This window comes from Streptomyces sp. NPDC091387 (genome assembly GCF_044756945.1).
In the GTDB taxonomy this organism is placed as follows: domain Bacteria; phylum Actinomycetota; class Actinomycetes; order Streptomycetales; family Streptomycetaceae; genus Streptomyces.
Genome location: NZ_JBIVTZ010000012.1, coordinates 215,195 through 269,559, shown reverse-complemented (window position 1 = coordinate 269,559; position 54,365 = coordinate 215,195). Strand labels below are relative to the sequence as shown.

The 54,365-nt window shown below is 70.6% G+C and carries 57 protein-coding genes and 1 pseudogene (1 of these 58 cut by a window edge); 27 read left to right on the top strand and 31 right to left on the bottom strand.

The features are described 5' to 3' along the window. The 5 genes from metK to ACIQM0_RS25810 all read right to left on the bottom strand — a co-directional run. Positions 1-76, bottom strand: partial view of a methionine adenosyltransferase gene (metK, locus tag ACIQM0_RS25830; protein WP_401290755.1) — the 5' portion only. 1,118 nt of this gene lie to the left of the window's left edge; 76 of the gene's 1,194 nt are visible here — the first part of the coding sequence; the start codon lies at positions 74-76; the stop codon falls past the left edge of the window. A gap of 252 nt (positions 77-328) precedes the next feature. After that, a complete protein-coding gene (locus ACIQM0_RS25825; protein WP_401290753.1) occupies positions 329-661 on the bottom strand; it encodes an antibiotic biosynthesis monooxygenase in 333 nt (110 codons plus the stop codon). A gap of 77 nt (positions 662-738) precedes the next feature. After that, a complete protein-coding gene (locus ACIQM0_RS25820) occupies positions 739-1,998 on the bottom strand; it encodes a 3-deoxy-7-phosphoheptulonate synthase (protein WP_401290854.1) in 1,260 nt (419 codons plus the stop codon). Positions 1,999-2,068: 70 nt separating this feature from the next. Then, positions 2,069-2,767 carry an O-methyltransferase gene (locus ACIQM0_RS25815; protein ID WP_401290750.1) on the bottom strand — a complete coding sequence of 233 codons (699 nt, stop codon included), beginning with the start codon at positions 2,765-2,767 and terminating at the stop codon, positions 2,069-2,071. A 66-nt stretch (positions 2,768-2,833) separates the two neighbouring features. After that, entirely contained in the window at positions 2,834-3,601 is a 768-nt protein-coding gene (locus ACIQM0_RS25810) for a hypothetical protein (protein ID WP_401290748.1), read from the bottom strand. 642 nt (positions 3,602-4,243) lie between these two features. Here ACIQM0_RS25810 and ACIQM0_RS25805 point away from each other — a divergent pair. Then, complete coding sequence (locus ACIQM0_RS25805) at positions 4,244-5,908, top strand: AMP-binding protein (RefSeq protein ID WP_401290746.1); 1,665 nt, start codon at positions 4,244-4,246, stop codon at positions 5,906-5,908. A gap of 17 nt (positions 5,909-5,925) precedes the next feature. Here the strand turns inward: ACIQM0_RS25805 and ACIQM0_RS25800 are convergent, their stop codons facing one another. Then, entirely contained in the window at positions 5,926-6,804 is an 879-nt protein-coding gene (locus ACIQM0_RS25800; protein WP_401290744.1) for a LysR family transcriptional regulator, read from the bottom strand. 169 nt (positions 6,805-6,973) lie between these two features. Here ACIQM0_RS25800 and ACIQM0_RS25795 point away from each other — a divergent pair, with 169 nt between their 5' ends. From ACIQM0_RS25795 to ACIQM0_RS25780, 4 genes are all read left to right on the top strand, one after another. Beyond that, positions 6,974-8,395 carry a DHA2 family efflux MFS transporter permease subunit gene (locus ACIQM0_RS25795; RefSeq protein ID WP_401290742.1) on the top strand — a complete coding sequence of 474 codons (1,422 nt, stop codon included), beginning with the start codon at positions 6,974-6,976 and terminating at the stop codon, positions 8,393-8,395. 82 nt (positions 8,396-8,477) lie between these two features. Next, entirely contained in the window at positions 8,478-9,080 is a 603-nt protein-coding gene (locus ACIQM0_RS25790; RefSeq protein ID WP_401290740.1) for a VOC family protein, read from the top strand. Then, entirely contained in the window at positions 9,077-9,334 is a 258-nt protein-coding gene (locus ACIQM0_RS25785; protein WP_401290737.1) for a hypothetical protein, read from the top strand. The genes ACIQM0_RS25790 and ACIQM0_RS25785 overlap by 4 nt, the downstream gene beginning before the upstream one ends. Beyond that, the gene (locus ACIQM0_RS25780) at positions 9,331-10,566 is read left to right on the top strand and encodes an FAD-dependent monooxygenase (protein WP_401290734.1); all 1,236 of its coding nucleotides are present in this window, start codon (positions 9,331-9,333) and stop codon (positions 10,564-10,566) included. Before ACIQM0_RS25785 ends, ACIQM0_RS25780 begins: the two co-directional genes overlap by 4 nt. Positions 10,567-10,632: 66 nt before the next feature. Here ACIQM0_RS25780 and ACIQM0_RS25775 read toward each other — a convergent pair whose 3' ends face one another. The 7 genes and pseudogenes from ACIQM0_RS25775 to ACIQM0_RS25745 form a co-directional block, all read right to left on the bottom strand. Then, positions 10,633-11,502 carry a LysR family transcriptional regulator gene (locus ACIQM0_RS25775; protein ID WP_401290732.1) on the bottom strand — a complete coding sequence of 290 codons (870 nt, stop codon included), beginning with the start codon at positions 11,500-11,502 and terminating at the stop codon, positions 10,633-10,635. Between the two features lie 535 nt (positions 11,503-12,037). Beyond that, positions 12,038-12,226, bottom strand: a pseudogene (locus tag ACIQM0_RS25770) (aldo/keto reductase); the annotation flags it as partial. 93 nt (positions 12,227-12,319) lie between these two features. Continuing rightward, positions 12,320-13,111: an ABC transporter permease gene (locus tag ACIQM0_RS25765; protein WP_401290730.1), complete on the bottom strand. Its 792-nt coding sequence runs from the start codon at positions 13,109-13,111 to the stop codon at positions 12,320-12,322. Further along, a complete protein-coding gene (locus ACIQM0_RS25760; protein ID WP_401290727.1) occupies positions 13,108-14,094 on the bottom strand; it encodes an ATP-binding cassette domain-containing protein in 987 nt (328 codons plus the stop codon). Before ACIQM0_RS25760 ends, ACIQM0_RS25765 begins: the two co-directional genes overlap by 4 nt. Positions 14,095-14,354: 260 nt before the next feature. Beyond that, on the bottom strand, positions 14,355-14,786 hold the full coding sequence (locus ACIQM0_RS25755) for an SHOCT-like domain-containing protein (RefSeq protein WP_401290724.1): 432 nt from the start codon (positions 14,784-14,786) through the stop codon (positions 14,355-14,357). Positions 14,787-14,806: 20 nt separating this feature from the next. Beyond that, on the bottom strand, positions 14,807-15,067 hold the full coding sequence (locus tag ACIQM0_RS25750; RefSeq protein WP_401290721.1) for a hypothetical protein: 261 nt from the start codon (positions 15,065-15,067) through the stop codon (positions 14,807-14,809). Further along, a complete protein-coding gene (locus ACIQM0_RS25745; RefSeq protein WP_401290719.1) occupies positions 15,064-15,426 on the bottom strand; it encodes a DUF2089 domain-containing protein in 363 nt (120 codons plus the stop codon). Before ACIQM0_RS25745 ends, ACIQM0_RS25750 begins: the two co-directional genes overlap by 4 nt. Positions 15,427-15,605: 179 nt before the next feature. On the opposite strand from ACIQM0_RS25745, the gene ACIQM0_RS25740 reads away from it, so the two are divergent. Further along, positions 15,606-16,391, top strand: coding sequence for an SAM-dependent methyltransferase (locus ACIQM0_RS25740; RefSeq protein ID WP_401290716.1), 786 nt, complete (start codon positions 15,606-15,608; stop codon positions 16,389-16,391). Between the two features lie 63 nt (positions 16,392-16,454). Here the strand turns inward: ACIQM0_RS25740 and ACIQM0_RS25735 are convergent, their stop codons facing one another. Further along, positions 16,455-16,946, bottom strand: coding sequence for a GNAT family N-acetyltransferase (locus ACIQM0_RS25735; RefSeq protein WP_401290713.1), 492 nt, complete (start codon positions 16,944-16,946; stop codon positions 16,455-16,457). Between the two features lie 50 nt (positions 16,947-16,996). Between ACIQM0_RS25735 and ACIQM0_RS25730 the strand changes: the two genes are divergently transcribed. Next, a complete protein-coding gene (locus ACIQM0_RS25730) occupies positions 16,997-17,812 on the top strand; it encodes an exodeoxyribonuclease III (protein ID WP_401290711.1) in 816 nt (271 codons plus the stop codon). A gap of 9 nt (positions 17,813-17,821) precedes the next feature. Here the strand turns inward: ACIQM0_RS25730 and ACIQM0_RS25725 are convergent, their stop codons facing one another. Further along, the gene (locus tag ACIQM0_RS25725; RefSeq protein ID WP_401290852.1) at positions 17,822-18,466 is read right to left on the bottom strand and encodes a MerR family transcriptional regulator; all 645 of its coding nucleotides are present in this window, start codon (positions 18,464-18,466) and stop codon (positions 17,822-17,824) included. 196 nt (positions 18,467-18,662) lie between these two features. Between ACIQM0_RS25725 and ACIQM0_RS25720 the strand changes: the two genes are divergently transcribed. From ACIQM0_RS25720 to ACIQM0_RS25700, 5 genes are all read left to right on the top strand, one after another. After that, a complete protein-coding gene (locus tag ACIQM0_RS25720) occupies positions 18,663-20,183 on the top strand; it encodes a flavin-containing monooxygenase (RefSeq protein ID WP_401290709.1) in 1,521 nt (506 codons plus the stop codon). After that, positions 20,180-21,124 carry an alpha/beta fold hydrolase gene (locus tag ACIQM0_RS25715; RefSeq protein ID WP_401290706.1) on the top strand — a complete coding sequence of 315 codons (945 nt, stop codon included), beginning with the start codon at positions 20,180-20,182 and terminating at the stop codon, positions 21,122-21,124. Before ACIQM0_RS25720 ends, ACIQM0_RS25715 begins: the two co-directional genes overlap by 4 nt. Beyond that, positions 21,121-22,014, top strand: coding sequence for an SDR family oxidoreductase (locus ACIQM0_RS25710; protein WP_401290704.1), 894 nt, complete (start codon positions 21,121-21,123; stop codon positions 22,012-22,014). Before ACIQM0_RS25715 ends, ACIQM0_RS25710 begins: the two co-directional genes overlap by 4 nt. A gap of 88 nt (positions 22,015-22,102) precedes the next feature. Continuing rightward, complete coding sequence (locus ACIQM0_RS25705) at positions 22,103-22,297, top strand: hypothetical protein (protein WP_363024058.1); 195 nt, start codon at positions 22,103-22,105, stop codon at positions 22,295-22,297. A 193-nt stretch (positions 22,298-22,490) separates the two neighbouring features. Beyond that, a complete protein-coding gene (locus ACIQM0_RS25700) occupies positions 22,491-22,916 on the top strand; it encodes a hypothetical protein (protein WP_401290701.1) in 426 nt (141 codons plus the stop codon). A 35-nt stretch (positions 22,917-22,951) separates the two neighbouring features. On the opposite strand, the gene ACIQM0_RS25695 is transcribed toward ACIQM0_RS25700, so the two are convergent. The 4 genes from ACIQM0_RS25695 to ACIQM0_RS25680 all read right to left on the bottom strand — a co-directional run bounded on the left by ACIQM0_RS25695 (position 22,952) and on the right by ACIQM0_RS25680 (position 25,173). Continuing rightward, positions 22,952-23,293 carry a hypothetical protein gene (locus tag ACIQM0_RS25695; protein WP_401290699.1) on the bottom strand — a complete coding sequence of 114 codons (342 nt, stop codon included), beginning with the start codon at positions 23,291-23,293 and terminating at the stop codon, positions 22,952-22,954. Continuing rightward, positions 23,290-23,883 (bottom strand): DUF6232 family protein, encoded by a 594-nt coding sequence (locus ACIQM0_RS25690; protein ID WP_401290696.1) that lies wholly within the window; start codon positions 23,881-23,883, stop codon positions 23,290-23,292. Before ACIQM0_RS25690 ends, ACIQM0_RS25695 begins: the two co-directional genes overlap by 4 nt. Before the next feature lie 251 nt (positions 23,884-24,134). Then, positions 24,135-24,338, bottom strand: coding sequence for a DUF397 domain-containing protein (locus tag ACIQM0_RS25685; protein WP_401290694.1), 204 nt, complete (start codon positions 24,336-24,338; stop codon positions 24,135-24,137). Next, positions 24,295-25,173 carry a helix-turn-helix domain-containing protein gene (locus ACIQM0_RS25680; RefSeq protein ID WP_401290692.1) on the bottom strand — a complete coding sequence of 293 codons (879 nt, stop codon included), beginning with the start codon at positions 25,171-25,173 and terminating at the stop codon, positions 24,295-24,297. The genes ACIQM0_RS25685 and ACIQM0_RS25680 overlap by 44 nt, the downstream gene beginning before the upstream one ends. A gap of 462 nt (positions 25,174-25,635) precedes the next feature. Here ACIQM0_RS25680 and ACIQM0_RS25675 point away from each other — a divergent pair, with 462 nt between their 5' ends. Next, positions 25,636-25,872: a hypothetical protein gene (locus tag ACIQM0_RS25675; RefSeq protein ID WP_401290689.1), complete on the top strand. Its 237-nt coding sequence runs from the start codon at positions 25,636-25,638 to the stop codon at positions 25,870-25,872. Further along, positions 25,869-26,309, top strand: coding sequence for an ATP-binding protein (locus ACIQM0_RS25670; RefSeq protein ID WP_401290687.1), 441 nt, complete (start codon positions 25,869-25,871; stop codon positions 26,307-26,309). The genes ACIQM0_RS25675 and ACIQM0_RS25670 overlap by 4 nt, the downstream gene beginning before the upstream one ends. Positions 26,310-26,438: 129 nt before the next feature. Here the strand turns inward: ACIQM0_RS25670 and ACIQM0_RS25665 are convergent, their stop codons facing one another. Further along, on the bottom strand, positions 26,439-27,233 hold the full coding sequence (locus tag ACIQM0_RS25665) for a DUF5707 domain-containing protein (RefSeq protein WP_401290684.1): 795 nt from the start codon (positions 27,231-27,233) through the stop codon (positions 26,439-26,441). Positions 27,234-27,361: 128 nt separating this feature from the next. After that, complete coding sequence (locus ACIQM0_RS25660; RefSeq protein WP_401290681.1) at positions 27,362-30,634, bottom strand: S41 family peptidase; 3,273 nt, start codon at positions 30,632-30,634, stop codon at positions 27,362-27,364. Between the two features lie 185 nt (positions 30,635-30,819). On the opposite strand from ACIQM0_RS25660, the gene ACIQM0_RS25655 reads away from it, so the two are divergent. From ACIQM0_RS25655 to ACIQM0_RS25640, 4 genes are all read left to right on the top strand, one after another. Beyond that, positions 30,820-31,086 (top strand): hypothetical protein, encoded by a 267-nt coding sequence (locus ACIQM0_RS25655; RefSeq protein ID WP_401290678.1) that lies wholly within the window; start codon positions 30,820-30,822, stop codon positions 31,084-31,086. Positions 31,087-31,170: 84 nt separating this feature from the next. Then, on the top strand, positions 31,171-32,181 hold the full coding sequence (locus ACIQM0_RS25650) for a protein-L-isoaspartate O-methyltransferase (RefSeq protein ID WP_401290675.1): 1,011 nt from the start codon (positions 31,171-31,173) through the stop codon (positions 32,179-32,181). 314 nt (positions 32,182-32,495) lie between these two features. After that, positions 32,496-33,068 carry a TetR/AcrR family transcriptional regulator gene (locus ACIQM0_RS25645; protein WP_401290673.1) on the top strand — a complete coding sequence of 191 codons (573 nt, stop codon included), beginning with the start codon at positions 32,496-32,498 and terminating at the stop codon, positions 33,066-33,068. A 103-nt stretch (positions 33,069-33,171) separates the two neighbouring features. Then, positions 33,172-35,397, top strand: coding sequence for an MMPL family transporter (locus ACIQM0_RS25640; RefSeq protein ID WP_401290671.1), 2,226 nt, complete (start codon positions 33,172-33,174; stop codon positions 35,395-35,397). Positions 35,398-35,548: 151 nt separating this feature from the next. On the opposite strand, the gene ACIQM0_RS25635 is transcribed toward ACIQM0_RS25640, so the two are convergent. Then, positions 35,549-35,899: an SsgA family sporulation/cell division regulator gene (locus ACIQM0_RS25635; RefSeq protein WP_401290669.1), complete on the bottom strand. Its 351-nt coding sequence runs from the start codon at positions 35,897-35,899 to the stop codon at positions 35,549-35,551. 187 nt (positions 35,900-36,086) lie between these two features. Between ACIQM0_RS25635 and ACIQM0_RS25630 the strand changes: the two genes are divergently transcribed. From ACIQM0_RS25630 to ACIQM0_RS25610, 5 genes are all read left to right on the top strand, one after another. Further along, the gene (locus ACIQM0_RS25630) at positions 36,087-37,154 is read left to right on the top strand and encodes an energy-coupling factor ABC transporter permease (RefSeq protein WP_401290666.1); all 1,068 of its coding nucleotides are present in this window, start codon (positions 36,087-36,089) and stop codon (positions 37,152-37,154) included. Further along, on the top strand, positions 37,154-37,915 hold the full coding sequence (cbiQ, locus tag ACIQM0_RS25625; protein ID WP_401290663.1) for a cobalt ECF transporter T component CbiQ: 762 nt from the start codon (positions 37,154-37,156) through the stop codon (positions 37,913-37,915). The genes ACIQM0_RS25630 and cbiQ overlap by 1 nt, the downstream gene beginning before the upstream one ends. Beyond that, entirely contained in the window at positions 37,912-38,697 is a 786-nt protein-coding gene (locus ACIQM0_RS25620) for an energy-coupling factor ABC transporter ATP-binding protein (protein ID WP_401290660.1), read from the top strand. The genes cbiQ and ACIQM0_RS25620 overlap by 4 nt, the downstream gene beginning before the upstream one ends. Before the next feature lie 66 nt (positions 38,698-38,763). Next, a complete protein-coding gene (locus ACIQM0_RS25615; protein ID WP_401290849.1) occupies positions 38,764-39,924 on the top strand; it encodes a serine hydrolase domain-containing protein in 1,161 nt (386 codons plus the stop codon). Continuing rightward, on the top strand, positions 39,921-40,715 hold the full coding sequence (locus ACIQM0_RS25610) for an SDR family NAD(P)-dependent oxidoreductase (protein WP_401290657.1): 795 nt from the start codon (positions 39,921-39,923) through the stop codon (positions 40,713-40,715). The genes ACIQM0_RS25615 and ACIQM0_RS25610 overlap by 4 nt, the downstream gene beginning before the upstream one ends. Positions 40,716-40,747: 32 nt before the next feature. On the opposite strand, the gene ACIQM0_RS25605 is transcribed toward ACIQM0_RS25610, so the two are convergent. After that, complete coding sequence (locus tag ACIQM0_RS25605; RefSeq protein WP_401290655.1) at positions 40,748-41,242, bottom strand: MarR family winged helix-turn-helix transcriptional regulator; 495 nt, start codon at positions 41,240-41,242, stop codon at positions 40,748-40,750. A 59-nt stretch (positions 41,243-41,301) separates the two neighbouring features. Here ACIQM0_RS25605 and ACIQM0_RS25600 point away from each other — a divergent pair, with 59 nt between their 5' ends. Then, a complete protein-coding gene (locus ACIQM0_RS25600) occupies positions 41,302-42,795 on the top strand; it encodes an MFS transporter (RefSeq protein WP_401290652.1) in 1,494 nt (497 codons plus the stop codon). A 63-nt stretch (positions 42,796-42,858) separates the two neighbouring features. Here the strand turns inward: ACIQM0_RS25600 and ACIQM0_RS25595 are convergent, their stop codons facing one another. The 3 genes from ACIQM0_RS25595 to ACIQM0_RS25585 all read right to left on the bottom strand — a co-directional run bounded on the left by ACIQM0_RS25595 (position 42,859) and on the right by ACIQM0_RS25585 (position 46,380). After that, positions 42,859-43,305: a DoxX family protein gene (locus tag ACIQM0_RS25595; protein WP_401290847.1), complete on the bottom strand. Its 447-nt coding sequence runs from the start codon at positions 43,303-43,305 to the stop codon at positions 42,859-42,861. Positions 43,306-43,324: 19 nt separating this feature from the next. After that, complete coding sequence (locus tag ACIQM0_RS25590) at positions 43,325-45,082, bottom strand: discoidin domain-containing protein (RefSeq protein ID WP_401290649.1); 1,758 nt, start codon at positions 45,080-45,082, stop codon at positions 43,325-43,327. 188 nt (positions 45,083-45,270) lie between these two features. Beyond that, positions 45,271-46,380 carry a DUF1996 domain-containing protein gene (locus ACIQM0_RS25585; protein WP_401290647.1) on the bottom strand — a complete coding sequence of 370 codons (1,110 nt, stop codon included), beginning with the start codon at positions 46,378-46,380 and terminating at the stop codon, positions 45,271-45,273. A gap of 555 nt (positions 46,381-46,935) precedes the next feature. Here ACIQM0_RS25585 and ACIQM0_RS25580 point away from each other — a divergent pair. Next, positions 46,936-47,163 (top strand): hypothetical protein, encoded by a 228-nt coding sequence (locus ACIQM0_RS25580; RefSeq protein WP_401290644.1) that lies wholly within the window; start codon positions 46,936-46,938, stop codon positions 47,161-47,163. 430 nt (positions 47,164-47,593) lie between these two features. Here ACIQM0_RS25580 and ACIQM0_RS25575 read toward each other — a convergent pair whose 3' ends face one another. After that, complete coding sequence (locus ACIQM0_RS25575) at positions 47,594-48,238, bottom strand: class I SAM-dependent DNA methyltransferase (protein WP_385347601.1); 645 nt, start codon at positions 48,236-48,238, stop codon at positions 47,594-47,596. Between the two features lie 223 nt (positions 48,239-48,461). After that, on the bottom strand, positions 48,462-49,385 hold the full coding sequence (locus ACIQM0_RS25570) for an SDR family NAD(P)-dependent oxidoreductase (RefSeq protein ID WP_401290641.1): 924 nt from the start codon (positions 49,383-49,385) through the stop codon (positions 48,462-48,464). 99 nt (positions 49,386-49,484) lie between these two features. Here ACIQM0_RS25570 and ACIQM0_RS25565 point away from each other — a divergent pair, with 99 nt between their 5' ends. Further along, complete coding sequence (locus ACIQM0_RS25565; protein WP_401290639.1) at positions 49,485-50,150, top strand: TetR/AcrR family transcriptional regulator; 666 nt, start codon at positions 49,485-49,487, stop codon at positions 50,148-50,150. 323 nt (positions 50,151-50,473) lie between these two features. Here ACIQM0_RS25565 and ACIQM0_RS25560 read toward each other — a convergent pair whose 3' ends face one another. The 3 genes from ACIQM0_RS25560 to ACIQM0_RS25550 form a co-directional block, all read right to left on the bottom strand. Further along, a complete protein-coding gene (locus tag ACIQM0_RS25560) occupies positions 50,474-51,325 on the bottom strand; it encodes an EamA family transporter (RefSeq protein ID WP_401290636.1) in 852 nt (283 codons plus the stop codon). Then, a complete protein-coding gene (locus ACIQM0_RS25555) occupies positions 51,322-51,837 on the bottom strand; it encodes a YbaK/EbsC family protein (RefSeq protein WP_401290634.1) in 516 nt (171 codons plus the stop codon). The genes ACIQM0_RS25560 and ACIQM0_RS25555 overlap by 4 nt, the downstream gene beginning before the upstream one ends. Before the next feature lie 132 nt (positions 51,838-51,969). Further along, positions 51,970-53,619, bottom strand: coding sequence for a penicillin-binding transpeptidase domain-containing protein (locus ACIQM0_RS25550; RefSeq protein WP_401290844.1), 1,650 nt, complete (start codon positions 53,617-53,619; stop codon positions 51,970-51,972). A gap of 288 nt (positions 53,620-53,907) precedes the next feature. Between ACIQM0_RS25550 and ACIQM0_RS25545 the strand changes: the two genes are divergently transcribed. Beyond that, complete coding sequence (locus ACIQM0_RS25545) at positions 53,908-54,201, top strand: hypothetical protein (RefSeq protein ID WP_401290632.1); 294 nt, start codon at positions 53,908-53,910, stop codon at positions 54,199-54,201. Positions 54,202-54,365 lie beyond the last annotated feature (164 nt).

The window sequence follows — 54,365 nt, the reverse complement described above, 5'->3', positions numbered from 1 at the left end:
TGTCGCTGATCTGGTCGGCGATCTTGTCGGGGTGGCCCTCGGTCACGGACTCGGAGGTGAACAGACGACGGGGCACAGTGCTCCCTCGGGTTGCGGCGGCTACCGGCTCGGACGGGGTGGGGCGGGGCGGCGCAGGGGGCGCCCGGTGGGGACGCCGGATCCGTGGCGCCGCCGCACGCGGGCCGCCGGGCGTGGGCACGGGCGGCGGCCCGCGTGGACGGGCGGCGGGGACACGGCCGCCGGGGCCACTCGTTCGGATCACGGCAGGGCAGGGTCATCCCGGTCGGGACCGGACCGCGTGGGTACCCCGGCTGAGGGCCCCGCCGCCTCAGCTCTCCGGGTGGTGCAGCGCGTACACGGTGTAGGCGTGCGGGTCGGGCTTGGCCAGCTCCGCCGCGCGTTCCCGGGCGGCCTGGATGTCGGGGTCGCCCAGCGCCGCCTTGATGTCGGCCTTGCTGCGCCACTGCGCGATGTAGAGGAGCCGCTTGCCGTCGTTGCTGGTGAGGAGGTTCACCGAGAGGCATCCCGTGTGGTGCCGGATGTACTTGTCGGCGCACTCGCTCATGACCTCGGCGAGTTCCTTCTGGTTCTCCGGGGCGACGTCGAAGACATTGATCATGAAGGCCGCGCCGTCCTCGGCGCGGATGACGGTCTCGGTCATGGTGTGTTCCTTTCCTTGGCGGACGGCACGCGTGGGATGTGCGCGGCGGGACGCCGCGCCTGCCGCGGGTGCCGGGTTCATGCGGGCGGGTTCGCCCACACGCGGGCCACTTCGACGGCCTGCGCCGGGTTGAGGCGCGGGTCGCAGTGGGAGGACGAGGGGCGGGAGGGGCCGCGGGCGCCGCTGACGGTGTCCACCTCCGAGAGGTCGTCGCCCCAGACGCATTCGGTGACGTCGTGCGGGGTGGTCTCCAGGTGCAGGCCGGCGGGGATGCCGCCGGCCTCGGTGACCGCCTTCAGGAAGCCGCGGACCTCGGCGACGATCGCGGTCACCGGGCGGACCTTCGTACCGCCGGGCGAGGTAGCGGTGTTGCCGTGCATGGGGTCGCTCAGCCACACGACGCGGTGACCGGCCTCCCGTACGGCGGTGACGAGCGGCGGCAGCGCGGTGGTGACCGTCTCGGCACCCATGCGGGCGATGAGGGTGAGGCGGCCGAGCTCGTGGTCCGGGTCGAGGCGGGCGCACAGGGCGAGCAGTTCGGTCGGCTGTGTCGTGGGTCCGATCTTGCACGCCACGGGGTTGGCCACCTCGGCCAGCATCATGGCGTGCGGGCCGTCGGGCTGCCGGGTCCGCTCACCGATCCACGGCAGATGGGTGGAGGCCAGCAGGGTGTCGCCCGTGACGGTGCGCCGCAGCAGGGGCAGTTCGTAGTCGAAGACGAGTGCCTCGTGGCTCGTCCACACCGGGGCGCCGGTGGGCGGCATCCAGGCGCTGGTGCGCTGGCGCAGGTAGGTGACGGCGCGGAACGCCGCGTGATAGCAGTCCAGCATGCGCGTCGGATCGGCCCGCCGGGCGGTGGGGGTGGGTTCGGGGCCGTTGACCAGGTGCCCCCGGTAGACGGGCAGTTCGATACCGTCGACGGTCTCTGTGGTGGCGCTGCGGGGCTTGGCGAACTGCCCGGCGATGCGGCCGATGCGTACGACCGGCTTGCCGGTGCCGGCCACCATCACCCCGGCCAGCGCGTCGATCAGACCGGCCTTGCGCATGACCGCCCACGGTTCGCACTCCGCCGGGTCCTCGGCGCAGTCGCCCGCCTGGATCACCAGGTACTGGCCGGCCGCGGCCTCGGCGAGCAGGGTCCGCAGCAGGCGGATCTCCTCCCAGGTGACCAGACCGGGCAGCTGGGCCAGCTCGGCGCGCACGGCCGCGGCCTGTACCGGGTCGCCCCAGACCGGCTGCTGCTCGGCCGTGCTCAGGTCCCAGGGATACTTTTCGTCGAGGTCCACGAACGGGCCCTCGGCCCCGAGCGAGGGCAGCGGGTAGCCGACTCCGGTCATGGTGCTCACGTATGGCCTCCTGGCGGGCGGAGCTGAGGGCGGGGGAGTCGTCGGCATGTGCGGTGCGCCCTCAGACCGGCGACTCGCCGGGCGGCAGCCGGCGGGCCATCGTCAGGCCGTCGGCGAGCGGCAGCATGACCAGCTGTACGCGGTCGTCCTGGCGGGCGTGCTCGTTGAACGCCCGGACGGCGGCAGGCTTCGGCGCGGGCTTGTCGTCGATCACCTCGCCGTTGAAGAGCGTGTTGTCGACCAGCAGGAGCGCGCCGGGCCGCAGACGCGGAACCAGCTCTTCCCAGTAGCCGATGTAGCCCGGCTTGTCCGCGTCGATGAACGCGAGGTCCAGGTGCGGTTCGGCGGGCAGGGCGCGCAGGGTCTCCAGCGCGTTGCCCAGCCGGAGTTCGATGCGGTCGGCCACGCCGGCCCGGGCCCAGAAGTCGCGTGCCAGGGCCGTCCATTCGGCGGAGATGTCACAGGTGATCAGCGAGCCGCCGGACGGCAGGCCGCGGGCCAGGCAGAGCGAGGAGTACCCGGTGAAGGTGCCCACCTCGACGATGTCGCGGGCGCCGAGCAGCCGTACCAGGAAGGTCAGCAGGGCGCCCTCCTCGGGCGCGACCGTCATGTGTGCCTGGTCGGGTATCGCCTTGTGCGTGTGCTCGATCAGCTCGGCGAGGACCGGGTCGGGTGTCATCCGGCCCTGGTCGAGGAGGTAGGTGTGCAGTTCGGGGGTGAGGGCGAGATTCCTGGCGGTCAGAGTGTCGTTCCGCAACACGGAGTGCTCCTGAGGACGTGAGGAATGAGGACGCGGAGCTGGACCGGCCGGGCTTCCCGGCAGGTCTCAGAGGTGCGTTACATGCTCGGTGCGGCGCCACGCGGTGTAGGCGTGGCGGACTGCTTCGGTGTCCTGTGGAGTGCGGGCGATGAACTCCCTGAGGTCGCCCGCGCAGTGCAGTTCGAACCGGCGGCGCCGGGCGGGCCAGGCGTGGTCGCGTACGAAGTACATGACCGTCGATCCGTGCGGGCCCTCATGGGGGTTGTAGCCGCCGCCCTCCCACAGCAGCCCGGCCTCGGTGCGCCAGGCGGTGACGAGGCCGTCGAGCACGGGGACGCTCGGGTTCTCGCACACGAAGGCGGTGTGCTGCTCGAAGTCGTGCGTGACCTCGGACTTCTCGATGACGGGGTCGAAGGCCGCGGAATCGCGGGGAAAGAGGAACACCTCGACCGACGCGTGCCGCCGCCCGTCCGGCAACTCCGGCCGGATGCGAGCGATGTGGACGCTCGCTTCGGCCGGGTCGAGGCCGTAACGCTCACTCAGGCGCCGGCGGACCACCGTGCTCGGCACGGTGGGCAGGGGCGCGAGGCCACGCTGGTGCAGGTGGTGCAGGCCTGCGGTGAGGGTGCGCGGGAACAACAGCACGGCACAGTGGTCGAACACGCAGTGCTGTTCGGTCAGAAAGGTGGCATCGCCGCCGGTCTCCACCTGAGCGAGAAGTGACGAAGCCGAGGCCGTCCAGGCGGAACGGGCATCGCGGACGGTGTCGGCCAGACGCCGCAGGTCGGCACCGGAGAAGGCGCTTTCCTCGGAAATCCCCTCGACGGACCGCATGCGTTCATTTGCTTTACCGGAAGGCTGGGCAACGGACATCGATACCTCCTGTGTCGGGGCCGCCGACATTCTTAGGCCGTTCTCTCGGTCTCAGCAAGCCCGTCTGTGGCCGCGCAATCAAGAAATGCCTGACCGGAAATGAGCCCGCCCCGGAAAGAGGCGGATGTGCTGGGGAAACGCGATGTTTCGGTCTTGGCGATTGCATCCATCGGCTTCACCGAACGGGTGTGCGGTGATCGAATGCACCGGAGATCCGAAGGGCATTTCTGGTCCGTCTCCATCAAAATTCCTTACCGGCCAGATCCCGAAGGAGTGCAGGCAGGGACGCGAGAGTGCAGCAAGGCGCCCCTGCGCGAGACGCCGGCGCATGGTTCGGTCAAGCCGATGCGAAGGATCGGCCGTTCCGAAGGGACGCGCTAAAACCGTAGCGAAACCGGGGCTGACACCGGCCATCGATCACGGAATAAGGGTTGCTTATCGATCTCGCCGGGCGGCCAGGATCATAAATATTTATGAGGGATTCCCTGGACGATTCCTCAGCCCACGGCCCAGAATCCGTGTCGGCCAGCCGGCGCATGTTCGTTCTGCCGTAGACGGAGGATCCTCGTGAGCACTCCCCGCCCAGAATCGACGACAATGCCCATGACGTTCACCGAAGCCCTGGAGCGTGCCGCGGCCCTTGGCACGGGACCTGCCGTGTGGGACGGAACCCGGTGGCGAACCTGGGGCGACTGCCGGTTCCAGGCCGAGCGCACCGCCGGGGCGCTGGCCCGGCGGGGGCTGCGGGCCGGTGAGGTCCTGGCGGCCCAACTGCCCAACTGCTGGGAGTGGGTGGTGCTGCACGCGGCCACCGCCCGGCTGGGCGTGCTGCTGCTCCCGCTGCACGTGAACTACGGGGTGCACGAGGTGCGGTCGCTGGTCGAGCAGTCCGGGGCCGTCGCGCTGGTGGCAAGCGGTACCCACCGGGGCCGGGACCGCGTGGGCGACATGGTGGAGCTGCGCGCACACTGCCCGTCCCTGCGGCACGTCTGGGTCTCCTCCGGGGCCTTCGCGGACACCGGCGGCCCACGGCCGGGGACGGCCGGGCTCCTGGACCCGGCCGAGTTGCTGGACGGGGCACCGGACCCGGTCGGGGCGCCGGCGGACCGGCCACAGGACCCGGACGCGCCGCTGATGCTGCTCGCCTCCTCCGGGACCACGTCCCGGAGGCCCAAACTCTGTGTGCACAGCCACACGGGGCTGCTCGGCAACGCGGCAGCCGTGGCGCGGGACGGCGGCCTCGGCGCGACGGACACGATCGTCTCCGCGAGCCCCCTCAGCCATGCCTTCGGGCTGCTCTCCGTGCACTTGGCGCTGGTCACCGGTGGTCGCGTCGGCCTCTTCGACGGGTGGGACGCACGGCGGTTCCTGGAGGCGCTGCGCGCCGCTTCGGCGACCGCCGCGTTCGCGGTGCCGGCCCAACTGCGCGACGTGCTGGCCGTGCTGAAGGAGCGGACGCCGGAGACCGGCGCCCCGGCCGGACTGCGGGAGGTGCGCACCGGCGGGGCACCCGTGCCCCGCGAGCTGGCCGACGACGTACGGCGCACGCTGGGCGCTCGCCTCGTCGTGCAGTGGGGGATGACGGAGATCGGGGCGGGCACCTGCACCCGGCCCGGCGATCCGCCCGAGGCCGCGTCCACCATCGGGCGGCCGGTGTCCGGCGCGGAGGTCAGGGTGGTGGACCGGGACGGCGTCCCCGCCGCGCCGGGCCGGACCGGTGCGTTGCAGTACCGCAGCCCGTACATGTTCCACGGATACCACGGCGCCCCGGAGCTGACCCGGGCCGCGCTCACCGGCGACGGCTGGCTCCGCTCCGGAGACCTGGCGGTACTGAACCCGGACGGCTCGGTCGGCTACCGGGGGCGCGCCGACGAACGGATCAACCGGGGCGGGCTGAAGTTCAGCGCGCTGGAGGTGGAGGAGCTGCTCGACGATCTTCCGCAACTGGCGCAGCACGCGGTGCTCGGGCGCCCGGATCCGCGCCTGGGCCAGCGCTCCTGTCTGGTGGCCGCGCTCCGTGAGGGCGCCGGGGAGCTGACCCTGGGGGAGGTGACCGCCCATCTCTCGGCCAAGGGGCTGGCCACGTACAAGCTGCCCGAGCAACTGGTGATCGTCGACGCGCTGCCGACCACGGTCACCGGCAAGATCGCCCGCTCCCGGCTGAAGGCGATCCCTCTGCCGCCGCTCGTGGAGCCGCGGCCCACATCGACGCGGACCACGACCACGCCGGCGGCGCCCGCCCCCGAACCGCAGGCCGCACGGCCGTGACCGGGGGCAGAGCGGTGTCAGCCGCCCAGTTGCTTGCGCAGCACCGCCTGGAAGTTGGCCAGGCTGGGATTGGTGGAATTGCGGTCCAGCCACGTCATGGTCACCGTGGTGCGCAGGTCGGTGTCGCCGACCTCCACGACGACCACCTCGCCCCGGTCGGCCTGCCCGCGCACCGAGATCAGCGGGAGCAGTGCGCAGCCCATCCCGGCCGCCACGCACGCCCCCAGCGTGCCGATGCCGGAGACCTCCGCGACCGGTTCCTTCGGCGGGGTGGACGCGAAGGCGTTGTCGTACATCTCCCGGAACCCGCACCCCCGCTCGGTGGCGAGAAAGGGTTCCGCCGCCAGCTCGTGCAGACCGGCCGCCCGTCCGCGTGCGGCGAGGTGGTGGCCGGGAGGCACGATGACGACCAGTGGCTGTTCGGCCAGGGTCTCGAAGCGCAGACTCGCGTCGCGGGGCGGGTCACCGAAGGTCAGGCAGAGGTCCAGATCGCCCCGGCGCACCGCCTTGTACAGCTCACCGCGGCTGTCCTGCCCCACGCGCACCCGGGACTCCGGGTAGAGCGAGCGGTAGGACGAGAGGACGGTCGGCAGCAGGTGCAGCCCCACGGTCTCCAGCGTGCCGATGGCCAGTTCCGAACCGGGGCGCGAGACCGCCCACCGGGTCTCCTCCAGAAGCTTGAGGATTCGGTCGGTGTACTCCGACAGCACCGCACCCTGCGGAGTGAGCCGGACCTTTCGCTGTGACCTGTCGAGCAGATCGACACCCAATTCACGTTCCAGTGAATGAATTTGGTCGCTCACGCTGGACTGCGCGTAGTGCAGTTCGCGAGCCGCCTGCGTCACGCTGAGTGTCCGGGCCACTGTTTCGAACGTCCGGAGATGCCGTAACTCCATGCTTTTGCCCCCCAGTTCCTGATCCATCGGCCGTGCCGATGTCACCCATAGGGTATTCCCTCCGCCATCACCGTCAATCTCACTTATGGGTCAGCTTGAATGAAGAGTCCGTCCCCGGCGAACCGGTTCGGGCGGCGGAAAGACCGATTCTGAATCCGAGGAGAAACACATGGCAACGCAGGCGGAACCACAGCGGGCTTCCGTCACCGAGGAGGAACCCACCGGTAAGCCTTCGCGCACGCTGCTGGTAGGACTTTCGCTCGGCTACTTCATGGTCCTGCTGGACATGACCATCGTCTCGGTCGCGCTCCCCGCCATTTCCAGCGATCTGCACATCGGGCTGAGCGGGCTGCAGTGGGTCACCAACGGCTACACCATCACCTTCGCCGCGCTGCTGCTCACGGCCGGCTGGCTGTCGGACCGGTACGGCGGCCGGCGGATCTTCCTCTGGGGACTCGTGGCGTTCGGAGTGCTCTCCGGCGTCTCGGCCGCGGCGACGACGCTCAACGCGCTCGTGGTGCTGCGCCTGGCCCTCGGCGTGGCGGGAGCGCTGCTGCTCCCGGCGTCGCTGGCCGTGATCACCAACGCGTACACCGACGCGGCGGAGCGCGCCCGCGCGGTCGGCTCGTGGGCCGCGATCACGGGCGCCGCGCTCGCCGCCGGCCCGCTGGTGGGCGGTGTCCTGACCGACACGGTCGGGTGGCGTGCCATCTTCCTGATCAACGTGCCGTTGGCGGTGATCAGCCTGGTCATCACCCTGCGGCTGGCCCCGGAGACCGCGCGCAAGCAGCGCAGCGGCCTCGACCTGATCGGACAGCTCAGCGGTGTGACCGCCCTGGCGGCCCTGGTGTACGGACTGATCGAGGGCCCCTCCAAGGGCTGGTCGGACGCCGGCGTGCTGATCGCCTTCGCGCTGACGGCGATCGCGGTGGTGACCTTCCTCGTCACCGAGTCGCGCGCCGGGGACGCGGCGATGCTCCCGCTGCGGATGTTCCGCAGCCGTAGCTTCTCGGCCGCGCTGGCGGCCGGTCTGCTGGCCAACTTCGGTCTGTCCGGGCTGCTGTTCGTCCTGTCACTGTTCTTCCAGGACAGCCGCGGCTACTCCTCCTTCGCCGCCGGCCTCGCGTTCCTCCCGCTGACGCTGCCGACCGCGTTCAACCCGATCTACACCGGCCGGCTGGTCGGCCGCATCGGTCCGCGCCGCCCTGCCACGATCGGCTTCGTCCTGATGGGGACCGGTGCGCTGCTCCAGGCGCCGTTCACCGGCAACTCCGGCTTCGATCTCGCCGTCACCGTGGTGGGCCTGCTCGCCTTCGGGTTCGGGATCTCCTTCGCCCTGCCCGCCCTGGTGGCCGGGATGGCGAGCTCGATCCCGGTGGACCTCGCCGGCATCGGGGCGGGATCCCTCAACTCGGCCCGTCAGGTGGGCGCCTCGCTGGGTGTCGCCGCCTTCGGTGTGATCCTCAACCTCGCCCCGACCAACGCCGACGGGACCCGGTGGGCGCTGGTCGCAGGTGGGACGGCCCTGCTGATCGGAGCCCTCATCACCGGCACGGGACTGCGCGGGAAGAGCCCCTCTCCCGCACGCTGATCCGTCGTACCGGCAGCGCCGGTTGCCGTCGTCCAGCCCCTGTGCCCCATCCCCATGCCCGCCCCATGAACGAGGAGGAACATTGGAGAGCGCACCGCCACCCCCGCAGACCCGTCGGCCGGGTCCGCGTCTGGACGGCGTCGACCACCTGGCCTTCGTCACCTGGAAACCGCGCGCTACCCAGGAGTTCTACACCCGGGCCCTCGGTATGCCGCTGATCCACGCCATCACGGCGACGGGCTGGGTCACCGAGGACTACCCGGACTTCGTGCACTTCTTCTTCGACATGGGCCGGGGGAACCGGATCGCGTTCTTCTACTACTTCGGCCTGCCGGACGAGGAGCCCCCGAGCGACCTGATGCACCGCTCCCGCCATGTCGCCTTCCACGTCGACACCGAGGAGGAGCTCCTGGCGTGGCGGGACCGGCTGAAAGCGCACGGGGTCCGGGTCACCCGGCCGATGGGGCACGAGCTGATCGAATCGATCTACTTCGACGACCCCAACGGGATCCAGTTGGAGATCACCCGGCCGCTTCGCGAGATGTCCGGGATCGACTCCCGCGACGCGGAGCTGACCCTGGCCGCGCTCGCAGACGTCTGCGAGTCCCCCCAGCCCGCGGCGCAGGCGCTGTGGCAGCGCAAGGCGGAGCTCATACGCAAGAACGCGGAGGTGCCGGGCGCATGACGGTGTCGGTGTACGTGCTCGACGTACCGGAGTTCGAACCCGTGGTCCACACCGCGCGAATCGCCGGGATGGACGTCCACCAGGTGGGCGATTACCTGAAGTTGACCATCGAGGACCGCGAAGTGGTCCTGCGTCGCGAGGAGACCGGAATGCGCCCCGCCCTGTGGCACGCCATGCTGACCGGCGGCCTGGACGGCCACATCGTCTCCTTCACGCCGGATGTCGTCCACCTGGCCGAGGGGGAGGAGGCATGAGCAGCGGCACCGGAGCGACTTCCCGTCATCCCGTTCTGGTCGTCGGCGCCGGCCCGGCCGGGCTCACCGCCGCGCTGGCGCTGCGCGCCGCCGGCCTGCCCGCGGTGGTTCTGGACAGGCGTGACCAGGACACGGTGCGGCCCGGCAGCCGTGCCGCGTACCTGCACGGAGTGTCACTGCGGGAGCTGGAGCGGCTCAGTCCCGGGCTGGGCCAGGAGATCGCCGGTCGTGGCCTGATGTGGTCCACCAAGCGGTCGTTCTGGGCCGGGCGGGAGATATACGCGCGCACCTATCCGCCGCTGCACCGCGAGGGGCTGCCGCCGTTCACCAGCCTGCCGCAGGTGCAGACGGAGGACCTGATGGTCACCGCGTGCGAGAAGCAGGGGGTGGAGTTCCACTGGGGCGTGGAGGTCACGTCGGCCCGCAGCGGCCCGGACGGTGTACGGCTGGTGGACTCCTCGGGCACCGAGTGGCAGGCGGAGTACGTGATCGCCGCGGACGGGTCGCGCTCGCCGCTGCGGTCCGCCATCGGCAGTCCGCTGGAAGGTCCGCGCTCGCGGAACACCTTCGTGGTGGTGGACCTCGACGACGACCCCGCGCACCCGCTGCCCGTGGAACGGGTCTTCCACTACCACCACCCGGGGGCCGGGGGCCGCAACGTGCTGATCGTCCCGTTCGCCGGCGGCTGGCGGGTCGACCTCAACCTCCTGGTGAACGACGACCCGGCGACGTACGTCTCGCCCGAGGGGCTGCGACGGTGGATCCCCCGGGTGATGCCCGAGTCGTACGGGGAACGGGTGCGCTGGGTGTCCACCTACCGCTTCGCCCAGAAGGTGGCCGCGGCCTTCACGGACGACCACCGCCGGGTACTGCTGACGGGTGAGGCCTCGCACCTGTTCGCGCCGTTCGGCGCGCGGGGCATGAACTCCAGCATCCCCGACGCGGTCCGGGCCGTGCAGGCCGTGGGGGCGGCCCTGTCCGCGGGAAGCGACGCCGTGGCGCGAGTGGAGATCGGCCGGTTCGCCGACGAGCGCAAGGAAGCCGCCGTGTACAACCGGGCCTGCGCCGGCGCGGCTCTCGAACACATGCTGGCGGAGCGCCCGGCGGTCCGTCTGCGGCGGCGGGCGGCCGCCGCGGTGGCCTCGGCCGGGCTGAGGGCGGGGGCGTGGCTGGACGCCGCGCCCTACGGCCCCAAGCTGGTACAACGCGGCGCGACCCGGACCTCGTACTGACCGCCGGTGCGGTCCGGTGGACCCGCTCCCGAGAGGACGCGGACACCGGGCCGGCCGGCCTTCACCTCACAGCGGCAGGACGGGCAGGGCCCTGAGCGTCGCGCGGGCCACGGCGCGCGCCGCCTCGAGGACGGGTTTACGGGCCGTGGAGGAGAAGGCCAGGTGGACGAGGAGGGGTTCGGGCGGGGGCCCGAGCAGACCGGCAGGGGTGGGACGCAGGGAGAGGTGGTTGTGATGGGTGTTCGCGGGTAGGGCCGTGTAGGCCAGGCCCGCCTGCACGGACGCGCGGATCGACAGTGGGTCGGAGCACCAGGGGACCGAGTGCCAGGCGACCTTGCGCTCGGCCAGCGTGTCCATGATCCGGGTGCTCAGCGTCGAACGCCCGCTGTCGAACGCCATCGGGAGGCTGCCCCCGGAGTCGAGGGGGGCTTCGCCGAACCAGGCCAGACGTAACCGCCCCAGCACCTCGCTGCGGGGCGTCTCCGTCCCCAGGAGCAGGGCCGCCTCGAACTCCCCGCGGGCGAGTCCGTCGGCGAGCGCGGAGCTGAGGCCGGTCGTCATCGTCCCCCGCAGCTGGGGTCGCTCCAGCGCCAGTTGGCTGATCATGCTCTTCAGCCCGTCGGCAAGGTGCACCGAACATCCCATGCTGAACGACTGATGGCTGTGTATGGCCGACAATTCGCTGAGGACTTCACTGTTCAGCAGGATGACGCGACGGGCATGTGCCACCAACTCCCGGCCGACCGGAGTGAGCTGTACAGGCCGTTTACCACGTTGGAACAGCGGAGCCTGGATTACGGACTCCAGGCGCTGCATTTGCTGACTCACGGTCGGCTGCGTCACGTGCAGTGTCTGAGCCGCGCGGGCAAAGCCGTTCTCGTCGACAATAGCCACGAGGGTTCGGAGAAGCTTCACTTCGATATCACGCTGCACCATTGTTCAGCACCTGATCCCGGTAGGCGTGGGGCAAAGCATGAACATGCGTGGGCGCCGCGGATCAGCGGTCCCGTCGTCCCGGCCGTTATAGCGGTGCGAACAATCAGGCCCTGAGCACAGGGGAGCTGCGGATGACCAGCCGCCGGAAGGAATCACGCCTGGAACGCGCGTATTCTCCAGAGGTTCTCGGCGGTGGAGGGAAGGAGCGACAGAACACAGCACGGCCCCCGTATGGCTACGTCTCCGGTGTATCGGTCGGCCTCATCTTCACATAATCAGCCGGTTGTGCGGTATTGGGTTTGCCATTCGAGCACCCTTGGTGCCCGTATTGTCTGTTAAATTTGACTCTTCCTATACCTGGCGGCAGTTCCTTCGGGGCGCTCATATTCGGCCGCTGTGACCGATATCGAGGGGGTCGAAAGGCGGCCCCGCCCGAGGCGTCGGCAGGGGCCGCAGCCGCTGGGCTGGGGGTGGGGGCGCTGGGTTCGGTCGCGGCGTGGTTCCGGCGGGTCGTCGCCGCACCTCGCACCCACTCGTCGCGGACCGCCTTCGCCGACAGGCCCTCCAAGTTCTCGATGTAGCCGGTGCCGGGTGCGAGGGGCGCGGCGCCCAGTTTGGTGGCGATGACTATCTCGTCGCCGACGCCGCGGCTGCGCCGCCACTTCCCGAGCAGCCGCTCGCTCTGGCCGCCCAGGCCGCCGTCGACCCGGAAGGCGTAGTTGTCGGGGAGTGTGTCTGTTGAAGTGCGCTTCAAGACAAAGGGATTGGGGGGGTCTGCCCCTCGCGTCGTCGCGGTCGTGGTTCGTGTGGTGGCCCGCTACTTCGGGTCGCGGTTGAACAGCGAGGTGGACCAGCGGTAGCCGAGCACGATCAGGCCGATGCACCAGGCGACGGCGAGCCATCCGTTGTTGCCGATCCCGGTGCCGAGGAGCAGTCCTCGCAGGGTTTCGATGGCGGGGGTGAAGGGCTGGTACTCGGCGATCGGCTGGAACCAGCCGGGCATGGTGTCGGCCGGGATGAAGGCGCTGGAGATGAGCGGGAGGAGGATCAGCGGCATGGCCATGTTGCCGGCCGCCTCGGGGTTCGGGCCGGCCAGGCCCATCCCGATCGCGATCCAGGTGAGTGCGAGGGAGAACAGGGTGATCAGCCCGAACGCCGCGATCCACTCCAGGACGCCGGCGTCGGTGGAGCGGAAGCCGATGGCGACGGCTACGGCGCCGACGAGGATCACGCTCATCACCGACTGCAGGACGCTTCCGACGACGTGCCCGATGAGCAGAGAGCTCCGGTGGATCGCCATCGTGCGGAAGCGGGCGATGAGGCCCTCGGACATGTCCATGGAGATGTGCACCGCGGCCCCGATCACGGTGCTGCCGATGGTCATCAGCAGCAGGCCCGGGACGAGGTAGGCGATGTACGCGGAGCGGTCCGCGCCGCCGCCGCCGATGCCCGCGCTCATCACGTCGCCGAAGATGTAGACGAACAGGAGCAGCATCATGATCGGCGTGAGCAGCAGGTTCAGGGTCCCGGACGGGTAGCGCCACGCGTGCAGGAGGTTGCGGCGGAGCATGGTGCCGGAGTCGCGTGCGGCGAGGGTCAGGGTGCTCATCGGGCTGTCTCCTTGGGCTGGTCGGGGATGCCTGTGGTGCTGGTGAGGGCGAAGAACACGTCGTCGAGGTCGGGGGTGTGCACGGTCAGTTCGTCGGCCTCGATGCCGGCGGAGTCGAGGCGGTCGAGGATGGTGCGCAGCTCGCGCTGGCTGCCGTCGCTGGGGATCTGCAGTGACAGTGCCTCGTCGTCGCTGGTGGCGTCGGGGAGGGCGGGGGCGGCTGACCGGTACGCCGCCGGGTCGGTGAAGCGGAGGCGGACATGACCGCCGGGGACGAGCCGCTTGAGCTCGCCGGGGCTTCCCTCGGCGGCGATCCTGCCGTTGTTGAGTACGGCGATGCGGTCGGCGAGTTCGTCGGCCTCGTCCAGGTGCTGGGTGGTGAGGAGGACGGTGACTCCGTCGGCGACGAGTTCGCGGATGATGTTCCACGTGTTGTGGCGGCTGCGGGGGTCGAGGCCGGTGGTGGGTTCGTCGAGGAAGATGATCCGCGGGTCGCCGACCAGGGTCATGGCGATGTCGAGGCGGCGTTTCATGCCGCCCGAGTAGGTGGAGGCGGGCTTCTTCGCGGCGTCGGTGAGGTCGAAGCGCGCCAGGAGTTCGGCGGCGATCCGTCGCCCCTCGCCGCGGGAGAGGTGGTGCAGGTCCGCCATGAGGAGCATGTTCTCCTGGCCGGTGATCAGGCCGTCGACGGCGGAGAACTGACCGGTGACGCCGATCGTGGCCCGCACGGCCTGTGGTGATGTGGCGATGTCGTGGCCCGCGACCTGGGCCTGCCCCTCGTCGGCGGAGATGAGGGTGGAGAGGATCTTCACGGTGGTCGTCTTGCCGGCGCCGTTGGGCCCGAGCAGCGCGAACACGGACCCGGCCGGGATGCGCAGATCGATGCCGTCGAGGACGAGTCTGTCGTTGTACGACTTGCGCAGGCCGACGGCGGAGATGGCGGCCGGCGACTGCGGGCCACTCCCCAGGCTGGATGTGGGCATGACAGATAGAGGCATGGAGTTCTCCCGTACGAGACTGAAGTGACTCAGGGGATGGGCTGGTTGGCGGATCGGCGCGCAGGTGGTGCAGGCCCCCGGGGCGCGGTGACTTCGTGGGGGGTGGCGGTTTCACCGGATGCGCGGGACGGCGCGTCGGTTCGCGGGAAGTGCGGTACGCCGTCGCCGTACTCGGCCGCGGTGCTGCTCGCAGAGGAGAGGTGACTGTGGTGCTGCTCAGAGAAGAGAGGAGCGTGCCGACCGTGCTACTCGCAGAAGATCTGCACCTTGCCGCTGGGGTCGTCGACGTCGACGGTGACCTCGTCGAGGTGCTCGACGAGTTCCTCGAGGTGCTCCGGCTTGAGCTCGGTGAGGTCGATCGGCACCCCTGACCTGCGCAGTTCCGCGTTGGCCTTGGTGAGCGCCTGCGGCGGAAGGAGACTCGCGATGCGGACCCCCGCGCGCAGCAGTTGCAGCGGCACCTGGATGTTGATGCGGCTCGCCCCGTCGCCGCCGCCGTCGTCCTCCGAATTCACCACCACACGCAGGTACTTGGGCCGCACCTTCGGCCGGGGAACGGCTCCCTGCGGAGACTCGGGCTGTTGACGTTCGAGGGCGTCGATCAGCCGCTCGGCCTCGTCCGCGGTGACCTTGCCCTCGGCCAGCATCTGCAGGATCTGGCGACGCTGCTCGTTCATGGTTGTTCTCCCCTTCGGATTCATCTGACGCTTACCAGCACGGCCGTCGGGCCCTGCTCCAGCTCGAACCGGGTGCCGGGCAGCGCCCACAGCAGGTGTCCGGCGCAGCGCAGCGCGCCCAGCGGACTCACCCGGAAGACGCGGCATGTGACCAGCCCGCCCAGTACGGCGAGCAGCAGCAGCGGTGACAGCAGCACGGCCACCGGCAGCAGAGGGACGTACAGTCGCCGCCGCCGGCCGTCGGCGCGGCGGTAGCCCACCGTCACCAACTGCGGGATCACCGGATCCTCTCCAGCTCGGCCAGCGCCTCCTCGGCGCTGATCTCCCCCCGCTGCAGGCGGTCGACGACATCGGCTCCGGCGGGTGCCGGGTCGGTGTCGACGAAGTCGAGGTGTTCGGCGATCCGCTTCAGCCGGGACTTGACCGTCGGGTAGCTCACCCCGAAGATCCGCTCCATCTCCTTGATCGAGCCGTGCGACCGCACGAACGCGGCAACGAACACCTGGTCGTCGACGGCGAGCCGCGCCAGCTGCGGGGGCTCGAACTGCCCCTCGACCGCGACGCCGTTGTCGGCGAGCCGGACCCGCTCGACCACGAACGGCCGCCCCTGCGTCAGGTCCGTCAGTTCCTGCCAGTCCACCCTCGGCTCCTCACACTCGGTGATGCGCTCATGTTCATTTTTACCTTGAGTTTTTTAAGGCGTCAACGCGAAAAACTTAATTTCTATGATCCGGTCTGTGAGGATCGAGCCGCTCCGGTACGTCGCCTACGCTGAGCCTGCTCAGATGCACCCGTGATTCCCGTACAGAGGAGCGTCCTGTGACGGCCGGCATACCCCATCCGCGGATCGACACCAGCAAGCCTCACCCCGCGCGCGTCTACGACTGGCTGCTGGGCGGCAAGGACAACTATCCGGTCGATCAGCAGGTGGCGGAGAAACTGCCGGAGGCGGCGCGGGGCAACGCGGCGCGCAACCGGGCGTTCATGCACCGGGCGTCGGCCTGGCTGGCGCGGGGCGGGATCGACCAGTTCCTCGACATCGGCACCGGGATTCCCACGGAGCCCAATCTCCACCAGATCGTCCAGGCGATCACGCCGGCGGCCCGGATCGTGTACGCGGACAACGACCCGATCGTGCTGCGTCACGCGGAGGCGCTGCTCGTCAGCACCCCCGAAGGGGCCACGGACTACCTGGACGCCGATGTGCGGGAGCCGGAGGTGATCCTCGAACGGGCCCGCGAGCTACTGGACTTCGACCGGCCCGTCGCCCTGTCGCTCATCGCGCTGATGCACTTCCTGCCGGACGGCCAGGACCCGTACGGCATCACCCGCACCCTGGTCGACGCGCTCGCGCCGGGCAGCTTCCTGGTGCTCTCGCACGGCACCGCCGATCAGCATCCGGAGCTCAGGCAGGAGACCGAGACGGCGTACCGGAAGGGCGCCATCGCGCTGCGGATGCGTACGCGTGCCGAGGTGGAGCGGTTCTTCGAGGGGCTGGAACTCGTCGAACCCGGACTCGTCCCGGCGACCGAGTGGTACCGCGAGGAGCCGGCGCCGGTCGTGGAGCGCAGCGGGTTCTACGTGGGTGTCGCCCGGGTCCGGTAGCGACCCGGGGCGGTTGCGGCAGGCGTCCGGACCGGGTCCATCGGGTCCGGTCGGCACCGGGTCTCAGGCGGTCGTGTCCCGCAGCGGCTTGGCGTAGCAGCGGCTGTTCTCGTAGTCCCGGTAGTGGCCGAACTTCTCGCAGAGCTCGTAGCCGCTGGAGGCGTACAGGGCGATGGCCTCGGGCTGCTTGTCGCCGGTCTCCAGGACCATGCGCAGGCGGCCGGCCGCGCGGGCGTCGGCCTCCAGGGCGGCCAGGATGCGGCGGGCCAGGCCGTTGCCGCGCCCCTCGGGTATCACGTACATCCGCTTCAGCTCGGCGTCCCCGTCCGAGTACCCCTCGGCGTTCCGCTCCTGCGAGCGCCAGCCGCCGGTGGCGACCGGGCCGTCCGACGCGTCGTAGGCGATCAGGTACAGGCCGTGCGGCGGCTCGAACATCGTGGCGTCCAGCGGTGTGACATCGCCCTCGTCCCCGTAGCGCTCGGCGTATTCGAGCTGCACGCGATCGTTGAGTTTGACGGCATCGGGGTGATCGAAGGCACGGGTGTGGATATTCATGCAAATCATGGTACATGTATGCGGGCCCCGGATGTCGGTATCGTGCCGGGATGCTCACTGTGACCTCCGTGAATGTAAACGGTCTCCGCGCCGCCGCCAAGAAGGGCTTCGTCGAGTGGCTGGCGCGGACCGACGCCGATGTGATCTGCCTCCAGGAGGTGCGCGCCGAGCCGGAGCAGCTGCCCGCGGAGGTGCGTGAGCCCGAGGGCTGGCACACCGTCCACGCGCCGGCGGCCGCCAAGGGCCGGGCCGGGGTCTCGCTCTACTCGCGCCGGGCGCCCGAGCGGGTGCAGATCGGCTTCGGCGCCTTCGGCGGCGCCGGGAGCGAGGAGTTCGACGCGAGCGGCCGGTACGTCGAGATCGACCTGCCGGGCGTCACGGTCGCGAGCCTGTATCTGCCCTCCGGCGAGGTCGGCACGGAGAAGCAGGAGGAGAAGGAGCGCTTCATGGCGCTCTTCCTGCCCTACCTGACCGGGCTGAGGGCGCGGGCCGCCGCCGAGGGCCGCGAGGTGGTGGTCTGCGGTGACTGGAACATCGCCCACCAGGAGGCCGACCTCAAGAACTGGAAGGGCAACAAGAAGAACTCCGGCTTCCTCCCCGAGGAGCGGGAGTGGATGACCCGGGTCTTCGGGGAGGCCGCGTACGTCGACGTCGTGCGGTCCCTGCACCCGGACGTCGAGGGGCCGTACTCGTGGTGGTCCTACCGCGGGCGCGCCTTCGACAACGACACCGGCTGGCGCATCGACTACCAGGTGGCCACCCCGGGACTGGCCGCCCGCGCGGTCAAGGCGTGGGTCGAACGGGCCGCCACGCACGCCGAGCGCTGGAGCGACCACGCGCCGGTGACGGTGGTGTACGAGCAGTAGGAGCGGGACCTACGTCGTCGGCGGCCGCGCCGCCTCCGCGTCGCGGCGCAGCCGCCGGTCCAGGGCCATGGAGAGTTCCGCGTCCACCACCGCGCGGGCCAGCGGCCGCAGCTGGGGTGGTTCCTCCTCCTCGCTGTGCTCGCGCAGGGTCGCGACGAAGAGGTCGGCGAGGGCGTCCGCGTGTTCGCGGACCCGGCGGCCGGAGGCGAGGACCGTGGCGAGCGGGACCCCCTCCCGCACCAGTTCGGCCGACACCTCCAGGAGGCGGCGGCTGATGTGCACGATCTCGTCGCCGTCCGTGCCGAGGTAGCCCAGTTCCATGGCCGCCGCCAGGTTCTCCGGGGTGGACTCGCCCTCGAAGTAGTCCGCGAGCTGTTCGGGCGTGAGCCGGACCGGGGTCTCCTCGGTCGGTTCGCCCAGGCCCAGCACCTCGGCGACATCGCGGCCGCTCTCGAAGGTGCGGGCGAGGTCGGCGATGCCGGTGAGGGTGTGGCCGCGCTCCAGCAGGCCCGTGATGGTGCGCAGCCGGGCCAGGTGGTGGTCGTCGTACCAGGCGATGCGGCCCTCGCGGCGCGGCGGCGAGATCAGGCCGCGTTCCCGGTAGAAGCGCAGGGTCCGGACGGGGATGCCGGCCTCCTTGGCCAGCTCCTCCATGCGGTATTCGCGGTGCTTGCGTCCGTCAGCCACCCCCGCACCCTACCGGCCTGCCCCGCTGGGGAACCCGCTTGTTGTACCGCCGGTAACTTTCCCCCGCCGCACCCCTACCCATCGGTACGGGCCTGCTCTAGTCTCCCAACTGTGCCAGTGATTGCTGGCAGAGTCGTGTGACGTACCGCGGGGAGGCGGCAGCATGGCCCAGCACGAACATGTACGAGTGGCGGTGATCGGATCCGGATTCGGGGGCCTCGGGGCCGCCGTCCGGCTCCGCCGCGAAGGCATCACCGATTTCGTGATCCTGGAACGCGCCGGTTCCGTCGGTGGCACCTGGCGCGACAACAGCTATCCGGGCTGCGCCTGCGACGTACCGTCCCACCTCTACTCGTTCTCGTTCGCCCCCAACCCCGAGTGGCCGCGCACCTTCTCCGGGCAGGAGCACATCCGCGCCTATCTGGAGCACGTCGCGGACACCTTCGGACTGCGTCCGCACCTCAGGCTGAACCATGAGGTGACGAAGATGCGCTGGGACGGGGACGAGCTGCACTGGGTCATCGAGAGCGCGAACGGCACGACGGTCCTCGCCGATGTCGTCGTCTCCGCGACCGGCCCGCTCTCCGACCCGAAGACGCCGGACATCCCCGGGCTCGCGGACTTCCCCGGCAAGGTCTTCCACTCCGCCCGCTGGGACCACGACGCGGACCTGGCCGGCAAGCGCGTCGCGATGATCGGCACCGGCGCCTCCGCGATCCAGATCGTGCCGTCGATCCAGCCGAAGGCCGCGAAGCTCACACTGTTCCAGCGCACCCCGCCGTGGGTCATGCCGCGGATGGACCGGCAGATCAGCGGCGCCGAGCGCTGGCTGCACCGCACCCTGCCCTTCACCGGCACCGCCCGCCGCGGACTGCTCTGGGGCATCAGGGAGTTGCAGGTCAGCGCCTTCACCAAGCACCCGGACCAGCTGGGCCTGGTCGAGCGGATAGCCAAGTCCAACATGGCGCGCGCCATCAAGGACCCGGCGCTGCGGGCCAAGCTGACCCCCTCGTACCGCATCGGCTGCAAGCGCATCCTGCTCTCCAGCGCCTACTACCCGGCGCTCGCCCAGCCCAATGTGGACGTCGTCGCCTCCGGCCTGAGCGAGGTGCGCGGTTCGACCGTCGTCGCCTCCGACGGTACGGAGGCCGAGGTCGACGCGATCGTCTTCGGCACCGGCTTCCACGTCACCGACATGCCGATCGCCGAACGCGTGGTGGGCGCGCAGGGTGACACGCTCGCCGAGTCGTGGAAGGGCGGCATGCAGGCGCTGCGCGGCGCGAGCGCGGCCGGCTTCCCCAACTGGATGACGATCATCGGCCCCAACACGGGCCTGGGCAACTCCTCGATGATCCTCATGATCGAGGCCCAGCTGGACTACATGGCCGACTACCTCCGCCAACTGGACGTGCTGGGCGGCCGCGTCGCACTGGACGCACGGCCCTCGGCCGTCGGGTCCTGGAACCGCCGCGTCCAGGAGCGGATGAAGCGCACGGTCTGGAACACCGGCGGCTGCACCAGCTGGTACCTGGACGCCAACGGGCGCAACACCACCGTCTGGCCCGGCACCACCGCCGAGTTCCGCAGGGCGACGCGGACGGTCGACATCACGGAGTACCAGGTCGTACGGGTGCCCGCGCAGCGGGACGCGAAGCAGGCCGTCGCCGAGGAGGTCGCCGGATGAGCCGCCCCCTGAGCGGCCGGAACACCCGGCCCGTGCCCGTACGCGAACTGATGGCCGTCTCCGCCGACGGCTCCCGCGTACACATAGAGGTGCACGGACAGGACGGCGCCCCCGCGGTGCTCCTCTCCCACGGCTGGACCTGCAACACCGGCTTCTGGGACGCCCAGATCCGGGACCTGGCCGTCGACCACCGCGTCATCGCCTACGACCAGCGCGGCCACGGCACCTCGCCCGCGGCCGGCCCCGGCGGATACACCACCGACGCTCTCGCCGACGACCTCGAAGCGGTCCTCGCCGCCACGCTGGAATCGGGCGAGAAGGCCGTACTCGTGGGGCACTCCATGGGCGGCATGACGATGATGGCCGCCTCCCGCCGGACCGGGCTGCGCGAGCACGCGGCCGCCATACTGCTGTGCAGCACCGGCAGTTCGCGGCTGATCTCCGAATCGCGGGTCCTGCCCCTGCGGGCCGGCGCGGTCCGGACCCGGATGACGCGGGCGATCCTCGGTGCGCGGGCACCGCTCGGACCGGTCACTCCGCTCTCCCGACGCATCCTCAAGTACGCGACGATGGGAGCGGGTTCGGCCCCGGACCGGGTCGACACCTGCGCCCGGATCGTGCACGCCTGCCCCCGTGGCGCCCGGGTCGCCTGGGGCCATGTCCTCGCGGAGCTCGATCTCGAAGAGGGCGTACGGGAGCTGCGGGTACCCACCGCGGTGATCGCGGGTGCGGAGGACCGGCTGACGCCGCCCGTCCACGCCCGCGCCCTCGCGGCGGCGCTCCCCGACTGCCTCGGTCTCACCGAGCTGGTGGGGCTGGGACACATGACTCCGGTGGAGGCGCCGGAGGCGGTCACGGCGAAAATACGGGAACTGGTGACCGCGTGCCTCCAGGTGCGCGGAACGGCCGAAGTCGAGAGCAAGGAAGAGGAGGTCGCATGAGCGGCAGGCACAGTCTCCAAGGGCAGGTCGTCGTCGTCACGGGCGCGGCGCGCGGCGTGGGCGAGCTGCTGGCCCGCAAGCTCTCGGCGCGCGGCGCGACACTGGCACTGGTCGGCCTGGAGCCGGACGAGCTGAAGAAGGTCTCGGAACGGCTGCACGGCGAGAGCGACCACTGGCACGCGGACGTCACCGACCACGAGGCGATGGCCCGGGTCGCGCAGGAGGTCAAGGCCAGGTTCGGCAAGATCGACGTGGTCGTCGCCAACGCGGGCGTCGCCTCGGGCGGCCCCTTCGTCGACTCCGACCCGGTGGCCTGGCGGCGGGTCATCGAGGTCAACCTGATCGGCGGCGCGGTCACCGGCCGGGCGTTCCTGCCGATCCTCATGGAGAGCCGCGGCTACTTCCTCCAGATCGCCTCCCTCGCCGCGATGACCCCGGCGCCGATGATGACCGCGTACTGCGCGTCCAAGTCGGGCGTCGAGGCGTTCGCCCACAGCCTGCGCGCGGAGGTCGGACACCGGGGGGTGAAGGTCGGCGTCGGCTACCTCTCCTGGACCGACACGGACATGGTGCGCGGCGCCGACGAGGACGACGTCATGCGCGAGCTGCGGCAGCGGCTGCCCTGGCCGACGAACCGGACGTACCCGCTCGGCCCGGCCGTCGACCGGATAGTGGCCGGTATCGAGCGCCGCTCCGCGCATGTGTACGCACAGTGGTGGCTGCGCGGCATGCAGTCCGTACGGGGCTACCTGCCGACGTTGATCGGCGTCGTCGGCCAGCGCGAGATGCGGAGGTTCGGCTCGCGGCTGGAGGGGGTCGGCACGGGGCTCGTCGGTGCGGGCGGTGCCGCTGACCAGGACGAACGGGCGGCGCGCACACAGCGTAAATGATCGAAATGCGGTGAATGCCCGGTCGTGTAAGTCTGGTCGGGGCCCTTACCGGGCCGTCCCCCACGCATCCCACCGAGGAGTGAACAGCATGGGCATCGCCGACCAGTTCAAGGACAAGGCGCAGGAGCTCGCCGACCAGGCGCAGAAGAAGATGAAGGACGGCAAGGGCGACGGCCAGGACCGTTCGCAGGACGCGTCCGAGCGGGCCTCCGACGCGTCCGAGCAGGGTCGCGACAAGGCCAGGGGTGCGGCGGACGACCTCCGCGAGAAGTTCGACCGCTGACGGCTGCGGCCGCGTGTGAGTGACGTGTGTGGAGGGGCGTGCCCGGGTTCGTTCCGGGTGCGCCCCTTTCGCGTGCGCCTTGCCGGAATCAGGAAGGCCGCCCGGCCCGTCGACTGCCGTGCTCCGCGGATGACGTGCGACGTCCGGGCGGGCCATCATTTCGGCCGGGACGGCCCTTGACGTCGAGGTCCGCGTGAAGCAGGAGAGCGAGGCGCGGATGGCCGGTATCCAGACCGATGCGCTCGACACGTTCGGAGCGCTGTTCGCGGCGGTCGTGGGGCTGGGCTGCGCGGGGTGGGGAGGACGCACCCTGCTCAGGCCGCACCGGTCGCCGGAATCGTTCGGGGGACCCGCGTGGGGTGCCCGCGCCGGGGGCGCCGCCTACGTGGTGCTCGGCATCTGCCTGGCCGTCCGGATGCTCGCGAAGCTGTACGGCAAGGATCCGGACTGGCCGATGACCGTAACGGTCTTCGTCGCCTCGCCGCTCCTGATCTGCGCGTTCACCGCGGCGTACGTGTCCCGCCGGCGGGCGCGCCGACGCGGCGAGGCCGTCCGCCCGGGACGCCACAAGCGACGCGCCCGTGCGCCACGGCCCACCCGGAGGATCAGCCCGCCCTGACACGGTCCTCGCGCTGACCCTCGCGGGTGAGGTCGTCAGCTCAGCAGCGCGAGCAGCCGCCCCACCGCCTCCGCGGCGGGCCGGCCCACCTCGCCGACCGTGGCCGCGATCTGCGCGACGGATGCCAGGACCATGCCGCGCTCACGCAGTGCGCTCCGGTCGGGAGTGAGCTCGGGCAGCGCGCCCTCGACCGTCCGGGCCTGGGCCGGGGTGAGGTGCGGGCGCAGCTCCTGGAGGAATCGGGTGAGCTCCTCGACAGCGGTACGGAGCTCGTCGTTCCCGGCGGCGCCGCCGGCGGTGCCGTTGTTGATGCCGATGTTCCCGCGGCCGCCGTTCATGTTGACCACGGGTCCGTAGTAGTTCGACGCGTCGCTCATAGCTTGAATCCCGTGTTCTCCCGGCCGCCGTTCATGTTGACGACAGGGCCGTAGTTGTTCGTGCTGTTGTTGAACTGCCGCACGATCGCGGTGAACTCGGCTTCCGGGTGGTCGATCGCGTACACGATCTGTCCGGCGATCTGCTGTAGCTCTTCCATGCTCTTCAGGGTCACGATCACCTTGGCGCCGCTGTTCATCACGACGACCAGCACCGGCTTCGCCGACGTGATCAGATCCTTGATGGCGACGACCAGGAGGATCGGGACGGCGATGAGCAGGAAGATGCCGCTCAGGCGCTGCCGGAAGTCGCTGTTATTCGGGAAGTTGATCGCGCCGAAGATCGGGACGACGATGATCAGCCATTGCACGAGGGTGCTGACGACCCTGCCCCAGTCGTGCTTGAGCCTGAACGCGTCGACCCAGGTGATGTTGTGCAGCGGGACGGCCGCCGGCCCCACCCACAGCGTCCGTCGGCTGACCTTGAGGACCAGGGGGTCTCCCCTGCGGTGAGGCTTATTGCTCCCTCCGGGGTTCTGGAGGTGTCCCGGTACCACCGAACCGGGCTGGAGGGGCCGTGCCTGCGGCGGCATGGGGGGAACCGACGGCCGTGGAGGAGGTAGGCGTGGCGGCTCGGGCGGTGGTGTGTTGACGGGTCCGGTGTCGTCCATGGCTCCCCCTTGTGGTCGTCAGTCCCACCCCCATACCCCGGGAGCACCATCAAGCGCCCGCGGGGAGTCGCGAGGCGAGGAGGAAGTCGCCAAATCACCTGAGTTTGGCCGGTAGTTGACGTGCCGGGACCCCATGGGGGCAGGCGGGGGCCGGCTGCGGTCCGCGAGGGCGCTCAGGATGCCTTGACGGACTCCACGAAGGGCGCCCAGGCGGCGGCGTGCACGATGAGCGCCGGGCCGTCGGGGCGCTTGGAGTCGCGTACGGGGACGAGGCCGGGGAGGCCGACTGCGACTTCTAGGCAGTTGCCGCCGGAGGTGTTGCTGTGGCTACTCCTACGCCAGATCACGGAACTTGGGCTGATTGCGTTGCGCACCATTTCGATAGTCCTCTGCAGCCGCTTCGATCATGGTGAGGGATAGATTCGGCGACAAGGAAGTGGCCTTGAGGAGATCGTAGGACCTCCGATACTGCTTCACGATTCCCGGATCGTCGATCGTGTTTCCGTGGTGCTGACCCTCCGTGTAGAAGAGCGGGGGAGCATCTGCGAAGTCCAGCAGCATAGCCGTGCCCAGCATGAGGGCGTGTGCTCCGGTGTTCCACGGAAGGATCTGCGTAACGATCCTCCCGTCCTTGGCGAGCGTGCTGACGTGTTCGAGCTGTTCTGCCATCTGTTGCGGCGGCAGGATCGGCATCCACAGCAGGGCCTCGGGCAGGATGACCCAGTACTGCGGAGTTCGGCGGTTGCTCTCGAAAAGCTGTGATCGTTCTAGCCGCGCATTTACTCGCGCGTCGATCTCCTCAGCAAGTGTTGATGTCCGCTCGGCCCGGAACAGAGCGCGGACGTACGGCTCTGTCTGGAGCAGACCAGGGAAGACCGTAGGTGACCACTCGTCGATGACCTCGGCGTGCTTCTCGGTTTCCAGCACGCGCTCGAAATATTGCGCGTGCCCCCTGCGCCTGGCCTTCCGCACGTCCTCGCACCGTCGCTCGAAGAACCCGTCCGTCCCCAGCACCCGGTCCACATGCCGTGCCAGCTCCACCGGCATGCGTCGATGCCCGTGCTCGATCTCGCTCAGGTACGTGATGCCGAAGAAGCTGCCGTCCACCAGCTTCTCCAGGGTCAGGCCCGCCTGCTCCCGTTTGAAGCGCAGCTCGTTCCCGTAGAACTGCGGGACTCCCGCCGAGCCGTCGATCTCCTTGCGTGTGGCCACCGTTGACCGCCTTTCGCGCTGCGCTCCGTGGAGCGGTGATCCCCTCCACGGTAGGGGCCCGTACGGCGGCGCGTGAGGGGTTCGTCACAGTAAGCAACGAACGGTGTACGCCCGAGGCCTACTCGTCCGTCTTGTTCACCTTGTCGAGGCGCCACCCGGCCATTCCCGTGGCTCCTGCCATCCGGTCACCGTCGATCCTGACCGTCTCCACCGACGCCGTCAGGCGCTGTCGCAACACCGCTCCGTCGCACGCGAGGGTTCGGCGAGGTGCGTCCCTGTCCGACGCGGACCGCCGACAGTTCATGCGCATGCCCGCGGTGTCGGCCGAGATCCGTCGCCACGCCGACGCGTGCCCCTTTCGCGCTGCGCTCTGTGGAGCGGTAGTCCCTTCCACGGTCGACGTCCGTGCGGCAGCGTGTGGGGTGTTCGTCACAGTCAGCAACGAAAGGTGTACGCCTCCTCATGGACGAGATCATGGACGAGATCAGGGACGACTCACCCACGTACGACATCGTCGAGGACATCGACGCGCTGCGCGCCGCGCTCGCCGCGCACGGCATCACGCTGCCGTCGCTCGGCGTCGATCCGTTGACGTTCGCCGGGTGGACGAAGCATCCACCGCTGGTCGCGCTCGGCAACTGCACGGTGGTGACCGCGCGGCGGCTGACCGAGGCGCTGCGCGCGGCGGCCGGGGGATGACGCCGCTGCCGCTCACCGTGGACCTGCTCGCCGTGCCGAAGGCCGTACCGGAGATGCGGGCGATACTCCGGGAGCAGTACTGGGGTGCGGATTCGCCTGATCTTGCCCTCTGCGTCAGCGAGTTGCTGACCAACGTCATCGTGCACATCGGCGAGGGGACGCCCGTCACGCTCCGCGTCAGTGGTACGAGCGCCGGCCGCATCCGCGTGGAGCTGAGCGATCCCGCGCCCGGCGTCTGGCCGGCCATACGGATCGCGGCGAGCGGTGACGAGTGCGGGCGCGGGCTGCTGCTCGTGGACGCGTTGGCGCTGCGGTGGGGCGTGGAGCAGGGGCCGTACGGGAAGACGGTGTGGTGCGAGCTGCGGGCACCGGCGGGCCCAAGTGGGTTGCGGAGCGGGAGGCATACCTCGGCCGGAAGACGCTCCCGGGGCAGGTGACGACGCGTGGGCCCTGCCCCGGGCCGGATTCCCCGGAGCGGGCGGCCAGGCCGACCGTGGCAGGCGCTGCGTCGAGCATGGCAGCGGCTGGCCGTGTCCTTCCGGACGTCGGCGCGGTCCTCCGTGGGGTTACTTCACGTCGACGTAGTCCACCGCGGAGGAGACCGCCGGGGTCGTGGGCGTGCCTGCGAAGGAGTAGCGGAAGTAGCCGTCCGCCGTGGCCTTCGTCGTTGTCCGCAGGTTGCCCTTGCCGTCCGTCGTGACGGTCTTGAGGGTCTTGTAAGTGGTTGTGCCCTTCTTCTTGAACTGGAGCTTCACCGGCTGCTTGGTGTAGCCCGCGTACTTGTAGGTCTCCCAGTTGGCACGGGTCAGCGCGCCGGTGACGGTGATCGTCCTGTTCTTCTTCACCGGTTCCGGCGAGGCGTTGACGGTCAGTTTGGAGTTGCGCAGGACCTTCACCTTCGCGGCGGAGTCCTTGCCGATGTAGTCGCCGTCGTTGCCCAGGGCGTAGGCGCTCACGGTCCAGGTTCCGGCGGTGGTGTTGTCCTGGGGGTGGATGCGCGGGTTCATTTTCAGGGTGTAGGTGCAGGTCGTCGTGGTGGGCTTCGGGGTCACGCACTTACCCTCGTCCGGGTTGGCGCCCACGAGACCCCAGGGGTCGCCGGTCGGCTTGTGGATGGGGCCGTGCCACATGACCGGGAACGTCTTTCCCACCTCGATGCCCGAGTCGTCCGTGGCGGTCACCGCGATGGTGAAGCTCTTCACATCCGTAGTCCCCAGGACGATGTTCTTCCCGCCGTTGACGACCACTTTCGTGAGCGTGATGTTGCCCGAGACCTCATCCGCCTGCGCGGCCCCCGGGATCGCGAGCGCGGACAGGACGAGTGCCCCGGCGAAGGCTGCCAGGGTGGTGCGGTGACGCATGAAGGCGTTCCCCAAGTTTCAGCACCTCGGTGATGTCCCGAGGCGGAGCCGACGATGCCCACCCGGTATGCGGATGGCGTCGGATACGACCATCGGGCCACGGGAATGGTTGCCCCCGAACGGTCTCCCTACCGCGGCGGCAGCGGCGGCCGCCTCAGGTTCGGGGCGCCCTCGTACGTCGGTGGGCTCGCCGGGGGACTGGCGGCCAGCAGGTCCAGGGCCATCCAGACCGCGTCGTCCAGCACCGCGTGGCGTCCCTCCGCCCAGTCCAGGGGGGTGCGCAGGGCCTCCACGTCGGGGGAGACGCCGTGGTTCTCCACCGACCAGCCGTAGGCGTCGAACCACGCGGCGTTCATCGGGACCGTGATCACCGTGCCGTCGCCCAGTTGGTGGCGGCCGGTCATGCCGACCACGCCGCCCCAGGTGCGCTGGCCCACCACCGGGCCCAGCTTCAGCAGGCGGAACGCGGCGGTGATCATGTCGCCGTCGGAGGAGGTCGCCTCGTCGGCCAGGGCGACCACCGGGCCGCGGGGGGCGTTCGAGGCGTAACTGACGGGCTGGGCGTTGCGGGTGAGGTCCCAGCCGAGGATCGTGCGGGTGAGTTTCTCGACGACGAGTTCGCTGATGTGGCCGCCCGCGTTGCCGCGTACGTCCACGATCAGGGCCGGGCGGGAGACCTCCAGGCGCAGGTCCCGGTTGAACTGGGCCCAGCCGGAGCCGCCCATGTCGGGGATGTGGAGGTAGCCGCAGCGGCCGCCGCTCACCTCCCGTACGACCTCGCGGCGCTTGGCCACCCAGTCCTGGTAGCGCAGCGGGCGTTCGTCGACCAGCGGGACGATCGCGACCCGGCGGGAGCGGCCCTCGCTCTCGGCCGGCCTGAAGGTCAGCTCGACCGTGGTGCCGCCCGCGGCGGACAGGAGCGGGTAGGGGCCGGCGACCGGGTCCACCGGGCGGCCGTCGACATGGGTGAGGACCGCGCCCTCCCTGATGCCCGTACCGGCCAGTGGGGAGCGGGCCTTGGAGTCCGAGGAGTCGCCGGGCAGGATGCGCTGGACGGTCCAGGCGCCGTCCCGGCACACCAGGTTCGCGCCGAGCAGGCCCATCGCGCGCTGGTAGTGGGGCGGGCCCTCGTTGCGGCGGGCGGGGGCGACGTAGGCGTGCGAGGTGCCTAGTTCGCCCAGGACCTCGCGCAGGAGATCGGCGAACTCGTCCGGGGTGGCGACCCGTTCGACCAGCGGGCGGTACTGGTCCAGGATCGCGTCCCAGTCGATGCCGCACATGTCCGGCTCCCAGAAGTAGGAGCGGATGATGCGCCCGGCCTCGCCGTACGCGCCCCGCCACTCCGCCGCCGGGTCCACCTCGTGCAGGATGCGGCGCAGGTCCAGGTAGACCGTGGAGTCGTTGTCGCCCGGCTCGTTCGCGGGGACGGCGCGCAGCTCGCCGTCGTCCATCACGACCAGCCGGGAGGCGTCGCCGCTGACGGCGAACCAGTCGAGGTGGCTGACGAGTTCGGTCCTCTTCGCCTTGGCGATGCTGAAGTGCTCCAGCGTCGGCCGGCCCGACATGTCCGCCGGGTTGGCGAACGTCTCGCCGAGCGCGCCGGAGATCGGCCAGCGCAGCCAGACCAGTCCGCCGCCGCTGACCGGGTACAGCGCCGAGTACTTGGAGGCGGAGACCGGGAACGGCGTGACCCGGTTCTCCAGGCCCTCGAACTCGACGGTGACCGTGGACCCCTCCGACGCACCCGCCTCCACCGGGTCGAGGCCGCCCGCGGCGGGCCGGCCGTCGGGGGAGAGCGCGAAGGGGGAGGGGGTCGCGGAGGAGAGCGGGACCAGGTACGGGCGGCAGCCGAGCGGGAAGGAGAGGTCGCCGGTGTGCACGTCGTACACCGGGTCGAAGCCGCGCCAGGACAGGAACGCGAGATAGCGGCCGTCGCCCGTGAAGACGGGGTTCTCGTCCTCGAAGCGGCCGTTGGTGACATCGACGACCACGGGGGAGTCGGCGCCCATGATCCGGGCGAGTTTGATCTGCCGCAGCGAGCGGCCGATGCCGGGGTGCGACCAGGTCAGCCAGGCCCCGTCCGGGGAGAACGCCAGATCGCGGACCGGGCCGTTGAGGGAGCGGATCAGTTCGACGGGTTCGCCGGTGCCGTCCTCCGCGGTGTCCAGGAGGAGCAGCCGGCCGTCGTGCGAGGCCATCGCGAGCGTCTCGCCGTCCGCGTCCGCGATCAGCTCCTGGACCCGGCCGACCTGGCCGGAGGCGAGCCGGCGCGGGGCGCGGTCGCCGCTGGCACGCGGCAGGTAGGCGATCTCGATCGCGTCCTCGCCCGCCGCGTCCGTCACGTACGCCACCTGGCCGCCGCTGCCGAGCATCTCCGGCAGCCGCACCCGTACGCCCGGGGTGTCGGCGATGGTGCGGGCGGGGCCGTCGCGGTGGGTGAGCCAGTACAGGCTGCCGCGTACCGATACGGCGCTGGCCCGGCCGGTCTCGTCCACGGAGAGCGAGTCGACATGGCTGGCGGCCGGCACCTGGCACGCGCGCCGGCCGGCGCGCTGGCCGCCGAGCCGTACCTCCAGCCTGCGGGGGACCGCGCCGGGCGACTCCAGGTCGTCGGCCAGCCACAGCTCGCCCGCGCACTGGTAGACGACCCGCCGTCCGTCGCTGGAGGCGTGCCGGGCGTAGAACGCGTCGTGGTCGCTGTGGCGGCGCAGGTCGGTGCCGTCGGGGAGGCAGGAGTAGAGGTTGCCGACGCCCTCGTGGTCGGAGAGGAAGGCGATCCGGCCGGCGACGAACATCGGCGAGGCGAGGTGTCCGCCGATGTCCGGGAGCAGCCGCTCGCCGTGCAGCCACAGGCGTCCCGTCGCCCCGCCCCGGTACCGCTTCCAGGCGGCCGGCTCGTGCGGCGGGGTGCCGGAGAGCAGCAGGGTGCGGCGCTCGCCCGCGATGTCAGCGACGGCGATGTCGGAGACCGGGCCCCAGGGCAGCCGGCCGCCGGGGCTGCCGTCCGTGGGCACGCTGTAGGCCCAGGAGAAGTACGAGAACGGCTGCCGGTGCGAGGAGACGGCGAGGATCTGCGCGGCGTCGCCGTCGTCCGGGGTCCAGCCGCAGACCCGGGCGTCCGTCGAACCCCAGTAGGTGAGCCGGCGGGCCGGGCCGCCGGTGACGGGCGCGAGATGGATCTCGGGGTCGAAGCTGCGCCAGGTCGTGTACGCGATCCGGGTCCCGTCGGGGGAGAAGCGGGGGTGGCTGACCCTGGTGCGGTCGACGGTCACCCGCCAGGCCCGTCCGGGCCGGTCGCCCTCGGGGACGAGGGGGGCGACCCAGAGATCGTCCTCCGCGGCGAAGCAGAGCAGATCCTCGTGGAGGTGCGGGAACCGGAGATACGAGACGTCGTCACTCACCCCCCAATGCTTTCCGTGCACGGGGGCGGCGGCAACTTGGGGTGCCGTTGACGAGCGGGGAACCAGGTGCCAAGTAACCCGTGAGTAACCTTTTGATCGAAGGGGCGTGTGTGCCGCGCCGTGCGGGCCCGGCGTGCCGTGGGGAACGCCGAGGACGGGGGCGCCCTTGGTGCGGTACTGGGGTCGTGGATCACAAGCGTTCTTCCAGGTTGCGACTGGCCGGGCGGGGCTCGGGCACTGCTGCGGGCGGTCTGGAACCGGGCCGGGTCCGTCACTTCCTCGGCGCGGTACTGGCCGCAGCCCTCATGGGGCGGCGCCTGAACTGGTGCCTGGGTGCGCGGTTCTCCCCGCCGCCGGTCGAGTACCACGCCTGGGCGGAGCTGCCTGGCCACGGCCCGGTCGGTGAATACACCGAAGCGGGCTGGCACCACCACACCGCACTGACCATCTGATCGCGTCACCGGGCGCCGTGTCCTTCACCCGCCCGGAGCAGTTGACCGAATGCGTGTACCCGTACCCCTCGAAGGAGCGAGCTGATGTCCGCCGTCGCCCTGGCCGCCGAGACCGTCCCCGAGCGCCACTACACCCACCACGAAGGCCGCGGCGCCACCCCGCACCGCTCGAACCCGGCCGTCATCCACCGTGAACTGACCACGCTGGGTGTCGAGACGGGGATGAACGTGGTGGAGTTCGGCACCGGCTCCGGCTACTCCGGCGGTCTTCTCGCCGAGCTCGTCGGCCCCACGGGCAGGGTGACCAGCCTCGACATCGACACCTACCTGACCCGCTGGGCGGGCCTCATCCACCACCAGCGGGGCGTGAACCATGTCCGCTGTCACGCCGCCGACGGCACCGGCGGCTTCCCCACGCGGGCCCCGTACGACCGGATGGTGGCCTGGTGCACCCCGCCGCTGCTGCCAGGCGCGTGGGTGGACCAGGTGGTCGACGGCGGCCTCATCGTCGCCCCGTTGCCGATCGCGGCCGTGCCCAACATGACCGTGGTCGCCAAGATCCGCGTCACCAGCGGCGAGCCGGCCGTAGAGGAAGTGTTCACCGGCGGGTACATCGAGGCGACCAGCTCACCGAAGACCGACCTCGACCTGCCCGGCCGGTGGGTGGACTGGGAGAACCGTGTCCCCGACCCGTCCTGGATCTCGATCGCCTGGCGCGGCGAGGACGACCACCTGCACACCGGTGCCCGCATCGCGCTGGACCGGCTGCTGAAGGACGCGCACACCGAGCCGTACGCGGGCGCGGAGATCGACCTGCCGTCCTGGCGGACCTTCGCCGCCACCCGCGGCGACCACCGGCTCACCGCGGCCGGGCTGAGGCCGGACCTGTGGGCGATCGGTCACACCACCACCACGACGGCCGCCGTCATCCAACAGGACGGCACGATCCTCGCCGACGTCCCCGACTCCCCGTCCCTGACCGTCCTGCGCGACTGGCTGAAGCAGTGGGAAGAGGCCGGGCGCCCCGCCCCCGCCACCTACACCCCCGCCCTGGTCCGCAACGGTGACGGCTGGGATCTGCGACTCTCCCGATAGCCCTGTCACTGCCGCTCACCCACGCTGCCCCGGGGCATTTCGGCGTCCCGGGGCAGCGTGGTCTTCGTTCCGAAGCCGGTACATGTACCAGGTCCGCCAGCCCGGCCGGGCTGCTTCGCTCGTCAACGGCACCCCAACGTGTGGTGCGGGACACAAGCGAAACGATTCCGTTTCGCTGGGTGCCCGGAGTACGGTCGATGTGTACGAAACAGTTTCGTTCGATTGACTGACGTTCGGTTGACTGGTGTTCGACCGAGCGGCATCCGGTCGAGTGGCGTACACATCGCACGAGCTCTGGAACGGGGGGTCGGCACATGGCACGCACACGGCTCACGCCCGAGCGCGAGAGCGAGCTGTACGCCGCCGTGCTCGACCTGCTCCGCGAGGTCGGTTACGACGCCCTGACCATGGACGCCGTCGCCGCGCGCACGCGTTCCAGCAAGGCCACCCTCTACCGCCAGTGGGGGAGCAAGCCCAAGCTCGTCGTCACGGCTCTGCGGCACAACAAGCCCGTTTCCCTCGGCGAAGTCGACACCGGCTCGCTGCGCGGTGACTTCCACGCCGTCCTGAGCCGTACCGACGACTGCCAGATGGAGAAGGACGCCGCGCTGATGCGGGGTCTGACCCATGCCGTCCACGACAACCCCGACCTCCTCCAGGCCCTGCGCGAACTGCTGGTCGAGCCGGAGATGACCGGTCTCGAAAAGCTGCTGAGCCGAGCCCTGGACCGGGGTGAGCTGCGCCCGGACAATCCGGCGCTGCAGTACGTACCGCACATGCTGATCGGTGCTTTCACCGCTCGGCAGCTGATCGAGGACCGCGCTGTCGATCACGCGTTCCTCACCGATTACGTCGACTCCGTGATCCTCCCCGCTCTCGGAGTCTGACCCCCGTCCCTCTCCCCAAGCCCCACCTGACACGCCGCTCTCGTCGTCGGGCTGGTTCCTCACGCCCTTTTCCACTCAACGACCTGACCGGGAGTACGCCCCCGTGGCCACATTCCTCTACAAAATCGGACGGCTCGCCTTCCGGCGCCGCCGCTATGTCGCCCTGATCTGGGTGGCACTGCTGGCACTCGCCGGATTCGGCGCGGCCTCCGCGTCCACCGCCACCTCCAGCTCCTTCTCGATCCCGGGTACGGAGGCGCAGAAGGCCTTCGACCTGCTGGAACAGCGGTTCCCCGCGGCCAGTGCCGACGGCGCGACCGCGCGCATCGTCTTCAAGGCCCCCGACAACGAGAAGATGACGGACCCGGCCAACAAGGCCGACGTCAAGAAGATCACCGCCCAGCTGAAGTCCGGCTCGGACCAGGTGGCCTCGGTCGTCGACCCGTACGACGGGAAGGCCGTCTCCAAGAACGGCTCGACCGCGTACGTCTCGGTCACCTACAAGGTCAACTCGATGGAGCTGACCGACGCGACCCGGGACGCCCTGGAGGACGCGGGCGAGGCGGCGCAGAAGACCGGGATGACCGTGGAGATCGGCGGTGACGCGCTCCAGGTGATGCCGGAGACCGGAGCCACCGAGATCATCGGTGTCGCCCTGGCCGCGGTGGTCCTCGTCATCACCTTCGGATCGCTCATCGCGGCGGGGCTGCCCCTGCTCACCGCGCTGATCGGCGTCGGCATCGGCGTCTCGTCGATCACGGCGCTGGCCAACGTGCTGGACCTCGGGTCCACCACCTCGACCCTCGCGATGATGATCGGCCTCGCGGTCGGCATCGACTACGCGCTGTTCATCGTCTCCCGCTACCGCGCCGAACTGGCCGAGGGCCGGGAGCGCGAGGAAGCGGCGGGACGCGCGGTCGGCACGGCCGGTTCCGCGGTCGTCTTCGCCGGGCTCACCGTGGTCATCGCCCTGGTCGGCCTGGCCGTCGTCAACATCCCGATGCTGTCGAAGATGGGCTTCGCCGCGGCCGGTACGGTCGCCATCGCCGTCCTCATCGCGCTCACCCTCGTCCCGGCCATGCTGGGCTTCGCGGGCAAGCGGGTCATGGGGCGCAAGGCGCGCAAGGCCGCGGAGGCGGAGAACAAGCCCGAGGCCAAGCCGAACATGGGCACCCGCTGGGCACGGTTCGTGCTGCGCAAGCCCGTGTGGGTGCTGCTCGTCGGCGTCCTCGGCCTGGGCGCCATCGCGATCCCGGCCGCGTCCCTGGAGATGGGCCTGCCGGACGACGGCTCCCAGCCCACCAGCACCACCCAGCGCCGCGCCTACGACCTGCTCTCCGACGGCTTCGGCCCCGGCTTCAACGGCCCGCTGATGGTCGTCGTCGACACCGAGAACAGCTCCGACGGCAAGACCGCCGCCAAGCGGGTCGGCGACGAGATCTCCGACATGCCCGGCGTCGTCGCCGTCACCCCGGCCAACTTCAACAAGGCCGGCGACGCGGCGATGATCACCGTCGTCCCGAAGGACCGGCCCAGCTCGGTCGAGACCGAGAACGTGGTCCACGAGATCCGCGACGCGGGCAAGGACATCAAGTCCGACACCGGCGCCGAGATCCTGGTCACCGGCTCCACCGCGATGAACATCGACTTCTCGCAGAAGATGAACGACGCGCTGCTGCCGTACCTGGCGCTCGTCGTCGGCCTCGCCTTCCTGCTGCTGATGGTGGTCTTCCGGTCGGTCCTGGTGCCGCTGAAGGCGGCGCTCGGCTTCCTGCTCTCGGTCGTCGCGGCCCTGGGCGCGGTCGTCGCGGTCTTCCAGTGGGGCTGGCTCGGCTCGCTCCTCGGGGTCGAGCAGACCGGTCCGATCATGTCGATGATGCCGATCTTCATGGTGGGTGTGGTCTTCGGTCTCGCGATGGACTACGAGGTCTTCCTCGTCACCCGGATGCGTGAGGCGTACGTCCACGGCGAGCAGCCCGGCCAGGCGATCGTCACCGGCTTCAAGCACGGTGCCCGGGTGGTCACGGCCGCGGCCGTGATCATGATGGCGGTCTTCTCCGGCTTCATCGGCTCCAGCGAGTCGATGATCAAGATGATCGGCTTCTCGCTGGCCATCGCCGTCTTCTTCGACGCGTTCGTCGTCCGGATGGCGATCGTGCCCGCGGTTCTCGCCCTGCTCGGCAAGCGGGCCTGGTGGCTGCCGCGCTGGCTGGACCGGGTCCTGCCCAACGTGGACGTGGAGGGCGAGGGGCTCCGCAAGGAGCTCGGCGCCTCCGAGGACGGCTCCGGTCCGGACCACGGCGGAGAGCGCGAGCTGACCCGCGTCTGACCCGCCGCTGAGAGCCGCAGACCTCCGGAGCCGCGCCTGAGCGGAGCGCGGCCCCGGATGCGCCGGTTACCTGTGGGGACGGGGGACCGGAGCGACGAGAGCCCCCGTGCACCTGGTGTGCACGGGGGCTCTCGGCATGACGTACGGGATCTCAGGCGCGGGCGGTCTCGGTCCTGGCCCCGGTGTGGGTGCGCCGCAGGAAGCGGATCAAGGGGGCGCTGTCGAACTGCACCACCTCGACGCCGGTCGGCGCGTGGAGCTCGACGACGAGCTGAGCCCGGCCGCACGGCCAGATCCGGTAGCTGTCGTGCTCGACCGGGGCGCGCAGCCCGCGCTCCAGCGGCTCGCGTTCGACGGCCCACTCCGCGCCGCCGGGGAAGGCGACCCGGATCGTATGCGGTTCGTCGGCGGGGTCGTACCGCAGCTCGACCGGGACCGTGGGCAGGTCGCGGGCGTCGGTGACGAGCCGGGCTCGGGCATGTTCTTTGATCACGGGGGACATGGGCCGGCTCCTCCTGTTTATATATCTTCGTCATCTAATGTCCCATATTTTAGGCAAAGAGCACGGTGAGAACCCTGGGTAGTTGTGACGGACGTGCTCTTGCGAATCGTTCGCAACAAGGTTCTATTATTGAGAGGTTCATGACCCCGCGCAGTCAGGCAGTAACGCAGGAAGCGGAGCCTCCCCCATGCATGTACCCGACGGATTCATCAACGCGCCCGTCTCCGCCGTCGCCGGAGTCGTGGCCGCCGGCGCCGTGGCCGTCAGCCTGAAGGGCGCCCGCAGGGAACTGGACGAGAAGACCGCGCCGCTGGCCGGGCTGGTCGCCGCCTTCATCTTCGCCGTGCAGATGCTGAACTTCCCGGTCGCCGCCGGCACCAGCGGCCATCTGCTGGGCGGGGCGCTGGCCGCGATCCTGGTCGGCCCGTACACCGGCATCCTCTGCGTGTCCGTCGTCCTGCTGATGCAGGGCATCCTGTTCGCCGACGGCGGGCTGACCGCGCTCGGCGTGAACATCCTCGACATGGGCATCGTGACCACCGTCGTCGCGTACGCCCTCTTCCGCGGACTGGTCGGCCTGCTGCCGCGCACCCGCCGCTCCATGACCGCCGCCGCCTTCGTCGCCGCACTCGTCTCCGTACCGGCCGCGGCCTTCGCCTTCACGCTGATGTACTGGATCGGCGGTACCACCGACATCCCGATCGGCAAGGTCGTCACCGCGATGGTCGGGGTCCACGTCCTGATCGGCATCGGCGAGGCCGTGATCACCGCGCTGACCGTCGGCGCCGTCATCGCCGTACGCCCCGACCTCGTCCACGGCGCCCGCGGGCTCACCGCCCCGCTCAAGCTCCGGATCGACGGCGAACTCGTCGACGCGCCCGCCCGCGAGTCCGCCGCCCCGGCCCCGGCCGCCCGCTCCAACCGGGGCCTGTGGGCCACCGGCCTCGTCACCGCGCTGGTGCTCGCCGGCTTCGTCTCCTACTACGCCTCCGCCAACCCCGACGGCCTGGAGAAGGTCGCCACCGACCAGGGCATCGACAAGAAGACCGAGGAGCACGCCTCCAAGGACTCCCCGCTCGCCGACTACGGCGTCAAGGACATCTCCGACGCCCGGATCTCCGGCGGACTGGCCGGAGTGATCGGCGTCGGCGCCACCCTCGTCGTCGGCAGCGGCGCCTTCTACGTCGTCACCCGCCGCCGCCGTACGAAGGACGAGCCCGCGGGCGGCAACACCCGTACCGGCGAGAAGGTCTGATGGGCGCGGGGCACGCCCACAAGCTCTACCGGCACGGGCACTCGCCCGTCCACGACCTGCCGCCGCACTGCAAACTCGCCGCCGTCTTCTGCTTCGTGGTGGTCGTCGTCTCCACCCCGCGCGAGGCGGTGTGGGCCTTCGGGCTGTACGCGCTGCTGATCGCCGGCGCCGCCGCACTCGCCCGCGTCCCGGCCGGCTTCCTCCTCAAACGGCTGCTGATCGAGGTGCCGTTCGTCGCGTTCGCGCTGCTCATGCCGTTCGTGGTGCCCGGCGAACAGACCCACGTCCTCGGCCTGTCCGTCAGCGTCCCCGGCCTCTGGGGCGCCTGGAACGTCCTGGCCAAGGGCACCCTCGGCGTCGCCGCCTCCGTGCTCCTCGCCTCCACCACCGAACTGCGCTCCCTGCTCCTGGGCCTCCAGCGGCTGAAACTGCCGCCGCTGCTCGTCCAGATCGCCTCCTTCATGATCCGGTACGGCGATGTGATCAGCGACGAGATGCGCCGGATGTCCATCGCCCGCCGCTCGCGCGGCTTCGAGGCGCGCGGGATACGGCAGTGGGGCGTGCTGGCGAAATCGGCCGGCGCGCTCTTCATCAGGTCATACGAGCGCGGCGAACGCGTCCACCTCGCCATGGTCAGCCGCGGCTACACCGGCACCATGCCGGTCATCGACGAGGTGACCGCCTCGCGCACCCAGTGGGCGTACGCCTCGGCACTCCCCCTGCTCGCCCTCGCCGTGTGTCTGCTGGGATGGACCATATGAGCCAGTCCGCCGTCGCCCCCGTACCGTCCACACCGCCGTCCCTCGAAGTCAGCGGCCTCGCCTACGCCTACCCCGACGGCCACCAGGCGCTCTTCGGCGTCGACCTGACCGTCGCACGCGGTGAGCGCGTCGCCCTGCTCGGCCCGAACGGGGCGGGCAAGACCACCCTCGTCCTGCACCTCAACGGCATCCTCGACGCGGGCGCCGGCACCGTCCGGGTCGCCGGGCTCCCGGTCGAGAAGCGCAACCTCGCCGAGATCCGCCGCCGCGTCGGCATCGTCTTCCAGGACCCCGACGACCAGCTCTTCATGCCCACCGTCCGCGAGGACGTCGCCTTCGGACCCGCGTCGAGCGGACTGCGCGGCGCCGAACTGGAGGAGCGGGTCACCGACGCGCTGAAGCAGGTCGGCATGGAGGAGTACCTCAACCGGCCGCCGCACCACCTCTCGTTCGGCCAGCGCCGCCGCGTCGCCGTCGCCACCGTCCTCGCGATGCGGCCGGAGATCCTCGTCCTGGACGAGCCCTCCTCCAACCTGGACCCGGCCTCCCGCCGCGAACTCGCCGACATCCTGCGGTCCTTGGACGTCACCGTGCTGATGGTCACGCACGACCTGCCGTACGCACTGGAGCTGTGCGGCCGCGCGGTCATCCTCAGCGACGGGGTCATCGTCGCCGACGACCGCACCCAGGACCTCCTCTGCGACGAGCAACTGATGCGCGCCCACCGCCTGGAGCTCCCCTTCGGGTTCGACCCGAGCTCCGTCAAGGTGAACATGAGGTAACCCGCCCCACGTCCCACCTGCGGCGCAATGCACCATGGGGGGATGAGCGGGAGCGCGGGAACAGGCGTGGACGTACGGGGCACGGCGGCACCCGGATTCGAACCGGTCCGGGATGCCTTCATCCGTAACTTCGAGCAGCGCGGCGACCGCGGGGCAGCGGTCACCGTCTACCGGCACGGGCGCAAGGTCGTCGACCTGTGGGCCGGGACCAGGGACGTCGACGGCGTCGAACCGTGGGCCGTCGACACCGTGCAGGTCGTCCGCTCGGCCGGCAAGGGCATCGCCGCCGCCGTACCGCTGCTGCTGCACCAGCGCGGCCAGATCGATCTGCACGCACCGGTCGGCACCTACTGGCCGGAGTTCAAGGCCAACGGCAAGGAGCGCGTACTCGTGCGCCACCTCCTCGCCCACCGGGCCGGGGTCCCGGCCCTGGACCGGACACTGACCCCCCAGGAGGCGGCCGACGGGGTGAGCGGGCCGCGGGCCGTCGCCGCCCAGCGCCCCCAGTGGGAGCCCGGCACCGAGCACGGCTACCACGCGCAGACCTACAGCTGGCTCGTCGGCGAACTGGTGCGCCGCGTCACCGGACGCACCGTCGGCCGCTGGGTCGCCGAGGAGATCGCCCGCCCGCTCGGCCTGGACTTCTGGTTCGGCATCCCGGCGGACGAGGCGCACCGGGTGGGCCGGATCGGCCCGGTCGAGGCACCCGCGGGCGACGGCACGGGCGCGCTGCGGATGCGCCCCAAGCGCTCGGTGGTCGACGCCTACCGCGACCCGGACTCGCTGACCCGCCGGGCGTTCGGCGCGATCGACCCGTTCCCCGACGAGAACGACCCCGGCTACCGGGCCGCCGAACTCCCCGCGTCCAACGGCACCGCCACCGCGCGGGGCCTGGCCCGCTGCTACGCCGCGATGATCGGAGCGGTCGACGGCCACCGGCTGTTCGCCCCCGCCACGCTGACGCTGGCCCGCACCGAGGAGTCCGCGGGCCCCGACCGGGTGCTGGTCGTCAACACCCGTTTCGGGCTGGGCTACATGCTGCACGGGCCGGCCGCCCCGCTGCTCTCCCCGGGCTCCTTCGGACACCCGGGCCGCGGCGGTTCGCTCGGCTTCGCCGACCCCGAATCGGGCATCGCCTTCGGCTATGTGACGAACGGTCTGCAGAAAGGAGTCACCGCCGACCCCCGTGCCCAGGCACTGGTCCGCGCAGTACGGTCGGCGCTATGACTACTGCTGAGCTCGCGCGATTCGACGGATACGGCGTCCTCATCACCGGTGCGGGGCAGGGCATCGGCGCCGCCACGGCCCGCCGGCTGGCGGCCGAGGGCGCCCGGGTCCTGGTCACCGACCTGGACCCGGACCGGGCCGCGCGGGTGGCGGCGCGGATCGTGGCGGCCGGTGGCGTGGCCGAGGCGCTGGGCTGCGACGTGACCGACCGGGCGGCGGTCGAGGCGGCGGTGGCCCACGCCGTCGCGGTGTTCGGCGCGCTCGACGTACTGGTGAACAACGCCTACGCGTGCACCCCGGACACGGCGCTCTTCGAGGACGAGCCGGACGAGGTCTGGGAGCGCGACCTCGACGTCACCCTCAGCGGCGCCTACCGGTGCGCGCGTGCCGCGCTGCCCCACCTCGCGGCGTCCGGCCGGGGCGCGATCGTCAGCATCGGATCGGTCAACGGCGTGCAGGACTTCGGCAACCACGCCTACAGCGCCGCCAAGGCGGGCCTGGGCAGCCTCACCCGTACGCTCGCGGGCCACGCCGGACCGCGCGGGGTGCGGGTCAACCTGGTCACCCCCGGCACGATCCGCACCGACGCCTGGGCCGGCCGCGAGGCCGAACTCTCCCGCATCAGCGGCCTCTACCCGCTCGGCCGGGTCGGCGAGCCGGAGGACATCGCGGCGGCCGTCGCCTTCCTCGCCTCCCGCGACGCGGCCTGGGTCACCGGGACGACGCTGTGCGTGGACGGCGGGCTGACCGCGGTGAACTCGGGCTTCCGGCAGGCCGTCGCGAAGGACTGAGCCGTCGATTCGGAACCCTGGAGCGGCCCGGCTCAGCGGTCGGTCGCCTCGTCGTACACGCCCACGATCCGTTCCAGGAAGGCCGCCACCACGGCCTGTTCGTCCGGCGAGAGCTCCGCCGCGGCCTCGGTGACGCCCTCGATGACCGGTGCCACGTGCTCGTACGCCGTCGCGCCCCAGTGCTCGGCCGGGGTGACGATCACCTTGCGGCGGTCGGTGGGGTGCGGCTCGCGGGTGGCGTGGCCGCCCGCGACGAGCCGGTCGATCACCAGGGTCGTCGCCGCCGTCGAGGAGTCCAGCCTGCGCGCGAGATCGGTGGGCGTCGTCGGCCCGACGTTGACGAGGTGGTCCATCACGGCGAGACCCGCCGCGTCCACCCGCAACCGCCGCCCCAGGTAGCGCTCGAACCGCTGCTGCCGGAGCGTCAGGTTCCGTAGCTGCTCGCGGATGGCACCACCGGTCGTCGCGGAGCCCGCGGGCGCCGGTGCGGCCGCGGCGGAGTCGGTGGCGGGCGGTTTGACATCCATGCGGCTCAGGATACTCTCGATATTGCTAAGAATATTGGTAATCAATGATCTGAGGTAAAATGAGCGCGACGGAGCCGATCGCCGCACCGGGCGCCGACCAGAGCCCGCGTCCGGCCGGGGAAACCCCCTACCGGTGGCGCTGGCTGATCCTGGCGGTGATGCTCGTCGCGGAGATCATGGACCTGCTGGACGCGTCCATCGTCAACGTGGCCGGACCGGAGCTGGAGAAGTCGCTCGGGGCCGGACCCGTCGGCCTCCAGTGGGTGATCGGCGGCTACGCGCTCACCCTGGGTGCGGGCCTGATCCTCGGCGGCAGGCTCGGCGACCGGTACGGGCGGCGCCCGATGTTCCTGCTGGGCCTGGCCGCCTTCACGCTCACGTCGCTGCTCTGCGCGTGCGCACCCACCATCGAGTCGCTGATCGTCTTCCGGCTGCTCCAGGGCACCGCGGGCGCGATGCTCCTGCCGCAGGGCCTCGGACTGCTGCGGGAGAACTTCTCCGGCGCCGAACTCACCAAGGTCTTCGGCATCTTCGGCCCCGTCCTGGGCCTCGGCGGCATCGTCGGCCCGGTCCTGGGCGGCGGGCTGATCCAGGGCGACTTCCTGGGCCTGGGCTGGCGGCTGGTCTTCCTGGTCAACCTGCCCATCGGCATCGTGGCCCTGATCGTCGCCGCGAAGGCCGTACCGAAGAAGCCGGGCGACCGCACGGTGGTCGTCGACGGCGTGGGAGCGGCCCTGGTGGCGCTGTCCTGTGCGTTGCTGGTCCTGCCGCTGAACCAGGGCCAGGACGCCGGCTGGCCGCTGTGGACCTGGCTGTGCATGGCCGCGTCCGCCGTCGGCTTCGCCGCCTTCGCGTTCCAGCAGCGGCGCACGGCCGCCCGGGGGCGGCAGCCGCTGGTGACACCCGCGCTGCTGCGCAAGCCCGCGTTCACCGTGGGGCTCGGCGGGATCGCGCTGTTCTTCGGCGGACTGGTCGGCAGCCAGCTCGTACTGACCCTCTACCTCCAGATCGGGCAGCACTTCACCGCCGGTGAGGCCGGTCTCGGCAACCTGCCGCTCGCCGTGGGGACCGCGATCGGCGGCGCGGTCAGCGGCGCGTTCCTCGCCGAGCGGATCGGCCGGGCGGTCCTGCAGATCGGCCCGCTCGTGCAGCTCGCGGGCGCCGGACTGCTCTGGTACGAGCTCGGCGCCACCGGCTCGTTCTCGGTGTGGGACATCGCGCCGGGCGTGGCCGTCTCCGGTATCGGGGCGGGCATGGTGATCGCCGCTCTGTTCAGCTTCATCCTCGCGGCCGTGGACGACAGCGAGATCGGCTCCGCCTCCGGGGTGCTCACGGCGGTGCAGTCGATCGGCGGCTCGATCGGGGTGGCCGTCTTCGGCTCGGTGTTCTTCGACCGGGCCGGAGCCGGTGAGTTCACCACCGGCTACCGCCACGCGCTGATCGCCCAGGCCTGTCTGCTGGTGGCCTTCCTGGCCATCACCCTCCTGCTGCCGAAGCAGGCGCGGCCCGAGGGCGCGGAGTACGCGGGGGCGGGAGAGGGTGCCGGGGCGTGACGCACGTGGCACCGGCCTCCCGGGGGCGGTCCCGGGAGGCCGGTGCGCGGGGTACCCGTCCCCTCAGGCGGGTACCCGCAGGCGCTGCTTGCGCCGGACCTCCGTGTTCTCCCGGGTGGCCCCGCGGGAGGTGAACAGCCGGTCCGCGGCCGGCGCGCCCGGCCCCGAGAAGACGATCAGCAGCAGCGTCCAGCAGAAGAAGACCGCGGCCTCGCCGCCGTTCTCCATCGGGAGCAGGCCCCGCTGCTGGTGCACGTCGAAGTACGCGAACGCCATGGAGCCGGAGCCCACCAGAGCGGCCGTTCTCGTACCGAGGCCGAGGAGCACCAGGGTGCCCCCGGCCAGCTGGATGACAGCGGCGTACCAGCTCGGCCAGGTGCCCGCCGGTACCGGTGCATCGCCGAGGACGCCGAACAGCGAGGCGGCCCCGTGGCAGGTGAAGAGCAACCCGATGACGATGCGGAACAGGCTGAGCGCGTAGGGCTGTGCCCGCCCCAGGCGATTGATCATCATGAGGGCCGGTCTCCTGTCAGCTGTAGACGCCGAACTCGTAGAGCGAGTAGCCGTAGCCGGAGCCGCGTGCCGTGCCGTTGATCCGCACGTAGCGGCCCGTGCCGTTGACGTCGATGTCGTCGATGTCGCCGTTGCCGTCCGTCACCGACTTCACCGTCGTCCAGCTCTGTCCGTCCTCGGACGTCTGGATGTCGTACGCCTTGCCGTACGCCGGGTCCCAGGCGAGCTGCACGTGCCTGAAGCTCGTCGAGGCGCCGAGGTCGACCTGGAGCCACTGCGGGTCGCTCCAGTCGCTCGCCCAGCGGGTGTCGAACTTCCCGTCCACCGCGTTGGCCGCACCGCACGGGCAGCCGCCGGTCGGGTCGGTCTGGAACGAGGACGCCGTGGCGGTCCTGCCCAGGGACACGTTCGTCCCGTCCACCTTCGGCGGGATCACCTTGACGGACTTGGTCTCGATGCCCTCGTTGCCCTTGCCGTCCGTGGCCTTCACGTAGACCTTGTAGACGCCGGTCCTGGACGGCGCCTTCGCGGTCAGGGTGCCGTCGCCGTTGTCCTTGGTCCCGGCGGGGACGAGCGCCTTGTTCTGGTCGATGTAGTTGCTGCTGAACAGCACCTGGTAGCTGATCGCGTCGCCGTCCGGGTCGGACGTCCGGGTGCTGATCCGCACGTCACCGCCGGTGGGGACGCCGGAGGTGGCGTCGTCCACCGCCATGTCCGTGATCACCGGCGGGGTGTTGTCGCCCGAGGTGCCGGCGCCGTACGCCTTCTTCACGGCGTAGTACGAGAGCCGCTTCTCGCCGCCCGGCAGCAGGTTGAACCAGACGCCGCCGAAGTCGTCCTCGACGCCGTAGTGGAACATCGTGGCGCCGAGCGCGACCCCGGTGTGACCGGTGACGCAGCCCCACGCCTTGGTGTAGCCCTCGGCCTTGGCGACATCGGTCGGCTCGGCCGGGACGCCGTTCGCGTCGTCGTCGACCTCCCACTCACCGGCCGGGCCCGTCTCGGTGACGATGTAGGGCTTGTCGTAACCGCCCTGCTCCCAGTCGGACTTGATGGCGCACACCGCGTCGTAGGCGTTGACGGCGTACAGGTCGAGATCGGGGGCGTTCTTCTTGTAGTACGGCCAGGCACCCGTCCAGGCGTCGGTGGAGGTGACCGGGTGGTTGGGGTCGACGGCGTGGATCTTCTTCGCGACGTCGTTGACGAAGGTGGTGTACGCGTTGCGCTGGGCCTCCAGCTCGTCACCGCCGTAACAGTTCTGCAGGCCGAGCGTGGACTCGTTGCCGACGTTCCACATCAGTACGCCGGGGTTGTCCTTGTAGGTGTCGACCCACTTGGGGAACTCGGCGAGCATGTCGTTCTTGTACTGGGTGTCCGTCAGGTAGTTCACGCAGCCACCGCTCCCGGGGCCGCCGCCCGGCTGGAGCCAGAAGCCGGCGATCACCTTGACGCCGTTGGCCGCCGCGGTGTCGAAGAGCGGCTTGCTGGTGGCGTCGGTGCCCCAGGTGCGGATGGTGTTGACGCCCATGGACGCCACGTCCGGCATGTACTTCTCGGCGTCGGCGACCGAGGGGCCCCAGGTCAGACCCTTGACCGTATACGGCGCACCGTCCACGGTCAGCTGCCAGGCACCCTGCGAACCGGTGACCTTGACGACGCTGCCGGCCGCTTGGGCGGCGGGCGCCTGGAGGGCCACCAGGGCGCCGGCCAGCAGAGCCGCCGCCGCGAAGGGGGCCACGAGGCGTTTGGCCGTTCGGGTGGGGGGTTGGTGCATGTCACTCTCCTTGCGGGTGGGGGGAGGCAGGTGGGGAGCCAGGTGGGGGAGGGTGACCCCGGGTGATCTTGGAGAGCGCTCTCCAAGATGGGCCGAAAAAGGCCCGTGACCCGGGGTGCGAATGTGCGGCTGTGCGGGTGTGCGGGTGTGCGTTTGCGCGGGGCTGTACGGGTGTGGGGCCTTGCGGGCTACGGGAGTTCGTAGTCCCCGTTGAGGACCGCGCCCGCCGCGGGGTGGTTCTCGTCGTAGCCGTGCGGGTCGCACTGGAGCCCGCCCTTGACGCAGTGGGTGACCATCGCGTCGAGCGTGGCGGCGTCCCACCCGTTCATGAAGTCGTAGTGGAAGGAGAAGCCGGCGCCGCTCGCCAGTTTCACCCGCGACATGTCACCGTTGACCGGCCAGGCCATCTTGAACTCGATCATCGGCAGCGCGACGGGGTGGTCGGCCGGGCAGGAGTTGTAGTTGGCGCCCCCCGCGACCGGGTAGGCCATGTGGCTCTTGTGGTCGGGCGTGTCCAGGTGGATGCCGTCCCAGCAACTCGGCGCCTGGAGGCGCAGGTTGAGGTAGGTGTCCCGGCTGGTCGGGCAGGTGGCCGGGAAGTCGTAGTTCTTGAACGACTCGCCGCACTCCCAGCCCTCGACGGTGCCCTTGAGGTTCTTGAACTCGTCCTTGGTCTGCATCGGGCTGCCGACGACGTAGCGCAGTCCCCTCGGGAAGGGGCGGACGCTCCGGTAGTCGGTCACTCCCGACTTGTAGTAGATGGTCTGGACGCCCTCGGGGAGGATCTTCGTGTCCCCGTTGAACAGGCTCGGCATCCAGTACCCGGACTTGTCACCGGGGGCCAGGCAGGTGGTGTCGCCCGCCTCCAGCGAGGCCGTGGTGGTGTTGGCGTTCGTCGTGGTGTTGCCCATGAACGTGTGGTCATGGGACTTCCCGGGCTGCCCCGGGTAGACGATCGGGTCGTCCGGAGCGGTGTGCGTCGGGGCGCACTTGGCCTGGAACTCGTGGAAGTACGCCGACGGCGGGATCTCCATCGAGGGTGTGACGCCGGTGACCGGCGGGTCGGCCATGATGTAGCCGTCCCCGTCCGGGTCGTCGCCCGAGGCCTTGGTGGAAGCCGCCATGCCGGGCATCCCCGGCATGGAGTACGCGGCGTGCTCGGCGTGCGTGCCCGCCGCCGCGGCCGGCGCCTCGGTGGACGCGTTCGCTGTCGCGGCGATCCCGGCGATCCCGGCCGTGGTCAGGGTCAGCGAGGTGAACAAGAGCAGTCCGGTGAGTGTTCTCGACCTCCGTGGCATGGAGACCTCCTGCTGCGTGGGTGGGGGTGTATGAGGGTGGGAGAGCGCTCTCCCGGTTCGGAGTGTTCCGCTCCTGACAAGAGCGTGTCAATAGTTGGTTAACGACGGCCGCCATGGGCGGAGTCGGCGGGGCGCGGCGGGTTGGTGGCGGCGGGGCCGGGTGACCTGCGCGGATGGCCATGGGGTGCTCAACTCGCTTGCAACATGCACCTGTTGCCGGCGGCGGGATCCCGTCGAGCGGCTCCCGGGTCCTCTGCCGGGAGCGCCGAAGTGGTCGGCCGGGACGAAGTTGATCTTTGTAAGAGGCGTGTAACAGGGTTCAGGGAATTATTGATCGCAAACAGGCGCCGTGATTTTCTGCAAGGGAGCCGAGGAGGGGCAGCGGACGCGGACGCGTGGCCGCTGAACGCAGTGCCTCGGCCGGTCCCGGTACGGGAACAGCGCTGGGCGGCGAGCGACAGGGCCCGCCGCTTCTGGTCCCCCCACTTCCGGAGCCGTGGAAAGCGAAGCCGCTCGTCTCTCAGACGGATGGTGGACAGTACAGAGGAGAGATACATGCGCAGGAAGCTCGCCAAGGCCGCCGTCGTGCTGGCTGGAATCGCGGCCATCGCCGGGAGCACCGCCATGACCGCTCAGGCAGCTGATGGAACGCCGATCAAGGTGGCCAGCTTCGAGCAGTGCCTCGGCTGGGGCAACGCCATGAAGGCCCAGGGCATGATCAAGGACTACCACTGCGACAACATGAACGACGCGAGGCAGTGGTACCTCACGCCGGTCAACTGAAGACTCCGGTCCCCGTCGGTGGGTCGGACAGCACGGCCGGGCCGGGCAGCGCAGCCGGGCCGTGAAGGGCCGGGCCCTCGCTGACGGCTGTTGGTCATTCCGGCCCGCGTGCTTCGCCCCGTCGCTGTGCGGCGGGGCGAAGTGCTGACGGCTGTACGGTTCGTGTGCGGGTGCAAGGCTCGCTGTCCCCGCGACGCGATCCGGGCCGCGCCACTTGAGGGGGCGCGTGCTCGTCAGGTGCTCTCGACGGCCGGGCCCGCGGCGAATCCGAGCAGCGCGAGGCCGCTGACCTTGTTTCCTGCGGCGCCGGACAGAGGGCCGCCGAACCCGTACGCCCGGCGCGGTGCTGCGCCGCTGAAGGTCCCGGCCTTGGGGTCGAGCCGGTGCGTCCCACCTGACGCGGTAGCTGGTGTCCCCGCCCTACCGGCCGTCAGGGGCGGCGGCGTGCGAAGAGGATGGCCCCGAGCGCGCTCTCGGCCGAGCTGAGAGTCGTCCGCGCCTCGACCGCGAAGCCGGCCTCGTCGAGCCAGGCGGCCACCTGGTCGGGCTGACGGAGGTGGACGTGGACCTTCATCGGGTGTCCGCCGTAGCCCCGCGTCTTCAACCGCGTCCCGTCACCGACGTGGAAGGCGAGCAGCAGCGGGCCGCCGGGCCGCAGTACTCGCCGGAAGTGCGAGAGGACCGTGCCGATCTCGTCGTCGGGGACGTGGATCAGCGAGTACCAGGCGATCAGCCCGGCCATCGAGGCGTCGGCGAGGTCGAGGTCCGTCATGGAACCGACCTCGAACCGCAGGCCCGGGTGATCACGCCGAGCCACCTCGATCATGGCGGGCGACAGATCGATGCCGGCTGTGTCCGCGCCCAGTTCGCACAGATGGGCCGTGATCCGCCCCGACCCGCATCCCACGTCCGCGACCGGCCCGCCGCCGGTGGCTCGCACCAGTTCGGCGAAGAGCGCCAGGGCCGCGCGTTCGTGGGGTGTCTCGGCCAGGAGGGTGCGCACCTGGTCCGCGTAGCCGGCGGCGACGGTGTCGTAGGACGTCCGGGTGTCCGCCAGCCAGCTTTCGGATTCCATGGCGGGACAGGCTAGTTCATGACCTCGGGGTACCTCGGGGCCAGGCACCGGGCCAGGGGGCGCCGAGCCCGACGGCGTGGTCGAAGGGATCGGCCACCTGGCAGATCCGCCGGTCCGGGCTGATCCGCGGCGGACCGCGGTGGTGGGTGCGGCCGGAGGCCCGCAAACCGGTCGCGGACCTGGCCCCACGCCGGTTCGAATCCGGTTGAGGCCTCAGGAATCCTCAGGCGTGCGTCCGCTGTGGAGTCAACGCTGAAAACGTCACCCCGGTGAGCTCCTCGGAGACGGTCCACAGGCGCTGCTGGGTGGCCTGGTCGTGGGAGTCCGGGCTGGAGGTGACCGGTTCCGGATATCCCCGGTTCTGCCCCCGGCCGCCGGGACCGTAGTACTGGCCGCCGGTGACGGCCGGATCGGTGGCGGCGCGCAGGGTGGGGAGGGCGCCCATCTCGACCTTCTGGGTGATCAGCGGCGCAAGCCAGGTGAGGGGTACCCGAACCGCGGCGGGTGTGTTGCGGGTGAGGTCGGTGTTGGATACGCCGGGATGGGCCGCCACCGCGACCGTGGTGCCGTGCAGTGCGAGCCGGCGCTGCAGTTCGTACGTGAACATGAGGTTGGCGAGTTTGGCCTGGCCGTAGGCGCCGATGCGGCTGTACGAGCGCTCCCACTGCAGGTCGTCGAAGTGGATGGCGGCCCGGATGTGGTGGCCGTTGCTGCTGACCGTGACGACGCGGGAGCCGGGGACGGGCAGGAGCCGGTCAAGCAGCAGGCCGGTCAGGGCGAAGTGGCCGAGGTGGTTGGTGCCGAACTGCAGCTCGAAGCCGTCGGCGGTGGTCTGTTTGGGGGTGTGCATCACGCCCGCGTTGTTGATCAGAAGGTCGATGCGCGGGTGGGCGGCGCGCAGGTCGGCCGCCGCGGACCGGATCGAGTCCAGGGAGGTCAGGTCGAGGGCCTGGACGGTGACGTCTCCGGTGATGCGGGCGGCTGCCTGTCTGCCCTTCTCGACGTCGCGGACCGCCAGGACCACCGCCGCCCCGTGTGCGGCGAGTATCCGGGCGGTCTCGAAGCCCAGCCCGGTGTTGGCGCCGGTCACGATCGCCACCCGGCCGTGCTGATCGGGGATGTGCTGTTCGGTCCAGTTGCTGCTCATGCCGCACTCCTAAAAAACCGTCGGTCTGTTAAGGCGTCAACTTAAGAGACCGTCGGTCTCCTGTCAAGGAACCGGCGGTCTTTAAGGTAGGCTGGAGGCGTGACATTCCAGCGGGCGCGGAGCGAGGAGCAGCGGGAGATCCGCCGACGGGCGATCCTGGACACGGCGGCGGCGATGCTCGACGAGATGCCCGTGGCCGAGGTGAGCCTCAATGAGCTCAGTCGGCGGGTGGGCCTGGCCAAGTCGAACGTCCTGCGGTACTTCGAGTCGCGCGAGGCGGTGCTGCTCGAACTGCTGGACGTTTTTCTGGAGAGGTGGCTCGTCGAGCTGGCGGACGAGCTGGCCGCGGGCATCGAGGCGCACGCGGCACCGGAAGTGCGGGCCGGCCAGCTGGCCGAGACCCTCAGCCGTTCGCTGGCGGACCGGTTGACGCTGTGCGACCTCTTCGGCGCCCAGGGCGGCGTCCTTGAGCACAACGTCTCGGTCGAGGTGGTCAAGCGGCACAAGCGTTCTTCCCTCGCGCGGCTCGCGGCCATGGTCGAGCTCGTGCGCCACCACGTGCCCGAACTCGGCGACGGCGCGCAGCTGTTCTGCCTGATGAGCCTGGTCTCGGCGGGCGCCCTGTCGGCGTACGTCCCGCCGCCGCCCAGCCTCCTCGCCGCCTACGCGGACGAGCCTGCCCTCGGCGTGCTCCGCCTGGAGCTGCGTGACACTCTGCGGGCCTCCTTCACCTCGGCGCTTCTGGGCGCACTGCCGCGCGCCTGAGGTGCGCGACGTCACCTACGACGAGGGCGGGCTCCCGGATCCGCTCTTGCATCGGAGCGCAGGTCATGGCCAGGGCGAGGCGGTCTTGAGCGACGTCCAGTTGCTGGCCAGGGTGGTCCAGGACTGACCGCAGCCCAGGTTCTCCACGCCGTCCGAGCTGGTTCCCTTGAAGCAGGCATCACAGGACTTGCTGGGTGATCTCCGTTCCGCCGTCCCTGATAGGCCCCGGACCGCAGCCCAATCAGGTCGCCTTGAAGCCTGACGCAGGCGCTCCCCGGGTGTGGATGCCCGGGGAGCGCGCTCCGGCCGGAACAGCGGGCGGCTCAACTCGTGTGCAGCATCAGCCCGATCCCCACCACCATCAGCCCGGCCGCCGCCACCCGCGGGGCGCCGAAGCGTTCCTTGAAGAACACCGTGCCGATGGCCGCGCCGACGATGATCGAGGACTCGCGCAGGGCCGCGACCGGGGCCAGGGCCGCCCGGGTCTGGGCCCACAGGACGAGTCCGTACGCGGTGACCGACAGGGTCGCGCCGAGCAGGCCGCGCAGTGCGTACGGGCGGAGCTGGGCGGGCAGGGCGGAGCGGCGGCGGTGCAGGGCGTAGAGGGGGATCGCCACGCCCTCCAGGATCATCAGCCAGGCGATGTAGCCGAGCGGGCTGCCGGAGGCGCGTACGCCCACGCCGTCGACCGTCGTGTAGCCGGCGATGGCGAGACCGGTCGCCAGCGCGGCCAGGATCGCGGGCCAGTGGGGGCGCTTGCCGGAGCCGCGGATGCCCCACAGGGCCAGGCCGACCAGCCCCGCGGAGGCCACCGCGACACCGGCCGTGGCCCAGCCGTCCGGGCGCTCGCCCACGAAGACGGCGGCGAGGACGGTGACCACGAGCGGGGCGGTGCCGCGGGCGATCGGGTACATCTGGCCGAAGTCGCCCAGGGTGAACGAGCGCATCAGCAGCAGCATGTACGCCACGTGCAGGGCGGCGGAGAAGGCCAGGTAGGGCCAGGCCTCCGCCGCCGGGAACGGGACGAAGAAGGCGGCGGCCGCGCCGATCAGCAGCCCGCCGCCGGAGATCAGGGTGAACGAGATCAGCTGGTCCTTGATCGCGTGCGCGATGGCGTTCCAGCCGGCGTGCGTGAACGCGGCGATCAGGACGGCGGTCGCCACCAGCGGTGTCACGCGGTCTGCTCCCGTACGTCCACCAGCATGCCGCCCGCGTGCTCGATCAGCGTCCGCGGGTCGAGCGGGAAGACCGTGTACGGGGTGCCGGCGGCCGCCCAGACGACCTCGTGGGCGAGCAGTCCGCGGTCGGCCAGCACCCGGGTCCTGGTGCGGTGCCCGAAGGGCGGCACGCCGCCGATCGCGTAACCGGTGGCCTCCCGGACCACGTCCGCTCCCGGCCGCCGGACCTTCGTCGCGCGCAACTCCCGCCGTACGAGCTCCACATCGACCCGTGAGGAGCCGTCCATCAGAACCAGTACCGGTACGCCGTCGGCCTCGAAGATCAGCGACTTGACGATCTCGCTCAGCTCGCAGCCGACGGCGGCCGCCGCCTCGGCCGCGGTCCGGGTGGCTTCCGGGAAGCGGCGGATCTCGACGTCGAGGCCGAGCTCGCGCAGGGCCTCGGCGAAGCGTGGGTGGGCGGCGGCGCTGTCGGGGCCCGTCGGCGCGTTGGTGTCGGAAGTGCTCATGCCCTGCACGCTATCGGCCGTGGTCCGAGGTGTGCGAGCGGGATTCCGGGCAGCTGCGGGGATACGGACGAAGGCCCCTGTACGTACGCGCGGCAGAGGCCTTCGGATCCCGTGGGAGCGGGCTCGCACCGTTCACGGCCCCGCGCGCAGGACCTCCGCGACGACCGGGCCGGCCGCGGTCCCGCCGTGGCCGCCGGACTGGACGAGGGCCGCTGCCGCCAGGTCGTTGCTGAAGCCGGTGAACCAGCTGTCGGACGTGGCGTGGCCGTCGATCTCCGCCGAACCCGTCTTGCCGCCCTTGTCGCCGCCCACGCCCGCCATGGCGGCGGTGGCGGTGCCCTCCTGGGCCGTCGCGGTGTAGCGCAGCATCTGCTTCAGCTGTGCGGAGACCCCGTTCGGCAGCGGGTTCGCGACGGCGAAGACCCGGTTGTCCAGGCTCTGCGGGACGATGTAGGGCTGCCGGAACCGGCCGCTCACGGCGGTGGCGGTGACCGACGCCATGTTCAGCGGGTTCATCTGCACCTTGCCCTGGCCGATGTACGACGCCGCCGTCTCCGCGCCTTCCGACGCCGGCACGCTCCCGTCGACCGTCACCACGCCGGTCCGCCACTCCTGGCCGATCCCGAAGTACTCCCCGGCCTCCTCGCGGAGCGCCGAGTCGGCCTTGTCGCCCAGTGGGCTCACGGGCTTGATGAACGCGGTGTTGCAGGACCGGGCGAAGGCGGTCTGCAAAGTGGGGTTCGGCATCGAGAAGTTGTCCAGGTTGTGGAAGGGCACGCCCATCCATGTCACCTGGGACGGGCACGCGACCGGTGAGTTCGCGCCGCCGAGGCCGTTCTGCATGATCATCGCGGCCGTCACGATCTTCATCGTCGAGCCGGGGGCCACCGAGCCCTTCCGCGCGGCGTCGAAGCCGTCCGCGCGGTTGTTGGCGAGGGCCCGGATCGCACCGGTCGACGGTTCGACGGCCACCACGGACGACTCCTCGAACTGCTTCACCGCGTGCTCGGCCGCCGCCTGGACCCTCGCGTCCAGTGTGGTCGTCACCCTGCCCGGCTTCCCCTTCGCCAGGGTCAGCAGTGTCCTGTCCACGCCGTCCGCGTTCGCGCTGTTGATCCAGGTCTCGATGCCGGCGGTGCCGCCGGCCTTCGCGCCGTACTTCTTGCGCAGCTCGTCCAGGATGCCGCCCAGCGAGGGGTACTTCTCCTTGCTGAGCACCTGGCCGTCGCGGTCGACCGCCTCGATCGACGCGGTCGACGCCTCGCCCGTCTCCAGGCTCTCGTCGGCCCGCAGTTCCGGGTGGACGACGGAGGGTTTCCAGTCGACGAGCGCGTTGCCGGTGGTCAGCCCGCGCACCACGTTCAGGCCGGACTCGTACGACCAGGCCTTGGTCTTCCCCTTGTACGAGACGGTCGCGCTGACCGTGTAGGGGACCTTCGAGCCGGTCGGTGTGCCGGGGGTGATCACGGCTTTCGTCACGTGCGCCGACTCGCTGTACTGCGTCAGAAGGGATTCGGCGTCCCCCGCGTTGTTCGTGAGCCGGGACGCGACGGCCGCGTCGCCCTTCGCCCACGCCGCGAGGAACTTCTTCGACGTCTCGGCTATCTCCTGCTTCGTGACCGGGCCGGTCTTCACCTCGGCGGAGGTGGCCTTGGTGTCCGTGCCGCCCCCGACGCCGCTGTCCCCGAGCCCGTCCAGGACGTTGTACGCCCCGTAGCCCACCCCGCCGACCACGACCGCGAACACCCCGCCGATCACGGCCACCTTCGCTCCACTGCGCATCTGCGCGGTTCCCCCTCCCCAGGAGGCCTCCTTGAACAGGTTCAAGGAGGCTTTTCCGGGGACCCTACGGGACTGCTCCGACAGCGGAGCCGGTTGTTATCGGAACGCGATCCGTCGCGGCGTGAACAGACCGGTCATATCCGGTTATCCAGCTCTTTCTTTTCCGGCCCGTCAAGAAGGCACGCGGGCCCACCCGTTGGGATGACCTTCCGGGCGCCCGGCGAAACCGGCGGTGATCATGGTTGGTGAGGGCACACAGAAAGTGCCCCTGACATAGGAGCCCCCCACATGCGCCGAACCCTGATCTCCCTCGGCAGCCTTGCCGCTGCCGGAATGCTCGCCTTTGGCGTGCCCCAGTCGGCATTCGCCGCGAGCGGCACGTTGTTCGTCAACGGAACGGCTTACGAGAACCCCGGCCCCGGCTGTTACGCCGCCGGCGAGGAGGGTGCCGAGGTCGACAACCAGACGGACGCGAACCTGGAAGTCTTCGCAGATTCGGCATGTCAGGAAGGGCCTGTGGGAATGATCGACGCTTTCAGTCCCGGGTCTGTCGAATCCGGTGGGAGCATCAGGATCGCCTGATCACCTCAGCGCGGCAGCGGTTTCCGCGAGCCGTGGCGGCCGGTAGACAGGTGGAGGGCGGGGCCGACGGCCCCCCCCACCACCAGGCTAACCGCCCCCCCCGCCCGCGGAAAACCCGGCCGCGCGGTGGTGATAATGCGTTACTGATGCGCCCCCCGGATTCG

Coding starts and splice junctions, on each gene's coding strand:
- ACIQM0_RS25705 (WP_363024058.1), top strand. CDS start 22,103: ATGGGCATCGCCGACCAGTTCAAGGACAAGGCGCAGGAGCTCGCCGAC.
- ACIQM0_RS25585 (WP_401290647.1), bottom strand. CDS start 46,380: ATGCCACGGAGGTCGAGAACACTCACCGGACTGCTCTTGTTCACCTCG.
- ACIQM0_RS25555 (WP_401290634.1), bottom strand. CDS start 51,837: ATGAGCACTTCCGACACCAACGCGCCGACGGGCCCCGACAGCGCCGCC.
- ACIQM0_RS25630 (WP_401290666.1), top strand. CDS start 36,087: ATGCATGTACCCGACGGATTCATCAACGCGCCCGTCTCCGCCGTCGCC.
- ACIQM0_RS25610 (WP_401290657.1), top strand. CDS start 39,921: ATGACTACTGCTGAGCTCGCGCGATTCGACGGATACGGCGTCCTCATC.
- ACIQM0_RS25690 (WP_401290696.1), bottom strand. CDS start 23,883: ATGCCGCCGCAGGCACGGCCCCTCCAGCCCGGTTCGGTGGTACCGGGA.
- ACIQM0_RS25820 (WP_401290854.1), bottom strand. CDS start 1,998: ATGACCGGAGTCGGCTACCCGCTGCCCTCGCTCGGGGCCGAGGGCCCG.
- ACIQM0_RS25550 (WP_401290844.1), bottom strand. CDS start 53,619: ATGCGCAGTGGAGCGAAGGTGGCCGTGATCGGCGGGGTGTTCGCGGTC.
- cbiQ (WP_401290663.1), top strand. CDS start 37,154: ATGGGCGCGGGGCACGCCCACAAGCTCTACCGGCACGGGCACTCGCCC.
- ACIQM0_RS25605 (WP_401290655.1), bottom strand. CDS start 41,242: ATGGATGTCAAACCGCCCGCCACCGACTCCGCCGCGGCCGCACCGGCG.
- ACIQM0_RS25545 (WP_401290632.1), top strand. CDS start 53,908: ATGCGCCGAACCCTGATCTCCCTCGGCAGCCTTGCCGCTGCCGGAATG.
- ACIQM0_RS25805 (WP_401290746.1), top strand. CDS start 4,244: ATGACGTTCACCGAAGCCCTGGAGCGTGCCGCGGCCCTTGGCACGGGA.
- ACIQM0_RS25825 (WP_401290753.1), bottom strand. CDS start 661: ATGACCGAGACCGTCATCCGCGCCGAGGACGGCGCGGCCTTCATGATC.
- ACIQM0_RS25580 (WP_401290644.1), top strand. CDS start 46,936: ATGCGCAGGAAGCTCGCCAAGGCCGCCGTCGTGCTGGCTGGAATCGCG.
- ACIQM0_RS25670 (WP_401290687.1), top strand. CDS start 25,869: ATGACGCCGCTGCCGCTCACCGTGGACCTGCTCGCCGTGCCGAAGGCC.
- ACIQM0_RS25810 (WP_401290748.1), bottom strand. CDS start 3,601: ATGCGGTCCGTCGAGGGGATTTCCGAGGAAAGCGCCTTCTCCGGTGCC.
- ACIQM0_RS25620 (WP_401290660.1), top strand. CDS start 37,912: ATGAGCCAGTCCGCCGTCGCCCCCGTACCGTCCACACCGCCGTCCCTC.
- ACIQM0_RS25725 (WP_401290852.1), bottom strand. CDS start 18,466: ATGGAGGAGCTGGCCAAGGAGGCCGGCATCCCCGTCCGGACCCTGCGC.
- ACIQM0_RS25570 (WP_401290641.1), bottom strand. CDS start 49,385: ATGAGCAGCAACTGGACCGAACAGCACATCCCCGATCAGCACGGCCGG.
- ACIQM0_RS25600 (WP_401290652.1), top strand. CDS start 41,302: ATGAGCGCGACGGAGCCGATCGCCGCACCGGGCGCCGACCAGAGCCCG.
- ACIQM0_RS25685 (WP_401290694.1), bottom strand. CDS start 24,338: ATGGTGCGCAACGCAATCAGCCCAAGTTCCGTGATCTGGCGTAGGAGT.
- ACIQM0_RS25595 (WP_401290847.1), bottom strand. CDS start 43,305: ATGATCAATCGCCTGGGGCGGGCACAGCCCTACGCGCTCAGCCTGTTC.
- ACIQM0_RS25780 (WP_401290734.1), top strand. CDS start 9,331: ATGAGCAGCGGCACCGGAGCGACTTCCCGTCATCCCGTTCTGGTCGTC.
- ACIQM0_RS25800 (WP_401290744.1), bottom strand. CDS start 6,804: ATGGAGTTACGGCATCTCCGGACGTTCGAAACAGTGGCCCGGACACTC.
- ACIQM0_RS25650 (WP_401290675.1), top strand. CDS start 31,171: ATGTCCGCCGTCGCCCTGGCCGCCGAGACCGTCCCCGAGCGCCACTAC.
- ACIQM0_RS25775 (WP_401290732.1), bottom strand. CDS start 11,502: ATGGTGCAGCGTGATATCGAAGTGAAGCTTCTCCGAACCCTCGTGGCT.
- ACIQM0_RS25765 (WP_401290730.1), bottom strand. CDS start 13,111: ATGAGCACCCTGACCCTCGCCGCACGCGACTCCGGCACCATGCTCCGC.
- ACIQM0_RS25645 (WP_401290673.1), top strand. CDS start 32,496: ATGGCACGCACACGGCTCACGCCCGAGCGCGAGAGCGAGCTGTACGCC.
- ACIQM0_RS25695 (WP_401290699.1), bottom strand. CDS start 23,293: ATGAGCGACGCGTCGAACTACTACGGACCCGTGGTCAACATGAACGGC.
- ACIQM0_RS25785 (WP_401290737.1), top strand. CDS start 9,077: ATGACGGTGTCGGTGTACGTGCTCGACGTACCGGAGTTCGAACCCGTG.
- ACIQM0_RS25590 (WP_401290649.1), bottom strand. CDS start 45,082: ATGCACCAACCCCCCACCCGAACGGCCAAACGCCTCGTGGCCCCCTTC.
- ACIQM0_RS25575 (WP_385347601.1), bottom strand. CDS start 48,238: ATGGAATCCGAAAGCTGGCTGGCGGACACCCGGACGTCCTACGACACC.
- ACIQM0_RS25795 (WP_401290742.1), top strand. CDS start 6,974: ATGGCAACGCAGGCGGAACCACAGCGGGCTTCCGTCACCGAGGAGGAA.
- ACIQM0_RS25735 (WP_401290713.1), bottom strand. CDS start 16,946: ATGAATATCCACACCCGTGCCTTCGATCACCCCGATGCCGTCAAACTC.
- ACIQM0_RS25675 (WP_401290689.1), top strand. CDS start 25,636: ATGGACGAGATCATGGACGAGATCAGGGACGACTCACCCACGTACGAC.
- ACIQM0_RS25710 (WP_401290704.1), top strand. CDS start 21,121: ATGAGCGGCAGGCACAGTCTCCAAGGGCAGGTCGTCGTCGTCACGGGC.
- ACIQM0_RS25715 (WP_401290706.1), top strand. CDS start 20,180: ATGAGCCGCCCCCTGAGCGGCCGGAACACCCGGCCCGTGCCCGTACGC.
- ACIQM0_RS25635 (WP_401290669.1), bottom strand. CDS start 35,899: ATGTCCCCCGTGATCAAAGAACATGCCCGAGCCCGGCTCGTCACCGAC.
- ACIQM0_RS25720 (WP_401290709.1), top strand. CDS start 18,663: ATGGCCCAGCACGAACATGTACGAGTGGCGGTGATCGGATCCGGATTC.
- ACIQM0_RS25760 (WP_401290727.1), bottom strand. CDS start 14,094: ATGCCCACATCCAGCCTGGGGAGTGGCCCGCAGTCGCCGGCCGCCATC.
- ACIQM0_RS25665 (WP_401290684.1), bottom strand. CDS start 27,233: ATGCGTCACCGCACCACCCTGGCAGCCTTCGCCGGGGCACTCGTCCTG.
- ACIQM0_RS25730 (WP_401290711.1), top strand. CDS start 16,997: ATGCTCACTGTGACCTCCGTGAATGTAAACGGTCTCCGCGCCGCCGCC.
- ACIQM0_RS25755 (WP_401290724.1), bottom strand. CDS start 14,786: ATGAACGAGCAGCGTCGCCAGATCCTGCAGATGCTGGCCGAGGGCAAG.